Source organism: Mesorhizobium abyssinicae (genome assembly GCF_049887195.1).
Classification (GTDB): domain Bacteria; phylum Pseudomonadota; class Alphaproteobacteria; order Rhizobiales; family Rhizobiaceae; genus Mesorhizobium; species Mesorhizobium abyssinicae.
In genome coordinates, this window is the sequence record NZ_JARAKC010000029.1 from 1 (window position 1) to 52,981 (window position 52,981).

General features: G+C 66.0%; 50 protein-coding genes. 24 read left to right on the forward strand and 26 right to left on the reverse strand.

The window, feature by feature from the left end; translation table 11 throughout:
- Window positions 1-291: 291 nt before the first annotated feature.
- Complete coding sequence (locus tag PU724_RS30485; protein ID WP_354425456.1) at window positions 292-1,062, reverse strand: IclR family transcriptional regulator domain-containing protein; 771 nt, start codon at window positions 1,060-1,062, stop codon at window positions 292-294.
- A gap of 106 nt (window positions 1,063-1,168) precedes the next feature.
- Between PU724_RS30485 and PU724_RS30490 the strand changes: the two genes are divergently transcribed.
- From PU724_RS30490 to pcaF, 3 genes are read left to right on the forward strand one after another with little or no spacing between them, the layout of a single operon-like run.
- Entirely contained in the window at window positions 1,169-2,026 is an 858-nt protein-coding gene (locus tag PU724_RS30490; protein WP_354425454.1) for a CoA transferase subunit A, read from the forward strand.
- Window positions 2,023-2,826, forward strand: coding sequence for a CoA-transferase subunit beta (locus tag PU724_RS30495; RefSeq protein WP_354425452.1), 804 nt, complete (start codon window positions 2,023-2,025; stop codon window positions 2,824-2,826). Before PU724_RS30490 ends, PU724_RS30495 begins: the two co-directional genes overlap by 4 nt.
- Window positions 2,827-4,032, forward strand: a complete 1,206-nt coding sequence (pcaF, locus tag PU724_RS30500; RefSeq protein ID WP_354425450.1) for a 3-oxoadipyl-CoA thiolase — start codon at window positions 2,827-2,829, stop codon at window positions 4,030-4,032.
- Window positions 4,033-4,045: 13 nt separating this feature from the next.
- Here pcaF and pobA read toward each other — a convergent pair whose 3' ends face one another.
- Genes pobA through pcaD form a run of 6 tightly spaced genes read right to left on the reverse strand, consistent with a single transcriptional unit; the run spans window position 4,046 to window position 8,847 of the window.
- Window positions 4,046-5,218, reverse strand: a complete 1,173-nt coding sequence (gene pobA / locus PU724_RS30505; RefSeq protein ID WP_127310486.1) for a 4-hydroxybenzoate 3-monooxygenase — start codon at window positions 5,216-5,218, stop codon at window positions 4,046-4,048.
- Window positions 5,218-6,270: a 3-carboxy-cis,cis-muconate cycloisomerase gene (locus tag PU724_RS30510; RefSeq protein ID WP_354425448.1), complete on the reverse strand. Its 1,053-nt coding sequence runs from the start codon at window positions 6,268-6,270 to the stop codon at window positions 5,218-5,220. Before PU724_RS30510 ends, pobA begins: the two co-directional genes overlap by 1 nt.
- A gap of 11 nt (window positions 6,271-6,281) precedes the next feature.
- Window positions 6,282-6,896, reverse strand: coding sequence for a protocatechuate 3,4-dioxygenase subunit alpha (gene pcaG, locus PU724_RS30515; protein ID WP_292348274.1), 615 nt, complete (start codon window positions 6,894-6,896; stop codon window positions 6,282-6,284).
- Window positions 6,896-7,648: a protocatechuate 3,4-dioxygenase subunit beta gene (pcaH, locus tag PU724_RS30520; protein ID WP_292348276.1), complete on the reverse strand. Its 753-nt coding sequence runs from the start codon at window positions 7,646-7,648 to the stop codon at window positions 6,896-6,898. The genes pcaG and pcaH overlap by 1 nt, the downstream gene beginning before the upstream one ends.
- The gene (gene pcaC, locus PU724_RS30525) at window positions 7,641-8,045 is read right to left on the reverse strand and encodes a 4-carboxymuconolactone decarboxylase (protein ID WP_126058989.1); all 405 of its coding nucleotides are present in this window, start codon (window positions 8,043-8,045) and stop codon (window positions 7,641-7,643) included. The genes pcaH and pcaC overlap by 8 nt, the downstream gene beginning before the upstream one ends.
- Entirely contained in the window at window positions 8,038-8,847 is an 810-nt protein-coding gene (gene pcaD, locus PU724_RS30530) for a 3-oxoadipate enol-lactonase (protein WP_354425445.1), read from the reverse strand. Before pcaD ends, pcaC begins: the two co-directional genes overlap by 8 nt.
- Window positions 8,848-8,939: 92 nt before the next feature.
- Here pcaD and pcaQ point away from each other — a divergent pair, with 92 nt between their 5' ends.
- From pcaQ to PU724_RS30570, 8 genes are all read left to right on the forward strand, one after another.
- A complete protein-coding gene (gene pcaQ / locus PU724_RS30535; RefSeq protein ID WP_354425443.1) occupies window positions 8,940-9,857 on the forward strand; it encodes a pca operon transcription factor PcaQ in 918 nt (305 codons plus the stop codon).
- Between the two features lie 183 nt (window positions 9,858-10,040).
- The gene (locus PU724_RS30540; RefSeq protein WP_354425442.1) at window positions 10,041-11,357 is read left to right on the forward strand and encodes an ABC transporter substrate-binding protein; all 1,317 of its coding nucleotides are present in this window, start codon (window positions 10,041-10,043) and stop codon (window positions 11,355-11,357) included.
- A gap of 31 nt (window positions 11,358-11,388) precedes the next feature.
- Window positions 11,389-12,123 (forward strand): ABC transporter ATP-binding protein, encoded by a 735-nt coding sequence (locus PU724_RS30545; RefSeq protein WP_292171274.1) that lies wholly within the window; start codon window positions 11,389-11,391, stop codon window positions 12,121-12,123.
- The gene (locus tag PU724_RS30550; protein WP_292171255.1) at window positions 12,120-12,848 is read left to right on the forward strand and encodes an ABC transporter ATP-binding protein; all 729 of its coding nucleotides are present in this window, start codon (window positions 12,120-12,122) and stop codon (window positions 12,846-12,848) included. Before PU724_RS30545 ends, PU724_RS30550 begins: the two co-directional genes overlap by 4 nt.
- Window positions 12,845-13,741 carry a branched-chain amino acid ABC transporter permease gene (locus PU724_RS30555; protein WP_354425440.1) on the forward strand — a complete coding sequence of 299 codons (897 nt, stop codon included), beginning with the start codon at window positions 12,845-12,847 and terminating at the stop codon, window positions 13,739-13,741. Before PU724_RS30550 ends, PU724_RS30555 begins: the two co-directional genes overlap by 4 nt.
- Window positions 13,738-14,799 carry a branched-chain amino acid ABC transporter permease gene (locus PU724_RS30560; RefSeq protein WP_127390951.1) on the forward strand — a complete coding sequence of 354 codons (1,062 nt, stop codon included), beginning with the start codon at window positions 13,738-13,740 and terminating at the stop codon, window positions 14,797-14,799. Before PU724_RS30555 ends, PU724_RS30560 begins: the two co-directional genes overlap by 4 nt.
- Before the next feature lie 2 nt (window positions 14,800-14,801).
- On the forward strand, window positions 14,802-15,587 hold the full coding sequence (locus PU724_RS30565) for a coniferyl-alcohol dehydrogenase (RefSeq protein ID WP_354425437.1): 786 nt from the start codon (window positions 14,802-14,804) through the stop codon (window positions 15,585-15,587).
- A 36-nt stretch (window positions 15,588-15,623) separates the two neighbouring features.
- On the forward strand, window positions 15,624-17,069 hold the full coding sequence (locus PU724_RS30570; protein ID WP_354425435.1) for an aldehyde dehydrogenase: 1,446 nt from the start codon (window positions 15,624-15,626) through the stop codon (window positions 17,067-17,069).
- 20 nt (window positions 17,070-17,089) lie between these two features.
- On the opposite strand, the gene PU724_RS30575 is transcribed toward PU724_RS30570, so the two are convergent.
- The 5 genes from PU724_RS30575 to PU724_RS30595 form a co-directional block, all read right to left on the reverse strand.
- Entirely contained in the window at window positions 17,090-17,947 is an 858-nt protein-coding gene (locus PU724_RS30575) for a sugar phosphate isomerase/epimerase family protein (protein WP_127287229.1), read from the reverse strand.
- A 5-nt stretch (window positions 17,948-17,952) separates the two neighbouring features.
- Window positions 17,953-18,729, reverse strand: coding sequence for an ATP-binding cassette domain-containing protein (locus PU724_RS30580; RefSeq protein WP_127311936.1), 777 nt, complete (start codon window positions 18,727-18,729; stop codon window positions 17,953-17,955).
- Entirely contained in the window at window positions 18,726-19,712 is a 987-nt protein-coding gene (locus tag PU724_RS30585) for an ABC transporter permease (protein ID WP_126058978.1), read from the reverse strand. The genes PU724_RS30580 and PU724_RS30585 overlap by 4 nt, the downstream gene beginning before the upstream one ends.
- Window positions 19,713-19,862: 150 nt before the next feature.
- Window positions 19,863-20,852, reverse strand: coding sequence for a sugar ABC transporter substrate-binding protein (locus tag PU724_RS30590; RefSeq protein WP_210214087.1), 990 nt, complete (start codon window positions 20,850-20,852; stop codon window positions 19,863-19,865).
- Window positions 20,853-20,927: 75 nt separating this feature from the next.
- Window positions 20,928-22,001, reverse strand: coding sequence for a LacI family DNA-binding transcriptional regulator (locus PU724_RS30595; RefSeq protein WP_127285733.1), 1,074 nt, complete (start codon window positions 21,999-22,001; stop codon window positions 20,928-20,930).
- A 142-nt stretch (window positions 22,002-22,143) separates the two neighbouring features.
- Between PU724_RS30595 and PU724_RS30600 the strand changes: the two genes are divergently transcribed.
- Both PU724_RS30600 and PU724_RS30605 read left to right on the forward strand, forming a co-directional pair.
- Window positions 22,144-23,175: a hydroxyacid dehydrogenase gene (locus PU724_RS30600; protein ID WP_354425432.1), complete on the forward strand. Its 1,032-nt coding sequence runs from the start codon at window positions 22,144-22,146 to the stop codon at window positions 23,173-23,175.
- A 218-nt stretch (window positions 23,176-23,393) separates the two neighbouring features.
- Window positions 23,394-23,699 (forward strand): hypothetical protein, encoded by a 306-nt coding sequence (locus tag PU724_RS30605; protein ID WP_127285731.1) that lies wholly within the window; start codon window positions 23,394-23,396, stop codon window positions 23,697-23,699.
- Window positions 23,700-23,765: 66 nt separating this feature from the next.
- Here PU724_RS30605 and PU724_RS30610 read toward each other — a convergent pair whose 3' ends face one another.
- Complete coding sequence (locus PU724_RS30610; protein WP_127285730.1) at window positions 23,766-24,443, reverse strand: GntR family transcriptional regulator; 678 nt, start codon at window positions 24,441-24,443, stop codon at window positions 23,766-23,768.
- Window positions 24,444-24,683: 240 nt separating this feature from the next.
- Between PU724_RS30610 and PU724_RS30615 the strand changes: the two genes are divergently transcribed.
- The 8 genes from PU724_RS30615 (at window position 24,684) to PU724_RS30650 (ending at window position 33,450) form a co-directional block, all read left to right on the forward strand.
- The gene (locus PU724_RS30615) at window positions 24,684-25,271 is read left to right on the forward strand and encodes an amino acid synthesis family protein (protein ID WP_126058973.1); all 588 of its coding nucleotides are present in this window, start codon (window positions 24,684-24,686) and stop codon (window positions 25,269-25,271) included.
- Window positions 25,264-27,051: an alpha/beta fold hydrolase gene (locus tag PU724_RS30620; protein ID WP_354425430.1), complete on the forward strand. Its 1,788-nt coding sequence runs from the start codon at window positions 25,264-25,266 to the stop codon at window positions 27,049-27,051. The genes PU724_RS30615 and PU724_RS30620 overlap by 8 nt, the downstream gene beginning before the upstream one ends.
- Window positions 27,052-27,056: 5 nt before the next feature.
- The gene (locus PU724_RS30625; RefSeq protein WP_354425428.1) at window positions 27,057-28,106 is read left to right on the forward strand and encodes an LLM class flavin-dependent oxidoreductase; all 1,050 of its coding nucleotides are present in this window, start codon (window positions 27,057-27,059) and stop codon (window positions 28,104-28,106) included.
- Window positions 28,103-29,578 carry an aldehyde dehydrogenase gene (locus PU724_RS30630; protein ID WP_354425426.1) on the forward strand — a complete coding sequence of 492 codons (1,476 nt, stop codon included), beginning with the start codon at window positions 28,103-28,105 and terminating at the stop codon, window positions 29,576-29,578. The genes PU724_RS30625 and PU724_RS30630 overlap by 4 nt, the downstream gene beginning before the upstream one ends.
- A gap of 64 nt (window positions 29,579-29,642) precedes the next feature.
- The gene (locus PU724_RS30635; protein WP_354425424.1) at window positions 29,643-30,647 is read left to right on the forward strand and encodes an ABC transporter substrate-binding protein; all 1,005 of its coding nucleotides are present in this window, start codon (window positions 29,643-29,645) and stop codon (window positions 30,645-30,647) included.
- Between the two features lie 67 nt (window positions 30,648-30,714).
- Window positions 30,715-31,575, forward strand: a complete 861-nt coding sequence (locus tag PU724_RS30640) for an ABC transporter permease (protein WP_354425422.1) — start codon at window positions 30,715-30,717, stop codon at window positions 31,573-31,575.
- A 1-nt stretch (window position 31,576) separates the two neighbouring features.
- Window positions 31,577-32,377 carry an ABC transporter permease gene (locus PU724_RS30645; RefSeq protein ID WP_354425420.1) on the forward strand — a complete coding sequence of 267 codons (801 nt, stop codon included), beginning with the start codon at window positions 31,577-31,579 and terminating at the stop codon, window positions 32,375-32,377.
- Window positions 32,374-33,450 (forward strand): ABC transporter ATP-binding protein, encoded by a 1,077-nt coding sequence (locus PU724_RS30650; protein WP_127310867.1) that lies wholly within the window; start codon window positions 32,374-32,376, stop codon window positions 33,448-33,450. The genes PU724_RS30645 and PU724_RS30650 overlap by 4 nt, the downstream gene beginning before the upstream one ends.
- Before the next feature lie 16 nt (window positions 33,451-33,466).
- Here the strand turns inward: PU724_RS30650 and msuE are convergent, their stop codons facing one another.
- The 9 genes from msuE to PU724_RS30695 all read right to left on the reverse strand — a co-directional run bounded on the left by msuE (window position 33,467) and on the right by PU724_RS30695 (window position 44,190).
- Window positions 33,467-34,027: an FMN reductase gene (gene msuE, locus PU724_RS30655; protein WP_127310866.1), complete on the reverse strand. Its 561-nt coding sequence runs from the start codon at window positions 34,025-34,027 to the stop codon at window positions 33,467-33,469.
- A gap of 147 nt (window positions 34,028-34,174) precedes the next feature.
- Window positions 34,175-34,969: a trehalose-phosphatase gene (gene otsB / locus PU724_RS30660; RefSeq protein ID WP_354425418.1), complete on the reverse strand. Its 795-nt coding sequence runs from the start codon at window positions 34,967-34,969 to the stop codon at window positions 34,175-34,177.
- Complete coding sequence (locus tag PU724_RS30665; protein WP_354425416.1) at window positions 34,966-36,747, reverse strand: alpha,alpha-trehalose-phosphate synthase (UDP-forming); 1,782 nt, start codon at window positions 36,745-36,747, stop codon at window positions 34,966-34,968. Before PU724_RS30665 ends, otsB begins: the two co-directional genes overlap by 4 nt.
- 160 nt (window positions 36,748-36,907) lie before the next feature.
- Window positions 36,908-39,070, reverse strand: coding sequence for an amylo-alpha-1,6-glucosidase (locus tag PU724_RS30670; protein ID WP_354425414.1), 2,163 nt, complete (start codon window positions 39,068-39,070; stop codon window positions 36,908-36,910).
- 44 nt (window positions 39,071-39,114) lie between these two features.
- The gene (locus PU724_RS30675; RefSeq protein ID WP_354425413.1) at window positions 39,115-40,176 is read right to left on the reverse strand and encodes a glycosyltransferase family 4 protein; all 1,062 of its coding nucleotides are present in this window, start codon (window positions 40,174-40,176) and stop codon (window positions 39,115-39,117) included.
- A gap of 67 nt (window positions 40,177-40,243) precedes the next feature.
- A complete protein-coding gene (locus tag PU724_RS30680) occupies window positions 40,244-41,422 on the reverse strand; it encodes a hypothetical protein (protein WP_354425411.1) in 1,179 nt (392 codons plus the stop codon).
- 41 nt (window positions 41,423-41,463) lie between these two features.
- Window positions 41,464-42,474, reverse strand: a complete 1,011-nt coding sequence (locus PU724_RS30685; RefSeq protein WP_354425409.1) for a succinylglutamate desuccinylase/aspartoacylase family protein — start codon at window positions 42,472-42,474, stop codon at window positions 41,464-41,466.
- A gap of 11 nt (window positions 42,475-42,485) precedes the next feature.
- A complete protein-coding gene (locus PU724_RS30690) occupies window positions 42,486-42,830 on the reverse strand; it encodes a RidA family protein (protein ID WP_127283721.1) in 345 nt (114 codons plus the stop codon).
- A gap of 37 nt (window positions 42,831-42,867) precedes the next feature.
- On the reverse strand, window positions 42,868-44,190 hold the full coding sequence (locus PU724_RS30695) for an alanine racemase (RefSeq protein ID WP_128272846.1): 1,323 nt from the start codon (window positions 44,188-44,190) through the stop codon (window positions 42,868-42,870).
- Window positions 44,191-44,267: 77 nt separating this feature from the next.
- Between PU724_RS30695 and PU724_RS30700 the strand changes: the two genes are divergently transcribed.
- Window positions 44,268-45,209 (forward strand): amidohydrolase family protein, encoded by a 942-nt coding sequence (locus PU724_RS30700; protein ID WP_354425407.1) that lies wholly within the window; start codon window positions 44,268-44,270, stop codon window positions 45,207-45,209.
- On the opposite strand, the gene PU724_RS30705 is transcribed toward PU724_RS30700, so the two are convergent.
- Genes PU724_RS30705 through PU724_RS30720 form a run of 4 tightly spaced genes read right to left on the reverse strand, consistent with a single transcriptional unit; the run spans window position 45,183 to window position 49,692 of the window.
- Window positions 45,183-46,154 carry an ABC transporter permease gene (locus tag PU724_RS30705; protein WP_354425405.1) on the reverse strand — a complete coding sequence of 324 codons (972 nt, stop codon included), beginning with the start codon at window positions 46,152-46,154 and terminating at the stop codon, window positions 45,183-45,185. The genes PU724_RS30700 and PU724_RS30705 overlap by 27 nt on opposite strands.
- Complete coding sequence (locus tag PU724_RS30710) at window positions 46,151-47,116, reverse strand: ABC transporter permease (protein ID WP_354425403.1); 966 nt, start codon at window positions 47,114-47,116, stop codon at window positions 46,151-46,153. The genes PU724_RS30705 and PU724_RS30710 overlap by 4 nt, the downstream gene beginning before the upstream one ends.
- Window positions 47,113-48,621, reverse strand: a complete 1,509-nt coding sequence (locus tag PU724_RS30715) for a sugar ABC transporter ATP-binding protein (protein WP_354425401.1) — start codon at window positions 48,619-48,621, stop codon at window positions 47,113-47,115. Before PU724_RS30715 ends, PU724_RS30710 begins: the two co-directional genes overlap by 4 nt.
- Before the next feature lie 18 nt (window positions 48,622-48,639).
- The gene (locus PU724_RS30720) at window positions 48,640-49,692 is read right to left on the reverse strand and encodes an ABC transporter substrate-binding protein (protein ID WP_354425399.1); all 1,053 of its coding nucleotides are present in this window, start codon (window positions 49,690-49,692) and stop codon (window positions 48,640-48,642) included.
- Between the two features lie 237 nt (window positions 49,693-49,929).
- Between PU724_RS30720 and PU724_RS30725 the strand changes: the two genes are divergently transcribed.
- Together PU724_RS30725 and PU724_RS30730 are read left to right on the forward strand one after the other, a co-directional pair.
- Complete coding sequence (locus PU724_RS30725) at window positions 49,930-50,727, forward strand: IclR family transcriptional regulator (RefSeq protein ID WP_354425397.1); 798 nt, start codon at window positions 49,930-49,932, stop codon at window positions 50,725-50,727.
- Between the two features lie 675 nt (window positions 50,728-51,402).
- Window positions 51,403-52,981 (forward strand): beta strand repeat-containing protein (locus PU724_RS30730; RefSeq protein ID WP_426213743.1); only part of this gene is annotated, 1,579 nt, incomplete at its 3' end.

Sequence of the window (52,981 nt, forward strand, 5' to 3'; positions counted from 1 at the left end):
GGGTCGATGGAACGGCGGACGATGACCCTCGCTCTCCCACGGGCTTCAAGGCCCAAAGATGCTCCGGTCTCTCGTCCGCCACCGCACCTGCTGCAATAGCAGAGTCGGCAAGGGACAAGTTACAAGGGCGCTGTCCTAGCCGGTTTCGCCAATCATCAGCGTTGCCGAGAAAGGTGCCGTCGTTGCGGCCAGCCCCTTCTCCCCGTCACTATACGGGGAGAAGTGCCCGGCAGGGCGATGAGGGGCGGCGCCAACCTCGGACAATTGGCAACTGGCGGCGACGATCGCCAGTCAGACGAAGAAGAATTCCTCGACCCGCTGCTTGGCCTTGCGCAGCCCAGGCAGGATCTCGCGCTCCATCGCCTCGACCGAAAAGCGGGCCGACTGCGTCGAGACGTTGATGGCGGCGACGACCTGGCCGGTACGGTCGCTGATCGGTACGGCTATCGAACGCAGGCCGAGCTCCAGTTCCTCGTCGACGATGGCGAAGCCGTCCGTCTCGGCCTGTTGAACGGCCTTGGCCAGCAAGTCCCGCCTGACGATCGTCTTCGGCGTCCGCCGCTCGATCTTTGCATCGGCGAGGAGGGTCTTCATCTCACCGGCGTTCAGGCCGGAAAGCAGCACGCGACCCATTGATGTGCAGTAGGCAGGCAGCCTTGTGCCGACGTCGAGCGCCACGCTGAGGATGCGGCGGCCGGGGATGCGCGCGACATAGACGACATCCTCGCCCGACAGCACCGCCGCGTTGCAGGCCTCGTCGAATTGCGCGGCCACCTCGCGCATGATCGGCGCCGCGAAGGTCCACAGCGAGGCGCCGCCGAGCCAGGTCCGCGCGACGGTGAGCAGGCGCGGCGACAGTGAAAACAACCGGCCCGACTGAGTCGCGTAGCCGGTGGCGACCAGCGTCAGCAGAAAGCGGCGGGCGCCGGCGCGGGTCAGGCCCGCCTCCTCCGCCATCTCGGTCAGCGTCATGCCGGCCGGGTAGCGGGCGAGGATCTCCATCACCGCAAGGCCGCGCTCCAGCGAGCCGACATGATCGCGCGAACTGGCTTCGTCTTCCACGACTGGGCCCATGGCATTGACTCCCCGTCAGGGCAAGATTAGAAAGTATCTCATATAAAACATATGTTCGCAATGCGAACTTTCTTGCCAACGCCGGAGCCCAAGCATGGTGAAGTTCCTGCCGCTGAAGGAGGCTGTCGCAGAGAACCTGCACGACGGCGATACGGCCGCATTCGAGGGTTTCACCCATCTGATCCCGACCGCAGCCGCGCACGAAGCCATCCGCCAGGGCTTCCGTGATCTCACTTTGATCCGCATGACGCCTGACCTGATCTACGACCAGATGATCGGCATGGGCATGGCGAGAAAGATCATCTTCTCCTATGTCGGCAATCCCGGCGTCGGCCTGCTGCGGCGCGCCCGCGATGCCATCGAGAATGGCTTTCCGCGCGCGATCGAGATCGAGGAGCACAGCCACGCCGGCATGGCCAACGCCTATGAGGCGGGTGCTGCCGGCCTGCCTTGCGCTATCTTCCGCGGCTATCGCGGCGCCGGCCTCGCTTCGGTCAACCCGAACATTAGGCCGCTCACCTGCCCCTTCAGCGGCGAAGTGCTCGCCGCCGTTCCATCGATCCGGCCCAACGTCAGCTTCATCCATGCGCAGAAGGCCGACCGCAAAGGCAATGTGCTGGTCGAAGGCATCATCGGCATCCAGAAGGAAGCCGTGCTCGCAGCCAGGCGCGCCGTGGTGACGGTCGAGGAAGTGGTCGACAATTTCGACGATCTCCACCCCAATCTCACCGTGCTGCCGAGCTGGACGATATCGGCCATCTCGGTCGTGCCGGGCGGCTCGCATCCGTCCTACGCACACGGCTACTATGCACGCGACAACGCCGCCTATCTCGAATGGGACGAGATCGCCGCCGACCGCGACCGCTTCCAGGCATGGATGCAGAGGAACGTCATCGAGGGCAGCGCCGGCGACTTCGCCGGCCGCGTCGAGCATCTGAGGAAAGCCGCATGAGCGACCCCGGAAATCTGGGCTTCACGCCCAACGAAATGATGACGATCGCCGCCAGCCGCGCGCTGAAGAATGACGACGTCTGCTTCGTCGGCATCGGCGCGCCATCGGCCGCCTGCAACGTCGCGCGGCTCACCCATGCGCCGGACATCACGCTGATCTACGAAAGCGGCACCATCGGCACCGCGCCCGACGTGCTGCCGCTGTCAATCGGTGACGGCGAACTGTGCGAGACAGCAGTCACCACCGTCGCGGTGCCGGAGATGTTCCGCTACTGGCTGCAGGGCGGCCGCATCTCCATCGGCTTCCTCGGCGCAGCCCAGCTCGACAGGTTCGGCAACATCAACACCACCGTTATCGGCGACTACGCGCACCCGAAAACGCGCCTTCCCGGCGGCGGCGGCGCGCCGGAGATCGCCACCTCTTCAAAAGAGGTTTACATCACCATGGCGCAATCGAAACGCGGCATGGTCGAAAAGATCGACTTCTTCACCTCCTTCGGCCATGGCGAGGGCGGCGATCACCGCAAGCGGCTCGGCATCGATACGGCCGGCCCGACGCTTTTGATCACCGACCTTGCGATTTGGAAGCCGGATCCGGTCACCAAGGAATTCACCGTCGTGTCGTTGCATCCAGGCGTGACCCGCGAGCAGGTGCAGGCGACCTGTGGCTGGGTGGTAAGATTTGCCGAGGCTCTTGACGAGACGCCGGCGCCGACGGAACTCGAGCTGACGACATTGCGCGATCTTCAGGCCCGCACCAAGGCGGCGCATGAGGGGACCGCCAAGGGGAAAGCTGCATAGATGACCGACGCCTTCATCTGCGACTACATCCGCACGCCGATCGGCCGCTTTGGCGGCGCGCTCTCCTCGGTGCGCGCCGATGATCTCGGCGCCATACCCTTGAAGGCTTTGGTCGAGCGCAACACGGGTGTCGATTGGGCTGCCGTCGACGACATCGTCTATGGCTGCGCCAACCAGGCCGGCGAGGACAACCGCAACGTCGCCCGCATGGCGCTGCTGCTCGCAGGCCTGCCCCAGGACATTCCGGGCTCCACCGTCAACCGCCTCTGCGGCTCGGGCATGGATGCCGTCACCATCGCGGCGCGCGCCATCAAGGCCGGCGAGGCCGAGCTGATGATCGCCGGTGGCGTCGAGTCGATGAGCCGCGCGCCCTTCGTCATGCCCAAGGCTGACACCGCCTTCTCGCGCAACGCCGAGATCCACGACACCACCATCGGCTGGCGCTTCATCAACCCGCTGATGAAGAAACAGTATGGCGTCGATTCCATGCCGGAAACGGGCGAAAACGTCGCCGGGGACTTTGCCGTTTCGCGCGCCGACCAGGATGCCTTTGCCGTGCGCAGCCAGGACAAGGCGGTGGCGGCGCAAGCCAATGGCCGGCTGGCGAAGGAGATCACGCCGGTGACGATCCCGCAAAGGAAGGGCGACGCGATCGTGATCGGCAAGGACGAGCATCCACGCGCCGGCACCACCATCGAGGCGCTGGCCAAACTGCCGACGCCGTTCCGCCAGGGCGGCACGGTGACCGCCGGCAATGCTTCCGGCGTCAATGACGGCGCGGCCGCCCTCGTCATCGCTTCGGAAGCAGCCGCGAAGAAACATGGCCTGACGCCGATCGCCCGCATCCTTGGCGGTGCTGCCGCCGGCGTTGCGCCGCGCATCATGGGCATCGGCCCGGCGCCGGCGACGAAGAAACTCTGCGCCCGCCTCGGCCTGACGCCCGACCAGTTCGACGTCGTCGAGCTCAACGAGGCCTTCGCCTCGCAGGGCATCGCGGTGCTGCGCCAGCTTGGCATCGCCGAGGACGCCGCGCAGGTCAACCCGAATGGCGGTGCGATCGCGCTCGGCCACCCGCTCGGCATGTCGGGCGCCCGCATTACCGGCACGGCGGCGCTGGAGCTTCGCGAGCGCGGCGGCCGCTATGCGCTCGCAACCATGTGCATCGGCGTCGGCCAGGGCATCGCGATCGCGCTGGAACGGGTTTGACGGATCCTGCCGATCAATACGGCAGGCCGACATAATTCTCCGCCAGAGCGGTAGACGCCGCTTTGGAATGCACGAGATAGTCGAGCTCGGCTTCCTGGATGCGCTGGCCGAATTCACCCGTCTCGGGAAAACGGTGCAGGATCGTCGTCATCCACCACGAGAAGCGCACCGCTTTCCAGACCCTCGCCAGCGCCTTGGCTGAATAGGCGTCGAGCCCTGCCTGCGATCTCTCGCGATAGAATTCGCGAAGCCCGGCAAAGAGATAGCGCACGTCGCTGGCGGCAAGGTTGAGGCCCTTGGCGCCGGTCGGCGGCACGATATGGGCCGCGTCGCCGACCAGGAACAGCTTTCCGAAGCGCATCGGCTCGGCGACGAAGGAGCGCAGCGGCGCGATCGACTTCTCGAAAGACGGCCCGGTGGTGACGGCGGCGGCCGTCTTCGGCGGCAAGCGCCGGCGCAACTCGTCCCAGAAACGATCGTCGGACCAGGCTTCGACGCGCTCGTCCGCCGGGCACTGTACATAGTAGCGGCTGCGGTGCGGCGAGCGCATCGAGCACAGCGCAAAGCCTCGCTCGTGATTGGCGTAGACCAGCTCGTGGTCGGCCGGCGACACCTCCGCCAGCACGCCCAGCCAGCCGAACGGATAGGTCCGCTCGAAGGTCTTCAGTGCGCCCTCCGGCACCGAGCGGCGGCTGACGCCGTGATAGCCGTCGCAGCCGGCGATGAAGTCGCAGTCGATGCGGTGGCCGACACCGTCCTTGTCATAGGTGACGAAAGGCGCCGTGCCATCGAAATCGTGAAGCGCGACATTGGCGGCTTCGTAGACGGTGACCAGCCCCGCCGCCTCGCGCTTGTCCATCAGATCATGCGTCACCTCGGTCTGGCCGTAGACGGTGACATGCTTGCCGCCGGTGAGCGCCGTGAGATCGATGCGGTGCAGGCGACCGTCGAAGGCGAGCGAGATGCCGGCATGCGGCAGGCCTTCGGCGTGCAGCCTGTCCGCGGCGCCGGCCTCGCCGAGCAGGTCGACCGTGCCTTGCTCCAACACGCCGGCGCGCACGCGGCCGAGCACATGCTCCCGGCTCGACCGTTCGAGAATGACGGTCTCGACACCGATGGTGGCGAGCAACTGGCCGAGCAGCAGGCCGGATGGGCCCGAGCCGATGATAACAACCTGTGTACGCATCAGTGTCCGAGGCTTTCGATCTGTCCGGCAAGCTCCGCGGCGAGCCGGAGTGCTCCCGCTGTCGCCACCACCATCTGTGGCAGGATCAGCCATTCCAGTGTCCAGGCGGCGCCAGAGCGCTCCTGCTCGTGCACCAGCGCCTGGTGCATGCCGGCAAGCTGGGTGGCGTTGAAGCGGGCAAGGGCCACCAGCGCCTCCGCCTTCACCGGGTTCTGCTTGTGCGGCATGGCCGACGAGCCGCCGCCCGCGGACAGCTTGATGTCCATGCCGCCTTGCGCCATCAGCGCGATGTCCTGGCCGAACTTGCCGAGACTGCCGGTCACCAGCGACAGCCAGCCGGCGAAATCGGCCAGCGCGTCGCGCTGGCTATGCCATTGCGCCGCATCGCCAAGGCCGAGTTTTGCGGCAAGGGCCGCCCGCACGCGCGCAGCCTTGTCGCCGAGTCTATCGAGCGTACCGGCCGCGCCGCCCAACTGGACGACGAGCAGCCGCGCGGACTGTTCCTTCAACCTGAGTTGGTGGCGCTCGAGCGGCGTCCGCCATGAGGCAATCCGATCTCCAACCGTGATCGGGATTGCCGGCTGCATGCGCGTCATCGCCATCAGCGCCCTGCCCCCGAAATCCTGTTCGAGGCCCGCAAGCCGCACGATGTTTTCGCTGAGCAGCAGGCCGATATGGTCGACCGCGCCGCTCAGCCGCAGCACCATCGAACTGTCGATGACGTCCTGGCTGGTCGCGCCGAAATGAACGAACGCATTGTGCGGTTCGCCGACGGCGGCCTTGATCTGGCGTACCAGCTCCGGCACCACGACCCCGTCCCTGGCGACGCCGGCCCTGAGCCTGGCCGTGTCGGGCCGGAACGAGGTCAGAGCCGAGCCGATTGCCGCTGCGGCGTCGTTGGAAATCACGCCGCACTCGGCCTCGGCCTCGGCCAGGGCGCGCTCGAAAGCCAGCATCGCATCGATGTCGGCTTCCACGGAAAAATGCCTTGCCGCCTCCTCGTCGCCGAGGAGAGCCGAAAGCAGCGGATGATCGAAGGGCGATACGGTCATGTTCAGGCCGGTCAGCTGTCGAAGAAGACCGTCTCCTTGTCGCCCTGCAGGTGGACATCGAAGACGTAGGTGTCGCCCTGGCGCTCGGCGATCAGCGTCGGCACGCGCTGGCGATGCTCGATGCGGGCAAGGATCGGGTCCTCGCCATTGGCCTTTTCCTCGTCCGAGAAATAGAGCCGCGTGTGGAGGGCGATATTGATGCCGCGCGCCACGATCCACAGCGTGATGTGCGGCGCCATCAGCCGCCCGTCGCGGAACGGCACGCGGCCTGGCTTGATCGTCTGGAACAGGCAGGCGCCCGTTTCCATGTCGGTCGGCTGCCGGCCCCAGCCCAGAAAGTTCGGATCGGCCGCGCCGCGCAATTCGGCCGGCGAATTGTAGAACCCGCTGGCATCGGCCTGCCAGATCTCGATCAGCGCGTCCTTGAGCGGCGCGCCGGCACCGTCGAAAACGCGGATGCGCAGCTCGATGCGCTCGCCCCTGGTCTCACCGTTGACCATGCTCGAGCCAAGATCGCTCTCATAGACGCCGCCGATGCCGCAGAAATTCGGCGTCAGCCCGATATGAACGTAGGGTCCCGCGGTCTGCGAAGGGCTCTCCTTCAGCCGGTCGAGCGATTGCGCCATCAATTGCCCTCCGGCCTGTTCTCGAACAGCGTCGAGCGACGTCCGCGCAGCACGATATCGAACTTGTAGGCGAGCGCGTCCATCGGGATCGTCGACTGCATGTCGAGGCTGGCAATCAGCGCTTCGATGGCTGCCTTGTCGGAAATGCCGCCGACGATCGGGCAGCGCCCGATCAGCGGATCGCCTTCGAAATACATCTGGGTGATCAGCCGCTGCGCGAAACCCTGGCCGAACACCGAAAAATGGATGTGGGCAGGGCGCCAGTCGTTCGGACCGTTCGGCCACGGATAGGGTCCCGGCCTGACGGTGCGAAAGGCGTAGCCGCCGTCATCGCCGGTGATGGTGCGGCCGCAGCCGCCGAAATTCGGATCGAGCGGCGCCAGATAGCCGTCCTTCTTGTGGCGGTAGCGGCCGCCGGCATTGGCCTGCCAGAATTCAAGCAGCACGCCCGGCACGCCCTTGCCCCGTTCGTCGAGCACCCGCCCATGCACGATGATGCGCTCGCCGATGGCGCTCTCGCCTGGCTGGGCGAAATTGTGGATCAGGTCGTTGTCGAATTCGCCGAGCATGGCGTGCCCGAACGCCGGGCCGGTGAGTTCCGACAGCGTATTGTCGAAGGAAAGCAGTGCCTTTTGCGGCGAGCGCAGCACCGAGCTCTTATAGGCGGGCGTCAGCGCCGGCGGATGCCAAAGGCGATCGCGCTGGAAGAAGGCGCCGGTCTCCGGCGCCCGGTTGGAGCCCGGCTCAGGCATGGGCATTCTCGTCCATCTGCGCGAACACCTCCTTGGCGATCCTGAAGGCGCGGTTTGCGGCCGGTACGCCGGCATAGATCGCGACATGAAGGAAAGCCTCGCAGATATCGTCGCGCGATGCGCCGGTGTTGGCGGTGGCGCGCACATGCATGGCCACCTCCTCGTCATGGCCGAGTGCCGCAAGCAGCGCCAGCGTCACGATCGAGCGCTCGCGTTTCGACCAGCCCGGCCGCGCCCACACCGTTCCCCACGCGGCCTCGGTGATCAGGTGCTGAAACGGCCGGTCGAAATCGGTGGCCGCATCCTCGGCCCGGTCGACATGCGAATCGCCGAGCACGGATCGCCGGACCTCAAGTCCGGTCCGGTATCGGGTTGTGTTCTTGGAAATGTCATCCATGGATTTGCTTTCCGCTGGGAAGCGATGCGACGAAATCGCGGATCAGCCTGGTAAACGGCCCGGGCTGCTCGACGCAGACAATGTGGCCGGCATTGCGGATCACCTCGAAGCGCGCGCCAGGAATGAGATCGGCAAGCGAGCGCACGAGGTCGGGCGGCGTCGAGCCGTCCTGGTCGCCGACGACGCAGAGCGTCGGCACCGCGATGCGGCGCGCGGCCTCGGTGAAGTCAGCATCGCGAACGGCGGCGCAGGTGCCGACATAGCCGGCGAGCGGCTGCCTGGTCAGCATGTTCCAGCAGCCGTCGAGATCGGCGGAACGCTCCGCGTGGAAGGCAGGGGTGAACCACAGCTTGAGCACGGCGTCGGCGATCTCCTGGATGCCTTTGCTTTCGACCGTCGCGATGCGTGTGTTCCAGTTGTCGGCCGTGCCGATCTTGTGCGCCGTATCGCTCAGTATGAGGGCCTCGACGCTTTCGGGGCGCCGCGCATAGAAGCCCTGCGCGATCAGTCCGCCGACCGACAGGCCGCACAGCGCGACCTTGGCCAGGCCGAAGTGATCGACGAGGCCGCAGAGGTCATCGACATGATCGTCGATCGAGCTGACGCCGCCGATGTCGGACAGCCCGTGCCCGCGCTTGTCATAGACGAGCGTCGGCATTTCATCGCCGAGCAGCGAGACAATTTCGTCCCAGATCCGGAAGTCGGTGCCCAGCGAATTCATGAATATGATCGGGCACGCATTGCCAGTCCCCGGCCTGTAGCGGTGGTGCAGCGTAACGCCGCCAATGCTGACGAATGGCACGATTTCGATCCTCCGATGTTAGCTTGCACTAGGTATTTGGTTCGGTAAAATGATATTTTGCGGCGTTTCATTAACTCCGAGGTTATCGAACCATGGCCGAAAGCCGCATCCGCTTCCGACACCTGCAAGCGTTTCTCGAAGTGGCGCGGCAAGGCAGCGTGGCAAGGGCGGCCGAGTTCCTGCATGTCAGCGCGCCGGCCGTGACCAAGACCTTGCGCGAGCTGGAAGAGGCGCTCGGCATCGCCGTCGTCGAACGCGACGGCCGCGGCATCCGCGTCACGCGGCTCGGCGAGATCTTCCTCGGCCATGCCGGCACGGCGATCACGGCACTGAAGCGCGGCGTCGATTCCGTCCGCCAGGACGGCGCCATCAACCGCCATCCGATCCGCATCGGTGCCTTGCCGACGGTGTCGGCGCGGGTGATGCCGCTCGCCATGAGCCTGTTCCTCGGGGAGAACACGGGCGCTGCCCTCAAGATCGTCACCGGCGAGAACGCGGTGCTGCTGGAACAGCTGCGCGTCGGCGCGCTCGATCTCGTCGTCGGCCGGCTGGCGGCGCCGGAGCACATGACCGGCTTCTTCTTCGAGCATCTCTATTCCGAACAAGTGTTGTTCGTGGTGCGGGCCAGACATCCGCTGTCGGAACCGGGGGCCGATATCTTCGCCCGCCTCGACGAATTCCCCGTGCTGATGCCGACGCGGGAGTCCGTCATCCGCCCCTTCGTCGACCGCCTGTTCATCACCAATGGCATGACCGCGCCGGCCACCGAAATCGAGACCGTCTCGGATTCCTTCGGCCGTTCCTTCATGCGCCAGAGCAACGCGGTGTGGATCATCTCGGCCGGCGTCGTCGCCAACGAGATCGCCAGCGGCGCCTTCGTCGCCTTGCCGGTCGACACCGAGGAGACCAAGGGACCGGTCGGCCTGACCATGCGCACCGACACTGCCCCCTCGCCGGCCTTTTCCATCCTGCTGCAGACGATCCGCGAGGCGGCGCGGCATAACGCCTGACAACGCACTCCGTTCGGCATGGCCTTTCGTAACCTATGGGTTAATGAAACACCGCAAAATATCATTTTACCGAACCAAACCGCTAGTGCAATGTGACCGTGGAGGATCAAGGCCGAGCCCTGTCTGGCGGCACCGGAAAACCGGTTCCGGCCCATAGGGGGACGGCCACGAAGGGAGGACCAGATGACCAGGACTATCGGCAGCAAACCTGTTATCGCCGGCATGTCGCGACGCCAGTTCATTGCCGCTTCGGTGGCCGGCAGCGCGGCTCTTGCGCTCGGCCGCGGCAAGGCCTTCGCGCAGGCCGCGGACACCCTGAAGGTCGGCTTCGTCAGCCCGCGCACCGGGCCTCTCGGCGGTTTCGGCGAGACCGACGGCTATGTGCTCGACCTCGCCCGCAAGGCGCTCGCCAATGGCATCGAGCTCGGCGGCAAGAAATACAGCGTCGAAATCCTCGACCAGGACACGCAGTCGGATCCGTCGCGCGCCGGCCAACTCGCCAAGGACCTGATCAACAACCAGGCCATCGACCTGATGCTCGCCGTCTCGACGCCTGAGGTGATCAACCCCGTAGCCGATGCTTGCGAAGCGGCCGGCGTACCTTGCCTGTCCACCGTCATGCCGTGGGAAGCCTGGTATTTCGGCCGCGGCGCCAAGCCGGGCCAGCCTTCGCCGTTCAAATGGACCTATCATTTCGGCTTCGGCGTCGACGAATTCTTCAAGGCCTATGCCTCGCAGTGGAATCTGATCGAGACCAACAAGAAGGTCGGCGTCATGTATCCGAACGACGCCGACGGCAATGCCATCCGTGCCCATCTTGCGCCGCTGCTCGCCAAGCAGGGCTTCACCATCGTCGACCCCGGCGCCTACGAGACCGGGACCACCGACTATTCCTCGCAGATCGCGCTGTTCAAGCAGGAAGGCGTCGAGATCTTCAATTCCTTCCCGATCCCGCCGGATTTCGCCGCCTTCTGGCGCCAGGCGGCGCAGCAGGGCCTGACCCGGCAGATCAAGATCGCCCAGGTCGCCAAGACCGGCCTGTTCCCGTCCGACATCGAGGCGCTCGGCGACCTCGGCATGAAGATTGCGAGCGCCGCTTACTGGCACAAGGCCTTCCCCTACAAGTCGCCGCTCACTGGTGTTTCCGGCACCGAGCTGGCCGACGGCTACGAAGCGGCGAGCGGCAAGCAGTGGACGCAGCAGCTCGGCGCCACGATGTCGCTGCTCGACGCCGGCTTCGAAGCGCTGAAGTCCAGCACCGACGCCAAGGACAAGGCGGCGGTCGCCAAGGCGCTGAGCGCGCTCAACACCGAGACGATGATCGGCAAGGTCGATTTCACCAGCGGCCCCGTCGCCAACGTCTCGCCCGGCCCGATCATCGGCACGCAGTGGGTGGCAGCGAAGGAAGGCAGCAAATTCCCGCTTGACTATGTCGTGACCGAAAACGCCACCGACCCGAAGGTGCCGGTCGAAGCCAAGCTGCAGCCGTACAACGGCTGATTGGACTGCTGACGGGGTTCGCATCGTGACCATTTCGCCCAACGCTGCGATCCTCGATGCCGCTGGCATCCACAAGCGCTTCGGCGCGCTGGTGGTGCTCGACGACATCGACTTCGCCATGGGAGCCGACGAGGCGGTCGGCATTGTCGGCCCGAACGGCGCCGGCAAGACGACATTGCTCAGCGTGCTGTCCGGCGCCTATCCGCCCAGTGCCGGCACCGTCGCCTTCAAAGGCGGCGACGTCACCGCGCTGCCGGCCACGGCGCGCTGCCGCCTCGGCCTCGTGCGCACGCATCAGGTGCCAAAGCCTTTCGGCGGCATGACCACCTTCGAGAACGTCTTCGTTGCCGCTTCGCATGGCGCCGCACTCAAGCGCGACGAAGCCTATGAGGAAGCGCTTGCCTCGCTGAAACTCTGCGGCATGCTGGGCGTTGCCAACCGGCGCGCCGAGACGCTTGGCCTGCTCGACCGCAAGCGGCTGGAACTCGCCCGGGCGCTCGCTGCCAGGCCGACGCTGCTTCTGCTGGACGAAATCGGCGGCGGCCTGACCGACGGCGAGGCCGGCGAGCTGGTCGAGACCATCAGGGAATTGCGGCGCCGCAAGATCGGCATCGTCTGGATCGAGCACATCGTCCACATCCTGCTGCAGGTGGCCGAGCGACTGATCTGCATGGATGCCGGAAAGATCATCGCCGACGGCGATCCGCAAGCGGTAATGGCCAACCCGCAGGTGATCAGCGCCTATCTCGGCGGAGGCCCGAAATGAGCCTGCTTTCGGTCGAGGATCTCGTTGTCCGCCACGGCCTGTTGCAGGCGGTACGCGGCGTCAGCTTCACCGTCGAGCGCGGCGAGACGCTGGCGCTGGTCGGCGCCAACGGCGCCGGCAAGACGACGCTGCTGCGCGCCATTGCCGGAGCGCATCCGCAGGCATCGGGTTGCGTGCGGTTCGACGGCGCCGACCTCTCCGGGGTGCCCTCGCACAGCAGAGTCGGCATGGGCATCGCGCTGGTGCCCGAAGGCAGGAAACTGTTCGTCGAAATGACGGTCGAGGAAAACCTCCTGCTCGGCAAGACCGCCGGCCGCTCCGGCGACTGGAGCGTCGACAAGGTGCTCGACACGTTTCCCAACCTCAAGCCGCGCCGCCATTCCAGGACCGGCCATCTGTCCGGCGGCGAGCAGCAGGCGACCGCTATCGGCCGCGCGCTGATGAGCAATCCGGAATTGCTGCTGCTCGACGAGGTCTCGCTCGGCCTGTCGCCGCTAGTCGTCGACCGCGTCTACGCCTCGCTGCACGGCCTGATCAGTTCCGGCACGACGATCATCCTGGTCGAGCAGGATCTCAACCGGGCACTCTCCGTCTCCGACAAGGTCATCTGCATGCTGGAGGGAAGGATCGCGCTTGCCGGAGACAGCAAGAGCGTGTCGCGCGACGAGGTGACGAAAGCCTATTTCGGCCTGCATCGGAAGGGCGCCGGAGGCGTGCCGGCATGACCAACCAGATCGTCCAGGGCATCCTGCTCGGCGGCTACTACGCGCTGATCGCCTGCGGCCTCTCCTTCATGTTTTCGGTGATGCGCATCATCAACCTCGCCCATGGCAGCCTCGCCGTGCTGTCGGCCTTCGCGCTGTGGCTGCTCGCCTCGCGCTTCCACATTTCACCCTTCCTTGGACTGCTGATCGTCCTGCCGCTGATGGCCGCGATCGGCTGGGCCTTGCAGCGCTTCCTGCTCGAACGCAGCGCGCGCGGCGGTGCGCTGTTGCCGATCCTGACGACCTTCGGCCTCGCAATCGTCATCGACAATCTCTTGTTCGAGCAGTTCGGCGCCGACACGCGCTCGCTGGCGCCCTTTATCGGCAGCCTCTCCTACGATTCCTGGGAATGGCCGGGCAGCATCTATGTCGGCAAGCTCGCGGTCATCATCTTCGTCACCGCCGTGGTGCTGCTTGGCGGGCTGCAGCTCTTCCTCACCCGCACCGGCCTTGGCCGCGCGATCCGCGCCACCTCGGCGGACCCTGATACGGCCGGCCTTGTCGGCATCGATGCGCGCCGCGCGAATGCGGTCGCCGCATCCATCGCCATGGTCACCGTCGGTCTCGCCGGCGCCTTCCTCGGCATGCGCGCCACCTTCGATCCCTATGCCGGCGCGCCGCAGCTGCTATTCGCCTTCGAGGCGGCGGTCATCGGCGGCGCCGGCTCGCTGTGGGGCACGCTGATCGGCGGCATCGTGCTGGCGCTCGCCCAGACACTCGGCGCCCAGGTACATCCGCAGGGCTTCCTGATCGGCGGCCATGTCGCGTTCCTGATCGCGCTGTTCATACGCCTGTCCACCTCCGGCCTCGGCCTGCGCGGCCTGCTCCGCCTGCCCGCGGGGAAGGCATCATGAGCGCCGCCTCCCCTGTCATCGAGCGCGGCACCGCCGCCTCGCGCATCGCCGCGATCGCGGTGGCCCTGATCATCGCGCTGCTGGCGATCGCGCCGCAATTCCTTTCGGCTGGCGCCGTCGACCGCATGACCGCGCTGTTCATCTATGTGATCCTCGCGGCGATGTGGAACGCGCTCGCCGGTTTCGGCGGACTGGTCTCGGTCGGCCAGCAGGTGTTCTTCGGCCTCGGCGCCTATTTCAGCATCCGGCTGGCGGATGCCGGCCTCAATCCCTTCGTCGCGCTCTTCGTCTCGGCGATCGTCGTCGGCGCTGTCTCCTGGCCGATCTCGCTGTTCATGCTGCGGCTCAGGAACGGCGAGTTCGCCATCGGCATGTGGGTGATCGCGGCCCTCACCCATCTCCTCGTCAACCTCGACCGGCTGGTGCAGGGCGAGACCGGCACGTCGCTGATCTCGCTCAACGTCTATGACGCTTCGACCAGACGCGTGGCGATCTACTGGCTGGCGCTGGCGTCGATGACCGCCCTGCTTGCCGTCCTGTTCGGCCTGCTGCGCGGCAGCACCGGTGCCGCCATCCGCGCCATCCGCGACAACGAGGATGCGGCAGCCTCGGTCGGCGTGCGCGTTACCGGCACCAAGCGGCTGCTTTTCGTTCTCGCCGCCTTTGGCATCGGCATTGCCGGCGCGCTGTGGCTGGCGACCTCGATCACCTTCCAGCCGAAGACCTATTTCAGTGTCCAGTGGACGGCCTACATGATCTTCATGGTGCTGGTCGGCGGCATCGGCACCTTCGAGGGCGCCATCCTTGGCGCCTTGCTGTTCTTCCTCATCGAGACCTGGTTCGGCGGCGCAGGCGTCTGGTACCTGATCGGCCTCGGCGCCACAGCGCTTGCCTTCTCGCTGCTGTTGCCGCGCGGCCTGTGGGGAACCCTGGAGGAGCGATTTGGGCTTCGGCTGCTGCCCGTCGGCTATAGCGTCAGGATTCCCGTCAACGCGACCCTAACGACGGGCGAGACCGCCTCGCCGGCACAGACAACGACATCTCGGGAGAAAGCCTGACCATGCTTTTCGGCAAGACCATCCTCATCACCGGCGTAGCCTCCGGCATCGGCGCCCGCACGGCGGAACTCGCCGGTCAGCTCGGCGCCGACGTGATCGGCGTCGACGTGCGTGAGCCAGCAGCAAGTGCTGGCAGCTTCGTCAAGGCCGACATCTCGTCGAAGGCCGGCGTCGACGAACTGGTGGCACGGCTGCCGGAGCGCCTCGATGCGCTCTGCAACGTCGCCGGCCTCTCCGGCAACACTGGCGCCGTGTCGACGCTCGCCGTCAATTTCTACGGACTGCGTGCGCTTTCCGAGGCGCTGGCGCCGAAGCTTCGCGAAGGCGGCGCCATTGTCAATGTCGCCTCGATCGCCGGCTTCGGCTGGCGCGCCAATCTCAACCGCGCCGCTTCGATGATCGGCACCGAGGGCTTTCCCGATGTCGCCAGGGTGGTCGCCGACCATGCGGTCAAGAACGAGGAAGGCTATCCGGTCTCGAAGGAGCTTCTGCTGCTGTGGACCTTCCGCGCCGCGCATCAGGAGCGTTTCAAGAGCCGCGGCATCCGTGTCAATGCGGTCAGCCCAGGGCCGGTCGAGACGCCGATCCTGAAGCAGTTCCGCGCCGTGCTCGGCGACGACCGCGTCGACAGCGATATTTCGCGTGTGGGTCGTGCCGGCACGTCGGGCGATATCGCGCCGGTCGTGCTGTTCCTGTGCTCGGATGGCGCGCGCTGGATCAACGGCGCCAACGTGCCGGTCGACGGCGGCCTCGAGGCCTCGATCAACGCCGAGGTGCTCGGCTTCTAGTTTGCAACGCTCCACCCGGAGCGAGGGAGAGACCAAATGGATATCGGACTTCTGATCGACGGCGACGAAAGAACTGCAGCGGGCAAGGCTTCCTTCGACCGCCTGGACCCCTTCACCGGCAAGCTGGCGACGCGCGCCGCCGCCGCCAGCATCGCCGACGCCAACGCCGCCGTCGACGCCGCTGCCGCGGCTTTCCCGGCCTGGTCGCGGACGGGTCCAGGCGAGCGCCGCGCTTTGCTTTCCAAGGCCGCCGAGGTGATGGCCTCCAAGGTCGGCGAATTCACCAGGCTGATGATGGAGGAGACCGGAGCGACCGGGCCGTGGGCCGGCTTCAACGTCATGCTGGCCGCCAACATGCTGCGCGAGGCAGCCGCGATGACGACACAGATCGCGGGCGAGATCATCCCCTCGGACAAGCCGGGCACGCTTGCCATGGCGATCCGCCAGCCGGCCGGCGTCTGCCTCGGCATCGCGCCCTGGAACGCACCCGTCATCCTCGGCACCCGCGCGCTGGCGATGCCGCTCGCCTGCGGCAACACGGTGGTGCTCAAGGCCTCCGAGATGTGCCCCGGCACGCATCGCCTGATCGGCCAGGTGCTGGTCGAGGCCGGCCTGCCGAAGGGCGTCGTCAATGTCGTCACCAACGACCCGAAGGATGCCGCCGGGATCGTCGAGGCGCTCGTCGCGCATCCGGCGGTGAAGCGGGTCAATTTCACCGGCTCGACCAAGGTCGGCCGCATCATCGCCGAGCTCGCCGGGCGCCATCTCAAGCCGGCCCTGCTCGAGCTTGGCGGCAAGGCGCCGCTTCTGGTGCTTGACGATGCCGACATCGACGCGGCGGTCAACGCCGCGACCTTCGGCGCCTTCATGCATCAGGGCCAGATCTGCATGTCGACGGAGCGGCTGATCGTCGACGAGAAGGTCGCCGACGAGTTCGTCGCCAAGCTTGCCGCCCGCGCCGCGCAGCTTCCGGCCGGCGACCCGCGCGGCCATGTCGTGCTTGGCTCGCTGATCAGCAGCCAGGCAGCCGACAAGATGGAGGAACTGGTTGCCGACGGTGTCGCCAAGGGTGCGAAGCTCGTCGCGGGCGGCAAGCGTGCCGGCACTGTCGTCGACGCGACGCTGCTCGACCACGTGACGCCTTCGATGCGCGTCTATGCGGAAGAATCCTTCGGGCCGGTCAAGCCAGTCATTCGCGTCAAGGGCGAGGACGAGGCGGTGCGTGTCGCCAACGACACCGAATACGGCCTGTCGTCGGCCGTCTTCAGCCGCGACATCAAGCGCGCCATGGCGATCGCTGCCCGCATCCAGGCCGGCATCTGCCACATCAACGGCCCGACTGTGGGCGACGAGGCGCAGATGCCGTTCGGCGGTGTCAAAGGTTCCGGCTACGGCCGGTTCGGCGGCAAGGCCTCGATCGCCGAATTCACCGACCTGCGCTGGGTGACGATAGAGGATCCCGGCCAGCACTACCCGTTCTGACGGAGAGCCTGGCGAACCTTCTATCTTCCGAGGCTCAGCCCTGCCTTCCTCGCCTCGTCGCGCAGGAACGGCAGGCCGACCTCGATGACGTCGCGCGGGTCTTCAGCCACCGGGCGCCACACCGCCAGTCCGCCGGCGATGTCGACGTCGACATGGTTCATGCTTTCGAGCGTGATCGGCCCCTCGTAGCCGATGTCGGCGATCGCCTTCATGCAGGCCGCCCAGTTGATCATGCCGCGCCCCGGTACGCCGCGGTTGGCTTCCGACACGTGCACATAGCCGAGGAAGGGTGCGGCCGCCTCGAAGCCGGCGGCAAAGCTCTCCTCCTCGATATGCATGTGATAGGTGTCGAGATGGATGAAGATGTTGTCGGCGCCGATGCGCTCGATGATCCTGGCCGCATCGATGCCGCGGTTAATCAGATGCGTCTCGTAGCGGTTGCAGGGCTCGATGCCGAGCTTCAGCCCGCGCGCCTTCGCCGACTTCGCCGCCCGTTCGAGGAAGCGGCACATGCCGTCGATCTCCTTGCGCGTCGGCGCCCGGCCGGTGGTCTTGCCGATCGTGCCGTAGGTGACGCCGCCGAGCGCTTCGCTGCCGACCTCGTTGCAGACCTTGAAGGCGGGCTGCAGGAAGTCGAGCGCCTCGTCCGGCCGCTCGACCACGTCGAGGGAACGCGGCAGGCCGAGCGACGGGATCAGCTCGACGCCATAGTGGGTAGCGAAGCCCCGCGTGCGTTTGGTGTCGATCTCCTCAGGGCGCAGCAGCGGAATTTCCATCAGGCCGATGCCGTGTTCCTTCAGCCGGTCCATCTGCGGCTCGATGCGGGCAAGGTCCCAGACCGGAGCGATGGCGAAAGTGTGCAGTCCAAAGGTGTTCATGAGTTCTAGCCTCGTTGTTCGTGCGCCGCCGCGGCGCTGACATCGCCGCCGCCGACGATGCGGCTGACGACTTCGTTCATGTTGGTCTTGCTGGTGACGAGATCGGCATCGGCGCGGCCGTGACGCAGCACGACGATGCGGTCGGTGACCGATAGCACGTCGTTCAGCCGGTGCGAGATCAGGATGACGGCGATGCCTTCCGACCGCAGCCGGCGGATGAGGTCGAGCACGCTCTGCACCTCGCGCACCGCAAGCGCAGCCGTCGGCTCGTCCATGATCACGAGCTTCGGGTTGAAGGTCAGCGCGCGGGCGATCGCCACCGTCTGCTGCTGGCCGCCCGAGAACGAGCCGACCGAACGGTTGATCGACGGCAGGCGCGCGCCGAGCCGCTCGATCATCCGCGTGGCTTCGCGGTCCATAGCCGCCTTGTCGACGAAACCGGGAAACAGGCCGAACACCCGTTTCGTCGGCTCGCGGCCGAGGAAGATGTTCGAGGCCACGTCCTGCTGCTTGGCCAGCGACAGGTCCTGATAGATCATCTCGATGCCGAGCTCGCGCCGCTGGCCCGGGTCGAGCCCAAGGATGTCCTTGCCGTCGAATTCGATCGAGCCGGAATCGGCACGGTAGATGCCGGTGATGGTCTTCATCAGCGTCGACTTGCCGGCGCCATTGTCGCCGACCAGCCCGACCACCTCGCCGGCAGCGACCTTGAGGTCGACGCCGTGCAGCACGTCGACCGCGCCGAAGCTTTTGCGGATGCCTTGAAGCGAAAGAAGCGTCATACGCGCGACTCCTTCCGAACCTGGTACTGGTCGATGAAGACGGCAAGGATCAGCACCGCGCCGATCGCCATCTGCTGGTAATAGGACTGCACGGCAAGCAGTGTCAGCCCGTTCTGTAAGACGCCCATGATCAGCGCGCCGATCATCGTGCCGAGGATCGAGGCGCGGCCGCCGAACAGGTTGGTGCCGCCGATGATCGCCGCGGTGATGGCGGTGAGCTCGTAGTTGATGCCGGCGGTCGGGTCGCCGGCATTGACGCGGGCGGTGAACAGCAGGCCGGCGAGCCCGGCGAGCGCGCCGGACAGCGTATAGATGATGCGGCGATGGTGCTCGACGCGGATGCCGGCGGCGCGCGCCGCGCCCTCGCTGTCGCCCAGCGCCAGCGTGTGGCGGCCGAAGCGTGTGTAGGCGAGCACGCAATGCGCGACGATCGCCGTCAGCACCAGGATGATCACCGGCATCGGGATGCCGAACGGCCTCCCTTGCCCGATATAGACGATCGCCGACGGCAGCCCGTAGATCGCCCTGCCTTGCGAGATGACCAGCGCCAGGCCGCGCGCCAGGCCGAGCATGCCGAGCGTGACGATGAAGGCCGGCACGAAGGCGCGGGTGACGAGCTGCCCGTTGATGTAGCCGGCAAGGCCGCCGGCCAGGATGCAGGCGATGAGCGCGAAGACCGACGGCCAGCCGAGATTGACCGCGACGAAGGCGCCCGCCACGCCGGCAAGGCCCATGACCGAGCCGAGCGACAGGTCGAGCCCGCCCGAGCCGATGACGAAGGTGGCGGCGATCGCCAGCACGCCGATCGTCGATGTCGCGAGCAGGATGTTGAGGAAATTGCTCAGCGACAGGAAGAACGGCGACAGCAGCGCCATCGCCGCACTCAGCGCCACAAGCACCAGCAGCGACTCCAGCCTGATGTGGAGCCGTTCGACGGATGCGCGCTGCACCCGAGCCCAGAAACCGGGCTGTTCAGAAGCCATGTCTTTGCACCTTTGAGAGCAGTAAGGCAGTAGCCAGTAGGGATTAGGCAGTAGTGGATTAAGGAGCGATCTGAAGCGATGCGAACCGCTTACTCCCCTACTGCCTACTGCCTACTGCCTACTGCCTACTGCCTATTCCCTATTCCCTGCTCACTTCACATATTGCAGCATCGGCTCCTTGCCGGCGTCGAGCATTTCCTTGGTCAGCACCAAGGTAGGCACGGCGATGCTCTCCTCGACCTTCTCGCCGGCGAGCGCCTTCTTGACGTTCTCGACAGCCTGCTTGCCTACGAGATAGGGGAGCTGCGCCACCGAAGCGTTGAGGCGGCCCTCCTTGATCGACTTGACCGCATCCGAATTGCCATCGACGCCGATGATCGTCACCTGCTCACCCTTACCAGCCGCATAGACCGATTCCACAGCGCCGAGCGCCATGGTGTCATTGGCGGAGAAGATGGCGACCAGGTCAGGATGCGCGGTCAGCGTATCGGTTGCGATCGAGGCCGCCTTGCCGCGATCCCAGTCGCCGGGCAGCGAAGCAACGATCTCCAGCCCCGGCGCCAGTTCCTTGAGCTTGTCGGCAAAACCCTTGGCGCGTTTCTGACCGGTGATGTTGCCGGAAAGGCCCTCGATCACCAGCACCGGACCCTTGGCGTCCTTACCGAGCTTGGAGACTAGATATTCTGCGCCCTGTCCGCCGGCCGCGACATTGTCGGAGCCGATGCGGAAGGTGATCTTGATGCCTTCCTTGTCGAGCACCGCCGGATCGAGATTGCCGTCGAGGTCGACCACCTTGATGCCGGCATCCTGCGCCGCCTTCAGGCAGGGCAACAGGTTGGTCGAGTTGATCGCCGCGGTGATCATCGCCACCGGCTTGCGCTCCAGCATCGTGTTGCAGAGGTTGAGCTGCGGCTCTGCCGCCTGGTCGCTCTCGGCGGCCTGCTGGAAATATTTCACCCCGGCTTCCTTGGCGCCGTCCTCGACGCCCTGGCCCATCGCGCCCCAGAACGGGTTGGCAAGCGTTTTCATCAGCACGCCGTATTCGCCGTCCTCGGCCTTGGCGGCGCCTACTGCCGACATCGCCAGAGCGATGCCCAAGGCCATCGTAAATCGATTTATCTTCAGAACGAATGCTGTCACGTTTTCCTCCCTGTTGATGTCACGCGCCACGAGCCAAAGCCAGGTGCGGCGCCACTCGGTTTTCGACAATGGGGGCTATTGTCGGCTTCCTCCCCCCGAATGCGGGCCGCTGCCTGGCGAGCCAACGGATTCCCGCATCAACACCTTGCAGGGCTCGAGCCGCGCCCTGGGCGGGCCGCCCTCCCCCTCGATCCTGCGAAACAGCACGTCCATCGCATTGCTGGCGATCTCGCGCACCGGCTGCACCACGGCGGCGATCGCCGGCCAGGTCACCTGCATCCATTCGGCGTCGTCGAAGCCGACCAGCGAGATGTCGTCCGGGCAATGCCAGCCACGACGGCGGAATTCGGAAAGCGCCACCAGCGTGCCCTTGAGGAACAGCGAATAGACCGCCGTCGGGCGTTCACCCCGATTGGCACCCTCGCTGAAATAGTCGCTGAGCAGCGTTCGCAGCGGCTCGACCTCGCTTTCGGCAAGCACGACGTCGATGCGGATGTCGGGCACCAGTTGCAGCGCGGTCGCGCGAAACCCTTCGAGGCGGGCGCGCACCGTTGCCGCCTGCTGGCCGAGACCGACGACCAGTATGTGGCGATGGCCCTTGCCGACCAGCGCGCGCGCCACCTCCGCACTTGCCGCGGCGCTGTCGGCCGAAACCGTATCGAATGCGTCGTCGGCGAGCACGCGGTCGATCAGCACGCCGGTCATGCCGTTGGCTTTCATGAAGCCGGCCGCCGGCCCATGCTCGTTGCGCACCGGTGCCAGCACGATGCCGGCGACGCGCCAGTCGTGCATGCGGGCCAGGATCTCCTTTTCGCGCGCTTCCGACTCACGGCTAGAGGCGGCGACCAGCGTGAACCCGCGCTGCTCGGCGAGCCCCTCGAGCTCGCTGACCATCTGGCCGAAGAACTCGCTTTCGAACTCTGGCATGATGGCGCCAATGATGCGCCGCTTGGCCCGGCGCATGTCGGACGCCAGCGGATCGACACGGTAACCGAGGAGATCGACGGCATCAAAGACGCGCTGCGCATTTTCGGGCTTCACCGTGGTGACGCCTGCCAAAACCTTGGAGACGGTGGCGGCGGACACGCCGGCGCGGCTTGCCACGTCGTGGATCGACGGACGCCGCTGCTGGGTCTCCCGATGCGCCATCATCCTGCTCCGAAGGGCGGGCAGCCGCATGCCACCTCGCCAGCGCAATGGATAAATCGATTTTTCGCAGTTGTAAATCGTTTAATCCGGAGTAAAACACCGCTGTGAGTGGCACGATCCGGCAACGCCGGGAGGAAACATCATGTCAAACAATGCCTTGCCGCTGGTCATCAGCGCACCCGAGCCGCGCACGCTCGAGCTGATCTTCACACCACCGCAACTGGCGCTCTTTCGCAAGCGATATCGCATCGTGGAAACAACGCCCGAAGGTGTCGCCGGGTTGCCGGCGCATGTGCTTGCCGAGGCGCGCTACATCGTCGGCCAGCCACCGATCGCTCCCGAGACGCTGGAGAAAATGAAGGCGCTGCGCTGCGTCTTCAACGTCGAGACCAATCTCGTCAACAACATGCCCTACGACACACTGTTTGCCCGCGGCATCCATGTCGTCACCACCGGCCTGGTCTTCGCCGAACCGGTCGCCGAGCTCGGCCTTGCCATGGCGCTCAACCTGGCACGCGGCATCGTCGATGCCGACCTTGCCTTCCGGCATGGCAAGGAGCTGTGGGGCGGCGACGGCAACTCGACCGCGCGGCTCCTCTCCGGCGCCGAAGTCGGCATCATCGGCTTCGGCGATCTCGGCCGCGCGCTGAACCGCCTGCTGACGGGCTTTCGCACCCTGATCAGGGTGTTCGATCCCTGGCTCCCGCCGTCGATCCTCATCGACAACGGCGTCGAGCCCGCCTCGCTCGACAAGGTGCTGTCGGAGAGCGATTTCGTCTTCGTCGTCGCCTCGGTGACCAGCGAGAATCAGGGCTTCCTCGGCACCGAGGCCTTCGCGAAAATGCGCAAGGGCGCCGCCTTTATCCTGCTCAGCCGAGCCGGTGTCGTCGACTTCCCGGCGCTGATGCAGGCGGTCCGCAACGGCCAGATCGTCGCCGCCAGCGATGTCTTTCCGGAAGAGCCGCTGGCCAGGGACCATCCGGTGCGCACCCTGCCCGGCTTCCTGCGCTCCGCGCACCGCGCCGGCGCGCTCGACGTCGCCTTCAAGCGCATGGGGGACATGGTGCTGGAGGATATGGACCTGATCGACCGCGGGCTGCCGCCGCTGCGCTCCAAGCGGGCGGAACGCGAGACGGTTTCCAGGATGCGATCGAAGCCGGTCGACAAGAACTGAGGACGAATTCCCGGTAAACGCGCAACGTCATTGCAGGCGTCGGCGGAGTACAATTGAATCGAACGTTGGGCGACCGAAAAGGTTCAATTTGCGCCGGATCCTGTTTCGACAGAATTATCATCTCTCCAGTCGTCTCATCGTGGAACTTTCGTCCAAACCTGTCGTTTGGCCTTCGATCGTTGCTTCGACGATCCCCAAAGCAACAGGAGGATTATATCGTGAACATCAAGATGATAGGGCTGGGCGCCATGGCGCTTTCGATGGTCGCCGGCTCGGCGCTGGCTGCAGGGAACACCGGCACGTCGGCACTCGACGACCCGGCCAAGATGCAGCCCTTCTATACCGACTCCAGCATGAAGACGATGGTCAGCAGCGACGACTTCGTGAAGGCCTGGAAGGCGCTGACGCCAGAAGACCAGATGGCGATGATGACGGCCTGCGACGACGAGTCGAAGAACGCCAATCCCACCAACACCCATCCGGAGTTCTGCAGCAGCGTCAAGGCTAACGGCGGCAGCAAGTAAACCTGCCGACATCGCAATGGATGAAACGGCTCCGCTTGCGGGGCCGTTTTCTTGTTGGTCGGGACTCTACAGCGACCGCAGCCGAAGCGCATCGCGGGCGATGCGCCAGGCGGATTCGACATGCCGCCGCGCCGCCGCCTCCGCCTCTTCCGGCTTGCGCGCCCTGATGGCGTCCATGATCGCGTTCATTTCGTTGATCGCCGGCTCGCGGCGGTTTTCCGAGGCGATCGTCATCGAACGCAGCTGGTTGATGCGAACATTGAGCCCGGTGACGATCTCCCAGGCGATCCGCTTGTCGGCGGCCTCGAACAGCACCTCGTAGAAGCTGGCCGTCGCCCGCATGACCTCCACCGGGGCGCCCGAGGCCCAGGCTTCGAGCAGCTTTTCCAGGGCGGCGTCGAGAAGAGCGATCTGTTCCTTGGTGGCCGAGGTCGCGCAGGCCCGCGCGGCGATGCCTTCCAGCAGCGCGCGCAGTTCGTAGATCTCGTCGGTACGGCCGAGGTCGGGCTTGGCCACGGCTGGTCCGTGGCCCGGTACCATCTGCACCAGGCCCTCGGCCTCCAGTTGCCGCAACACCTCGCGCACCACCGAACGGCTGACGCCGAGTTGGTCGCACAGCGGCCGCTCGACCAGCCTTTCGCCGGGCTGGAAATGGAAATCCATGATCGCCTCGCGCATGCGCTCCAGCGCCAGTGTCCGCAGCGTCTTGGCAGAACGGTCGATCCGAAGCGTGTCGTCAGCCATTTTTTCCGCCCTTAGGGCAATTCCAGGAAAAGTGTGAAGCGGCTTTCCGTCAGGAGTTGCGTCAAAACAAAGAGTTAGAGCGGGTCGCCGTTTCCATGGAACGGCGAGGCACTCTGGCGTCGCCACAAAAACAGATTCCATGGCCGGTTGACAAGGTTCTTGGCTCTCCATATTATGGTATACCATAAGACGAGATAGAAATGACGAACCCGCATCGCGCCGTTTCGTCCGAGGAATTTCATGAAACCGGCCATTCGCAAGATCGTGACCTATGTCGAGAACACGCTGATCGAAGGCGGCAAGGCGGCGCCCCGCCCGCTGCGCCTGATCGGCGTTGCGGCGGTTCTGACAAACCCGTGGGCCGGACGCGGCTTCACCGAGGACCTGTCGCCAGAGATTCGCGCCGTCGCCCCGGTGCTCGGCGAAACGCTGACCAACGAGATCATTGGCGTCGCCGGCTCCGGCGAAGCGATCGAAGGCTACGGCAAGGCCGCCATCTGCGGCACGTCGGGCGAAGTCGAGCACGCTTCGGCGCTGATCCACACGCTGCATTTCGGCAACCACTATCGCCGCGCCGTCGGCGCCAAGACCTATCTCGCCTTCACCAATCTGCGCGGCGGGCCGAACACGCCGATCATGATCCCGCTGATGGACAAGAACGATGAGGGTCGCCGCTCACATTATCTCACGGTGCATTTCCAGATTGGCGATGCGCCGGCGCCCGACGAGTTGGTGGTGGCGCTCGGCGCGTCGATCGGCGGCCGCCCGCATCATCGCATCGGCGACCGCTACCAGGACCTGAAGGAGCTCGGGGATCTGCATGGCTGACGCCGCCGCACTGGCCCTGGGCAAGGCTCCTGACGGCACCGGCTTCATGCGGGCCGGGTCCGGAGCGCCGGTTCTGCTGATCCATGGCGTCGGCATGGGCGCGGCGATCTGGCAGCCGCAGATCGCCTTGATGCAGGACCGCTTCGACCTGATCGCCATCGATATGCTCGGCCATGGCGGCTCGCCGCTGCCGCCGCAGGATGCCGGGCTGCCGGACTTCGCCGACCAGGCGATCCGCCTGCTCGACCATCTCGGCCTCAACCGCGTCGCGGTCGTCGGCCATTCCATGGGCGCGCTGGTCGCACAGGAGATCGCGCTGCGCGCCCCGTCGCGTGTCAGTTCCGTCGTTTGCCTCAACGCCGTCTTCCGCCGCCCGCCGGAACTTGCGCAAGCGGTGCGCGAACGGGCGGCCGCCCTCGGCGGCCATGGCGATCCCCAGGCCATCGCCGCGACGATCGCGCGCTGGTTCGGCGATCCGATCCCGCCGGATCTGGCCGACGCCGCCGCGACCGCGCAAACCGCGCTCGAAGGCGTCGATGCCGAAGGCTACGCCCGCACCTATCGCCTCTTTGCCAGCGCCGACACGGCCCATGTCGATCGCCTGGCCGCACTTGCCGCGCCGGCACTGTTCATGACCGGATCGGAGGATCGCAATTCCACGCCTGCAATGTCCGCCGCCATGGCGCGGCTCGCGCCATCAGGACAATGCCTGGTGCTGAGCGGAGAAAAGCACATGATGACAATCGCTTCGCCCAAGAAAGTGACTCAGCACATCACGGCCTTTCTCGACCGGACGGCCGACGTTGCCGCAACCGCCGAGGCCGCTTTCGACGCCATCGAATTCCGCCGCGCGCTGGGCTCCTTCCTGACCGGCGTCACCATCGTCACCACGGTGGACGAGGCAGGCGTCCCGCGCGGCTTCACCGCCAACTCCTTCACCTCCGTCTCGCTCGAGCCGCCGCTGGTGCTTGTCTGCATCGCCAAGAAGGCGCTGGGGCATCAGGCCTTCTCGACCTCCAGGGGGTTCGCGATCAACATCCTGTCGGAAGACCAGAAGGCCGCGTCCGGCATTTTCGCCTCCAAGGCGGCCGACAAGTTCGCGTCGGTGATCTGGCAGCCGGGCCAGACGGGAAATCCGGTGATCGAGGGTTCCGTCGCGGTCTTCGATTGCGACATGGAGCAACTGGTGGATGCCGGCGACCATTCGATCCTCATCGGCCGGGTCCACGATTTCACCCACAACGGCGCGCAGCCATTGGGCTATTGCCGGGGCGCCTATGTCACGCCGGGCCTCAGCCAGGAAGCGCTTGCCGCCGCCCCGCCCGGAACCGAAGTCGGCGCCATCCTCGAGAGCGAAGGCCGCGTGCTCTTCCTCGAGGCGGCGGATGGCTCCCACCAGTTGCCGGCCGGTCATGGCCTCGGCGCCGCGAACGATGCCCGCAGTCTGAGGGGAAAGCTTGCCGCCAAGGCGATCGACGCCGATCTTGGCTTCCTTTACGCGGTCTGGGACGATGCGACGGACGCCTCGCGCACCCATGTCTACTATCGCGGCACGGTGAGCGCCCCGCTGTCCGGCGACGGGCAGATCAGGCTTGTCGACATCGACCGGATGGCCGATCTCAAGATCGCCGATCCGGCGGTGCGCTCGATGCTCGCCCGTTATGCGCGCGAGCGCACCGAGGACCAGTTCGGCGTCTATGTCGGCAATGAGGTCGAAGGTGAGGTCCGGCCGCTCGCCAAGGCCGCGCCGTCAGCAGCAATCCATTCCGGCCACGGGTGAGACCGATGAAGTTTTCGCTTTTCGTCCATATGGAGCGCTCGGATCTGGCCAAGCCGCAATCCGAACTGCTGACGGAGCTGGAGGAACTCGTCGTGCTGGCCGAGCAGGCAGGCTTCGAGGCCGCCTGGATCGGGGAGCATCACGGCATGGAATTCACCATCTCGCCGAACCCGTTCGTCAACATCGCCTATCTCGCCGCCAAGACCTCAAGCATCCGCCTCGGCACCGGCACCATCATCGCGCCGTTCTGGCACCCGATCAAACTCGCCGGCGAAGCCGCGATGACCGACATCATCACCGGCGGCCGCCTCGACATCGGCATCGCGCGCGGCGCCTACAGCTTTGAGTATCAGCGGCTCTTTCCCGGGCTCGACGCCTGGGGCGCAGGCCAGCGCATGCGCGAGATGGTGCCGGCACTGCGCGGCCTCTGGGACGGTGATTTCGAGTTGTCCGGCGAGTTCTGGTCCTTCCCGCCGACCACCTCCTCGCCCAAGCCCTTGCAAGCCCCCTACCCGCCGATCTGGGTGGCGGCCCGCGATCCGAATTCGCACGACTTCGCCGTCGCCAACAAATGCAACGTGCAAGTGACGCCGCTTGCCTCCGGCGACGGCGAGGTGGCGAGCCTGATGGAGCGCTTCAACACCGCCTGCCAGGCCCATCCGGACATAGCCCGGCCGGAAATCATGCTGCTGATGCACACATTCGTGGCCGAGGACGCCGCCGACGCCGAGCGCCTGGCGCGGGATCTGTCGCTGTTCTACTGCCAGTTCGGCGCCTGGTTCCAGAACAAGAAGCCTGTGCATCAGGGCATTCTGGAGCCGTTGACCGAGGACGAGATCGCGGCCATGCCGCAATACGCGCCCGACAAGATCAGGCAGAATCTCGTCATCGGCGAGGCCGACGAGGTGATCGCCCGGCTGAAGGCCTATGAAGCGCAGGGCTACGACCAGTATTCGATCTGGATCGACAGCGGCCTTTCGCATGAGCGCAAGAAGAAGTCGCTGCGGCTCTTCATCGACAGCGTGATGCCGGCCTTCCAGGCGGGATCGCGATGAGCACCGTAGCCTTCAAGAATTATATAGATGGGGCGTTCGTCGAGGCGGCGGCGACCTTTGACAGCATCGATCCTTCGACCGGCACCCCTTGGGCGACGATGCCGGCCGCTGGCGTCGCCGATGTCGACCGCGCCGTCGAGGCCGCGCATCGGGCGCTGCGTTCCGGTCCCTGGGCCTCGCTGACGGCGACGGCGCGCGGCAAGCTCCTGGTCAGGCTCGGCGATCTCGTCGCCGCCAATGCCGGCCGGTTGGCGGAACTGGAAACGCGCGACACCGGCAAGATCATCCGCGAGACGCGCGCCCAGATCGCCTATGTCGGCGACTATTACCGCTACTATGGCGGCCTCGCCGACAAACACGAAGGCGCCTTCATCCCGATCGACAAGCCCGACATGGAGGTCACGGTCCGGCCGGAGCCGATCGGCGTCGTTGCCGCGGTCGTTCCCTGGAATTCGCAGCTCTTTTTGTCGGCGGTCAAGCTTGGCCCGGCGCTGGCAGCCGGCTGCACCGTCGTGCTCAAGGCTTCCGAGGAGGGTCCGGCGCCGCTGCTCGCCTTTGCCGAGCTTGTCCATGAGGCCGGCTTTCCGGCGGGTGCCGTCAACATCCTGACCGGCTTCGGCCACGATTGCGGACGCCGCCTGACCAGCCACCCGCTCGTCGCCCGCGTCGCCTTCACCGGCGGCCCCTCGACAGCCCGCCAGATCGTCGCCAACACGGCCGAGAACCTCGCCTATACGACGCTGGAACTCGGCGGCAAAAGCCCGGTTGTCGTGTTCGCCGACGCCGATCTCGACAGCGCCGCCAACGCCGTCGTCGCCGGCATCTTCGCCGCGACCGGCCAGAGCTGCGTCGCCGGCTCGCGCCTCCTGGTCGAGCGCTCGGTCAAGGACGAGTTCCTTGCTCGGCTGAAGCGCAAGGCTGAGGCGATTGCCATCGGCGATCCACAGGACACCGCCACCGAAATGGGGCCGCTCGCAACCTTGCGCCAGCGCGAACGGATCGAGACGATCGTCGCCGAAAGCCTGGCCGGCGGCGGCCGGCTCATCACCGGCGGCGCACGGCCCGAGGGCAAGGCGGACGGCTTCTACTACGCGCCGACGATCATCGAGGCGCAGAACCAGGCGCTTGCCTGCGTGCGCGAGGAACTGTTCGGACCGGTGCTGAGCGCGCTTGCCTTCGACAGCGAGGCGGAGGCGCTGGCGCTCGCCAACGACACGCCCTTCGGCCTCGCCTCCGGCGTCTTCACCACCAACCTCGCCAGAGCGCACCGCATGGCCCGCGGCATCCACGCCGGCGTCGTCTGGGTCAACACCTACCGCGCCGTCTCGCCGCTGGTTCCGTTCGGCGGCTACGGGCTGTCCGGTCTCGGCCGCGAAGGCGGCATCGACGCCATCCGCGACTACACGCGCTCGAAATCGGTGTGGATCCGCACATCGGACGAGCCGATCCCCGATCCCTTCGTCATGCGCTGAGGCGGCATGGCGACGGTGCACTGAAGAACAAGAAACGGAACACACAGAGTCAGAGGAGAACGACATGAAACTGATTTTCGCCGGCATCCTTGCCGGCCTCATGGCAACGACGGCCGCCAAAGCCGAGGAAATAGTGTTCACCAGTTGGGGCGGCACGACCCAGGAAGCCCAGACGAAATCCTGGGCCGAGCCGTTCACCGCTTCAGCCGGCGTCAAGGTGCTGCAGGACGGTCCGACCGACTACGGCAAGCTGAAGGCCATGGTCGACGCCAAGAACGTCACCTGGGACGTGGTCGACGTCGAGATGGACTTCGCCATCAAGGCGGCCAAGGACGGGCTGCTCGAGCCGATCGATTTCGCCGTCGTGCCGAAGGACGATCTCGATCCGCGCTTCAGCAACGAGCACGCAATCGGCAGCTTCTACTATTCCTTCGTGCTCGCCTGGAACAAGGGCGCGGTCTCCGGCGAGCCGGCCGGTTGGACCGACATGTTCGACACCAAGAAATTTCCCGGCAAGCGCACCTTCTACAAATGGTCGGCGCCCGGCGTCATCGAGATCGCGCTGCTCGCCGACGGCGTGCCGGCCGACAAGCTCTATCCGCTTGACCTCGACCGCGCCTTCAAGAAGCTCGACACCATCAAGTCCGACATCGTCTGGTGGGGCGGCGGCGCTGAATCGCAGCAGCTGATCGCCTCCGGCGAAGCCGCCTTCGGCCAGCTCTGGAACGGCCGCGTCTTCGCGCTGGAGAAGGACGGCGCCGATGTCGGCGTGTCCTGGAACCAGAACCTGACCGCCGCCGACGTTCTGGTGGTGCCGAAGGGCGCCAAGAACAAGGACACGGCGATGAAGTTCCTCGCCGCGGCGAGCAGCGCCACCGGCCAGGCGAAGTTCGCCGAGGCAAGCGGCTATGCGCCGATCAACACCAAGGCAAAGGCCGAGATGCCCGCCGACGTGGTCAAGGGTCTGCCCGACGCCCATGTCGACGGCCAGATCAACCTCGACATGAACTACTGGGCCGAGCATCGCGACGAGATCGCCACGCGCTGGTACGCCTGGCAGGCGAAATAACGCCCGCCTTCTCGTGACAGAAGCGGGACGGCCTCCGCCGTCCCGCTTCGCAACCCGGGATACCGCTATGTCGGTGGAAATTGAGCAGAGCATCGCCAGAATGCGTCTCCCGGCGGGTCTCGGCGGCCTGCTGCCGGCGCTGACCCTGATCGGGCTTTTCTTCGTCGTGCCGGTGCTGGCGCTGCTCCTGCGCAGCGTCACCGATCCGGCTCCCGGCCTGCAGAATTATGCGGCGCTGCTCGGCGACGGCACCTACGCGCGGGTGTTCTTCAACACCTTCCTGGTCGCCTTCGTCGTCACCGTCGTCACCGTTCTCGTCGCCTTTCCGGTGGCCTGGATGCTGGCGATCATGCCGCCGGCCCTCGCCTCGCTCCTGTTCGGCATCATCATCCTGTCGATGTGGACCAACCTCTTGACCCGCACCTATGCCTGGATGGTGCTCTTGCAGCGCACCGGCGTGATTAACCGGGCGCTGATGGCCATCGGCATCACCGAGCAGCCGCTGCCGCTCATCAACAACCTCACCGGCGTCACCATCGGCATGGTCTACATCATGCTGCCGTTTATGATCCTGCCTTTGGTCGGCACCTTGCGCGCGATCGATCCGATGACGCTGCGCGCGGCGGCACTCTGTGGCGCCAGCCCGCTCGCCGCGTTCCGCCGCATCCTGTTGCCGCTCTCGCTTCCCGGCATCGCCGCCGGCGGGCTGATGGTCTTCGTCATGTCGCTCGGCTATTTCGTCACGCCGGCCCTGCTCGGCGGCACGTCGAACATGATGCTTGCCGAAATGATCGCGCAGATGATCCAGTCGCTGCTCAACTGGGGCCTCGGCAGCGCCGCCGCCTTCATCCTGCTCGTCGTCACCATGGCGCTCTACGCGCTGCAACTGCGCCTTGTCGGCTCGAAGCGACCCGCGGGAGGCGCCTGAAATGCTGCTCGACTATGACCGCCTGGGCTGGCTGAAGGTTGCGCTGCTCGCCTTCACGGCTTTGGTCGCCGCCTTCCTGCTTCTGCCTGTTGTCTTCATCGTGCTGCTCTCCTTCGGCTCCTCGCGCTGGCTGGCCTTCCCGCCGCCCGGCTGGACGCTGAAATGGTATCAGGAGCTGTTCGCCGACCCGTCCTGGATCGAGGCGGCGCTCACCAGCGCCCGCATCGCCGCGCTGACGGCAATCCTTGCCGTCGCCGTCGGCCTGCTTGCCTCCTTCGCGCTGGTTCGTGGTGAGTTCCGTGGGCGCGAGATCGTGCGCGGGCTGCTTTTGACGCCGATGGTGCTGCCGGTCGTCGTCTTCGCCATCGCCATCTACGCCTTCTTCCTGCGCCTTGGCCTCGGCGGCACCACGGTCGGCTTCGTCATCGCCCACACCGTGCTGGCGCTCCCCTTCGCCATCATCCCGATTGCCACCGCGCTCGAAGGCTTCGACAAGTCGATCGAGGACGCGGCCATCGTCTGCGGCGCCAACCCGCTTGAGGCCAAGCTCAGGATCACCTTGCCGTCGATCCGCATCGGCATCTTCTCCGCCGCGATCTTCTCCTTCCTCGCCTCCTGGGACGAGGTGGTCGTGGCGATCTTCATGGCGAGCCCCACCCTGCAGACCTTGCCGGTCAAGATCTGGGGCAGCCTCCGCTCCGACCTCACTCCCGTCATCGCCGCCGCCTCCAGCCTGCTGGTCGCGCTCACGCTCGCCCTCATGGTGGTGACGGCACTCTTGCGCCGAAAGTTGCAGACATGACCGAGCCTTTCCTGTCGATCCGCAAATTGCGCAAGGCTTTCGGCGCCTTCGTCGCCGTTCATGACGTGACGCTGGAGATCCCCAAAGGCGAATTCCTGACCTTCCTCGGCCCGTCAGGTTCGGGAAAATCGACGACGCTCTATGCGATCGCCGGCTTCCAGGACCCGACCTCCGGCGATGTCCGGTTGCAGGGAAAGTCGCTGCTTGCGGTGCCCTCGCACAAGCGCAACATCGGCATGGTCTTCCAGCGCTACACGCTGTTTCCGCATCTGAGCGTCGCCGAAAACGTCGCCTTCCCACTTCGCGTCCGCCGCCGGCCCGACGCCGAGGTCAAGCGCAAGGTCGCCGACATGCTCTCGCTGGTGCGGCTCGAAAGTTTCGCCGAACGGCTTCCCGGCGCGCTGTCCGGCGGCCAGCAGCAGCGCGTCGCGCTTGCCCGCGCGCTGGCCTACGATCCGCCGATCCTCCTGATGGACGAGCCGCTTTCGGCCCTCGACAAGAAACTGCGCGAGGAGATTCAGGCCGAAATACGCCGCATCCACCGCGAGACCGGCGTCACCATCCTCTATGTCACCCATGACCAGGAGGAGGCGCTGCATCTGTCCGACCGCATCGCGCTGTTCAGGGATGGCCGCATCGAGCAGATCGGCACCGGCGAGGATCTCTACCTTCGGCCCGCGACCGATTTCGTTGCCGGCTTCATCGGCAATTCGAATTTTTTGGCCGCCGAGCATCTGGAAACCGTCGGCGGCGCCGCGACCATCCGGCTTGCCGACGGCTCGGTGCTCTCAGGCATCAACGCCAATGGCAGCTTCGGCAGCGGACAAAAGGCCAGGCTGATGATCCGGCCGGAAGCGTTTCGCCTGGAGCGTGGTCCGAGAAGCGCCGAGCTTGCCGTCGAGATCGTCGATGTCGCCTTCTACGGCGAGCGCCGCCGCATCGTCGCGCGCACCGCCGCCGGGCAGGAGATCGACATCAGGCCGACATCGTCGGCCATGGCGTCGCACGATGCGACGGCAAGCCGACGGCAGGTCTTTTTCGACCCGGCCGCCGCATTCCTGTTTCCCGCCTGATTGCTCTGGCGTGCCCCTATTCCGCGGCGACACTCGCCCCGGAGCGATTGGCAAGCACCAGCCCGACTTCGCCCACCGCCTGCGCGACGCGCTTCAGGATCGGCTCGGAGCGCAGCACGCCGTCGGCGAAATCCTTGTCGGTGGCATAGACCGCCGTCGACAGGGCAAGCGCCTCGAAGAAGCCGAACAGCGGCCGCAACTGGTGCTCGACGATCAGCGCATGCCGTTCGCCGCCGCCGGTCGCCAGAAGCACCACAGGCTTGCCGCGCAGGGCGGCCGGATCGATCAGGTCGAAGAAGTGCTTGAACAGGCCGGTATAGCTGCCCTTGTAGGTCGGCGAGCCGACCACCAGCACATCGGCATTGATGACTTTGTCGAGAATGGCGCGGGCCTGCTCGTCGAGATCGCGCGCCCATTTCGCCTGGCCGAGCGACGGGCCGAGATCCTCCACATCATAGGTGCTGGCCGACAGGCCATGCTGACGGGCAATATCCTTCACGACCTGTTCGACAAAGCCCCGGGTCTTGGAGGGTCGGGTGAAATTGCCGGAAAAGCCGACAACGGTGGGATTGGGCATGCTCAGGCACCTTCACGCCGCGGATGGGTTCGCGTTAATGTCTACAAGTTTGATAGACTTCAGGGCCCGATAAAAGGAACAATCGGCTTTCGGCGGCGCCGGTCCCGAACAATTTTTCCACGACCAGGCCTATTGGCGACAGCCAGCTCATGGTCCGCGGCTGCGTCGGGCTTCGCCCCGGCCAGTCTCGATGGCGAGATCGCCGAAATTGTCCTGAAGCCAGCCGATCGCGCCGGTGACATCGGCAATGACATGGCGTGCCGCCGTTGGTCCCCGAGGCTTGATCCGGATGGATATCCCGCCCGCGGCATTGGTCGTCTCGAAGCCGTTTTCATCGGATGTGTCGTCGCCGAGGAAAACCGGCCGTCGCCCGGCAAAGGGTGGAATGTCCATGAACCTCCTGATGGCGGCACCCTTGGCCGCCTCGAGCGGCATCAGCTCGACCCCGGCATTGCCGGCGATCACACGATATTCCTTCGGCAGCCGGTCCAGAGCCTGCTCGACGAGCTTCGTCGCCCGCGCAAGCAGATGCGGCGCGGCGCGCGTATGGACGGCGAGCACCGGGCCCTTGCGCTCGACATAGACGGCCTGGCTCGCCAGCTCCAGCTCGATCTCGTCGGCGAGCGCCGCCATGTCCGCCGGTTCGTCAGCGGCCTCGACAGGGCCGCCAGGGGCAAGTCTGTGCTCCAGTCCGTAGAGACCAGCAGTGCGCAGCTTCAGCGGATCGAACAGTCGGTCGACCGCCGCGACCGAGCGGCCGGTGATGAAGGCAAGCGCGCCGTCCAGCCGGCGCTCGATCGTCTGCAGCAGAAGGCGAAGCTCCTCGCTGACCGACACGGCGTCCGGATGGGCGGCGTGCTCCAGCAAGGTGCCGTCAATGTCGAGGAACAACGCCCATCGGCCTTCGGGGAGGCGTGGCGTCAACTCTGGCTGAAGATTCATCGGAGTCCGGCTACCTGTTTGCGTTCGAAGATGGGGACGACGTTGTCGGGGGTGGCCAGGCGCTCGGCGCTGGCCGTGACGCGGTCGAGCTCGCCGCGCTTGCGCAGGCGCGCCGCGTCCAGAAGCATGCTTCCGGCCCAGCGGTAGACATTGTTGTCGCGCACGATCTCGCGCATCCTACGCATCCGCTCGCGCTGCTCCTCGGCCGACATGGTCAGCGCCTGCGAGAGGGCCGCGCTCATCATCGCCGCGTCGTAGGGGTTGACGATCAGTGCTTCCAGCAACTCGCGCGAGGCGCCGGCAAAGGTCGAGAGCAGAAGCACGCCTTGCTCGTCGTCGCGCGCTGCGACGAATTCCTTGGCGACCAGGTTCATGCCGTCATGCAGGCTGGTGACCATGCAGATATCGGCGGCGCGGTAGATCTCGTAGACCGCCTTTTGCGAATGATGCTCGGCCACGATGACGACCGGCCGATAGCCGTCTGCGCCATAACGCAGGTTGAGGTCGTCGGCATAGCGCATGCATTCGTCGTACAATTGCCTGTAGGCAGGCAGCGTGCCCCTGCTGGGAGCCGCAATCTGCAGGAACACGACCTTGCCGATCAGCTCGGGATGCCTGGTGAACAATTCCTCCAGCGCATGAAAGCGATCGAGAATGCCCTTGGTGTAGTCGAGGCGCTCGACGCCGATGCACAGCTTCGCATCCGCCGGCAGCCCGAACCGGTCGCGGACGCGCGCACGGCACTCAGCGACATCGGGCAGCTTGGCCAGAAGCTGCAGGGGCCATTCGATGGAGATCGGATAGGCGTGCACCAGCGTCGTCTGGCCGCCGTAGGAAATGGCGGCGTCCGCCCGTTCGATCCGGCTTTCGAGGAAGCGGTCGACGCTTTCGGTGAAATTGTTGGCGTGGAACTGGGTATGGAAACCGATGATCGAACTGCCGAGCAGCCCGTCCAGGATACGCTCCCGCCACGGGCAGATGCTGTAGACTTCCGAGTTCGGCCACGGAATGTGCCAGAAGGTGATGACGATCGCCTCCGGCAGGCGCTCGCGGATCATGCGCGGCAGAAGCGCGAAGTGATAGTCCTGGACCAGCACGATCGGCCGCTCGTTGCGCGCCTCGGCGACCACGGTGTCGGCGAACTTGCGGTTGACCGCCTCGTAGGCGTCCCAGTCCGACTCGCGGAAGATCGGCCTCGTGAAAGCGATATGGCAGAGCGGCCAGAGGCCTTCATTGGCGAAACCGAGATAGTAGCCCTGATATTCCTCCTCGCTGAGCCACACCCTGCGCAGCGTGTAGGACGGATTGTCGGGCGGCACCTGCACCCGGTCGTCAACGTCGACCATCTGGCGGTCCGCCGTGCCGCCGCCATAGGCGATCCAGGTGCCGGCGCAGGCACGCGTGATCGGCTCCATCGCCGAAACCAGCCCACTCGCCGGCACGACGAGTTCGACGCCGTCGCCCTTGGTGTTGTGGATGTAAGGCTCGCGGTTGGAAACCACGATCACCTGCGCCTCCGGCAGGTCCTCGTGAAGGATCTTGCGCAAGGTTTCGGGCGACCATGTCACCAGCGCCGCGTCGACCGACTGGCCGTTCTTCTCGAATTCCCGGAGTACTTTGCGCGCCGCTTCGGAAGCCACGTCCTCGCCAGCGACGTGCACGGTCGCAGGCGTGGAATTGCGGCGGTGTCGGGATATGGAAAAAAACACCGCAAGAGCGGAAAGTCCAAGACTTACCAGGAGCAGGCCCCACAGCAAGTCGATGCCTTGATCAGTCATTGATACGCCAATTTGCCACCGGCCCGCCGCAGGCCTCATTCTTCTTGTTTTCGACACCTTGGCGGGCGACGGAACAGACCGCCGCGCGTCCGGTGTGATTGTGCAACGCACAAACGGACCATCGGTTCCGACATTTGTCAGGCGGCGAGCGAACCCTTGGCTAAGTTCGCACGATGAGCGGCACCAACCCCTCATGCCGGTCGGCAAGGAAGGCGACGACCCGGTCGCCGACGCGTTGGAATGTCAGGTCGACCGCCCGGTCGCCGACGGTCAGGTGCCGAAGTGTAAGCATGTCGATGCCGATCGGCAGCCTTGGCCGCGTGACGCGGACCTCGCCCTCCCAACCATCGATTTCCAGGCCGAGGCAGGCCTGCATCAGCATGAAGGCGGAGCCGGCCGACCAGGCTTGCGGCAGGCAGGCGACGGGATAGGCGATGGGCGCCTCGCCCGGCGCGCGGGTGAAGCCGCAGAACAGTTCCGGCAGCCGCATGTTGAAATGCACGGCGGACTCGAATGTGCCGCTCATCAGCCGCACCACGCTTTCGCGCTCGCCATAGCGCGCCAGGCCGACGCCGCAGATGGCGGTGTCATGCGGCCAGATCGAGCCGTTGTGATAGGACATCGGGTTGAAGAACACGGCGTCGTCGGCAAGCGTCCTCAGGCCCCAGCCCGAATGGAAGGGAGCCGAAAGCAATTGGTCGGCGACCAGCTTTGCCCGCTCGGGCTGGGGCAACCCGACAAACAGAAGATGCCCGGCATTCGACGTCCGCACCTTGCAGGGCTCACCGGCGCCGTCGATCGCCAGCGCATAGAAATTCAGGTCGTCCACCCAGAAATCGCGCTCGACCGCGATCCGTATTTCTTCGGCCCGTTCCTCCCAGTGCTCGGCCTCCGCATATCCGCCCCGGCGCCGTGCCAGCGCCGCCAACCCCCGGAACGCCGCAAAGACGTAGCCCTGCACCTCGACCAGCGCGATTGGTCCTTTGGGGATGCGGCCGTCGGCATGGAAGACGGAGTCGAAACTGTCCTTCCAGCCCTGGTTGGCGAGGCCGGATTCGGCGGCGCGCTGATAGGTGACGAACCCGGTCTCCCGGCTCGCCTCTTCAGTCCATTCGGCCGCGGCCTTGAGCGACGGCCACAGCGTGTCGATGAAGTCCATGTCGCCGGTGCGCTCCGCGTAGGCGCAGGCGAGATGGATGTAGAGCGGCGTGGTGTCGACGCCGCCATAGTAACGCCCGAAGGGAAGCTCGCGCAGCGCCGCCATCTCGCCCTTGCGGGTTTCGTGCATGATCTTGCCCGGCTGTGAATCGCTGAACGGCGACGTCTCGGTCGCCTGGTGCTGGGCGAGGAAGGCAAGCACGCCGCGCGCCAGACCAGGGTTGAGCCAGAGCATCTGCAGTGCCGAGATCACGCCGTCGCGGCCGAATGCCGTCGAAAACCAGGGGATGCCGGCATAGGGATAGGGCCCTGTCGCGAGTTCGGTGGTGAGCAGCGCCACATCGGCGCGGGCGCGCTCGACCCAGTCGTTGAAGACGCGGCCCGAACTGTGCACCGTGGCGCCGTGGCGGCGCTTTGCCCGCATGCCGAAACGGGCGCGGGCCGCTGCGGCGCGGAAGCGATCGCGATCCGGGGTCTCGACAACCTCCGAACCGACCTCGACATAGAGCACCTTGCTGGAACGCTTGGTCACCGCGACGAGGAAATCGGCGCGGCTGTCCGTCAGTTGATCGGGCGCCTGAGAGAACGATATCGCCGACAGGCGCGCCAGCCCGTCCAGCCCGTCATAGTGAAGCAGCACCGACGTCGCATCGATCTTGGCCGCGTGTGCGGTGCCGCGCTTTGCCCTCGTCGAGCCGCGCACCTCGAACATGTCGCGGAAGTCGGCGGCAAAGTGCAGCGAAACGCGGATCGCCGACGTCTCCTGGCTGTAATTGGAAAGCGTGATGCGCTCGAACAGCCGGTCCTGCCAGATCAGCCTGACGCGCTCGACATGGATTGCGCCTTGCGAAATGTCTCGCCCGCCGGTGCTCTGGATCGGCAGATTGGTGAGGTTGCTGGTGAACAGCACATTGTCCTGGCTGAGCGAGGCGCCGAGCAGCGAGGTCTGCCGGCCGCCGACGGTCAGCCGGAACTCCGAAAGCACGCGCGTGTCGTCGCGGAAGAAGCCGTCACCCGCGCCCCTGATGTCGCCATAGGCATCGGCCACCACGAAGCAGTCGCCCTGCTTCAGCGCGAACAGCCGGTGCGGTTCGCGCGGCGCGGTCTCGTCCAGCGAGGCAAGGGCAACGGCGGGATCAAGCTTGCGCTCGTCGAGCTCTGTCATCGGTTTCTTCCCGTTTGTTTCGCCCCCGGATCAGGCTGCGCCTCTCACGACGCCTTGGCTTCGGCTGAACCGCCGATGAGGCGCGCATAGGCCGCTGCATAGTCGCGAGCCATTCTGGTGGCGGAAAACCGCTTTTCGAAGGCCGCCCTGACCTTTCGACGGTCCAGCCGAAGCAGCGCCGGCACTGCCTCGATCGCCTCGTCCATCGACTCCACGACAAATCCGGTCACGCCCTGGTCGATGATCTCCGGCAAGGCGCCGCGATTCCAGGCAATCGACGGCGTGCCGCAGGCCATCGCCTCGATTGGGGCCAGGCCGAACGGCTCAGGCCAATCGATGGGAAACAGCAGGCCGGCCGCCTTGCCGAGGAAGTCGGCCTTCTCGTGCTCGGCGATCTCGCCGACATAGTCGACTCGGTCACCGTCGATCAGCGCCTCGATCTCGTCATGGAAATAGGCGCGGTCGTCGTCGCCAATCTTGGCCGCCAGCTTCAGCTTCAACCCCGAGCGGCGCGCGATCTCGATGGCGCGGTCAGGCCGCTTGTCACGCGAGAGCCGACCAAGAAAGGCAAGGTACGGTTCCTCCTTCGTCGTCTCGAAAGCGGGCCGGTAGATATCGATCGGCAATCCGTGGTGGATCGTCGCCAGCCAGTTGGCCTCGGCCAGCCCCGCTCTCTGGCTGCGCGAGATGGAGATCATCGGAAAGCGCGGGAAGCGCCGGTAGGCGGGCGCCAGATCGACATAGTCCAGCCTGCCATGCGGCGTCGTCACCGTCCGTCCGGCCATGTCCGCGAAGAAGGGAAAATGCAGGAAATGGCTGAGATGGAAGTGGATGAGGTCGAACTCGTGCGCCCGCTCGCGGACCGCGGCCAGCATCGCCAGATGCGCTGCTATCTCCGATTTCTTCGGGCGCGGGTCGAGGCGAAGCGCGCATTCCCGGCCAGGGATGAGCCTCGCGGAGGTGCGGCTGTCACCGCTGGCGAACAGCGTCACCTCGTGCCCCAGCGCCACCAGCGCTTCCGTCAGGTAGGAGACGATCCGCTCGGTGCCGCCATAGAGTTTCGGCGGCACGGACTCATAGAGCGGCGCGACATGGGCAATGCGCATGATGTCTCCAGCTGATTGGCACAGGGCCAAAATGCATCAGCCGGCAGATCGTTCCGGGTTCCGCTTCTCAAGCTGACAGCGCCGCGCCGACCCAGTCGAGCCGCGCGGCGGGAACGAGGCCGTAATTGTAGAAGTTGATGCCGTCGACGCCGGGCGCCCTCGCCGGCTTCACCTTGGCAGCGAGCACGTCCGCGCCGGCCATCTCCGGATAAAAGAGCCGGTAGCCGGTGCCGAGGAACTTTTCCGGGCCGAGCGCCGCGCGTCCGGCTTCGAGCAGTCCAGCGACATCGCCCGCCTGCATGTCATAGGCGCACAGGATCGCCCCATCGCAGACCTTGCCGAGCGCGGCGAGATCGCCGCCGCCGAGCCAGCCCTCCTTCAGATCGATGATGACGACCCTGGTTGACGGGTGCGCCACCTCGCGCAGCTCGGCGACCAGGCTGGTCACCGGCTCGAAGCGCCAGGCGAGATAGGCGTGAAGTTCCGGCCACGGCAGGAAGGTATCGAGCCCGCTTGCCGGAAAGTCGGGAAAGCGCCGCTCGGGCACGGCGCGCTCGCAGGTCTCGGCGATCCACTGCCTGACCAGCTTTCGCGCCGGCTCGCCATCGACACCGGCCTCGGCGGCGCGATCCAGGCAGGATGGGCAGAAGCACAGCGACAGCAGGAAATCGTCCTCCGGCGTCAGGCCGACACCATCCTTTTCGTGATGGTACTCATGCGCAAAGCCCATGAAGGATGGGCTCTCGAGCTCGATCCTGTCCGGCCTGTAGCCGTGCGAGACATCCGCGACCAGCGCGCGCACATAGGCGCGCGCGTCCGGATGCGAGGGACAGAGATTGTAGTAGTTGGCATCGCCGAAGGCGTTGCGGGTGACGGCCTCGGGGTGAAGCATGCCGAGGCGGGTGTTGTGCAGGCACACTGTCCAGCACGAGACCCCCGGCCCGCCCGCCTCGCGGCGGCGCACGAGCTGGCCGAGCACGTCGCCGCCTTCGCCGATCACATCGGCCACCTTGGGCTGGATAGCAAGGTCGGCCCAGCGCGCCGCCGTCGGCTGGAAGTAGATGGTGCCATCCTCCGGAAAGTAGGCCTTCCGGCGCGGGCTGCGCGGCTGCAGGAACCGCCCGGCATGGTAGGACGTGGCGAGGCTGACCATGTTCAGTCCCGCGCGCTGGGTTAGATCGCGTTCGACCGTCTCAAGGCCGAGATCCTGGATGTCCCAGGGATAGGTCCACATCGATAGCTGCATGCTGATCCTCGAGTTCGCAGTGTGGCCAGGAGCCTCGGTCTTCAGCCTTCGACCGGCTCGGCCACCTGCATCAGACAGTCGCCAGCCTCGCACATCGTGTGCAGCCGGCGCGACAGCACGATGCCGCTCTCGGCGAAATGCAAGGCTTCCTCGTCGACATCGAGCCGTTCGAGGTCGTGATACCAGCCGGCCAATTGTCCAGCGCTCACGCTGTCACCGAGCCTGACGGCGGGCTCGAACCAGCCGCGCCGCGTCGCATAAATGCCCTGGCTGTGGCGGGACAGCGAAAGCAGGCGCGTTGGAGCAATCGGCTCGGCCTCCGGTGCCAGAACGGGCGCATCGACCACGCCCAGCGCCACCATCAGCCTGTCGAGTGCGCGCGCGGTGAGCGCCATCGAATCCACCGTGGCCGTGCCGCCGCCACCGAACTCGCCGCTGACGCCGATCGCGCCGGCCCGGCGCGCGGCACCCATCGAGGTTGGCGAGGCAGCGCCATTGTCGGCAATGAAGCCATAGGGCATGCCGAGCGTGCGCATCAGCTCGACGCCGCGCCGGTGGCGCTCGGGCTCGGGATTGCGTTCGACCAACGCCGTCGGCAGATGCTCCATCGAGGTGCCGCCGGAATGGATGTCGAAGACGACGTCGTGACGGGCAAACAGCTCGGTCTCGAGGAAATAGGCGAGCCGGCTGGTCGGCGCGCCCGAGGGATCGCCCGGAAAGGCGCGGTTTAGGTTGCCGCCGTCGAGCGGCGAGCAGCGCTTGGCGGCCATCACCGCCGGCGCGTTCGCCATCGGCAGGATGGTGACGCGACCCCTGATCCGCTTGGGATCGAGCCTGCGCACAAGCTTGGCCAGCGACAACTCGCCCTCATATTCGTCGCCGTGATTGCCGGCCATCAAAAGCAGCGACGGGCCTTCGCCGTTGCGGATCAGGCAGATCGGCACCTTGACCTGGAAATAGGGCGAGCGGTCGATCGAGAACGGAATGCTCAAGTGCGCGAGCGTCTTGCCGTCGCGGTCGAAATCGAGCGTGTGGACGAGGCCGGTATGCATGGCTCCCCCCCTCAGACAGCCGCGACCGCCGTGACCTCGATGCGCAGGTCCGGATCGGCCAGCCGCGCCTCGACGCAGGCGCGGGCAGGCAGCCGCGTTGGGTCCACCCAGGCATCGTAGATCTTGTTCATCGCATCGAAGTCGCCGATCTGCGGCAGGAAGATGTTGACCGCTACGAGCTTCGACTTGCTGCTGCCGGCTTCGATGAGCAGCGACTCGATCTTGGCCAGCACATCGCTGGTCTGCGCCTCGATCCCGGCCTTGCGGTCGTTGGCGACCTGTCCTGCTATGTGCACCATGCCGCCATAGACGACGGCCTGTGACATGCGGGAGCCGGACTGGAAGTACTTGATCATGTCGGATCCTTTCGAGAGTCTCTTCTTGTGGCCCTGGTCAGCCGAAATAGGTGGGGAAGGCGTGCGTCACATGCCCGCTCTCGTCGACGCCGAAGATGACGCGGTAACGGTCGAGGCAGGTGCAGGGGTGCGAGATGCCGAATTCGATGACGTCGCCGACGGCGATGTCATCGTCCGGCTGAAGCGACAGGAAGGCGTGCTGGTCGTTGAGTTTCACGACCTCGGCTTTTAGCGGCACCGCAAGCGACTGGCCGGCGCGATAGACCGTCAGCGGCTTAGGGAAACCCTGGTCGAACGAGACGTCGCGCATGCCCATGCCGCAGATGGCGAGGCCGGTCTCGGGCCGCGACAGCACCTCCGCCCAGATGCGCAGCGCCGGGCGGAACGAACGCCGCGCCGAAGCGCCGGCGCCATCGACGGCAAAACCGTTGCGGGCATCGACCGCGCCCAGCGATCGGTCGTAGACGCCATGGTCGTGGAAGAAGATAGCGCCGCTGCGCAGCACCAGCCTCGCGTTGCCGTCCTTCGCGGCAAGCGGCGAAAGTGACGCGACCACCTTGTCGAAGAAGACCGAACCACCAGCCGTCATGATCAGCGGCGCCTCGCTGCCGACACGGGCGCGCAGCCTGAGGAACATGTCGCCGACATTCGCCAGCAGCGCCGAGACGACCTCGTCGGTGCGCACCGGATCGGGCTGCGCGGCTGCCCCTTCATAGGTCGCGACGCCTGCGATCAGCAAGCGTCCGCCGGTCGCCGCGATCGCATCGGCGATCGCCTCGGCTTCGGCGGTGCTTCGCGCACCTGCCCTCGCCGCGCCAAGCTCGACCAGCACGCGCAACGGAGCAAGCGCAGCATTGGCGCGCCAGGCCTGCGCCAGCGCGTTCACGGCGGCGACCGAGTCGGCAAAGACATAGAGCTCGGCGTTCGGCCAGGCACCGACGAGCGCCGCGAGCCGGTTCGCGCCGCCCGTGCCGCCGACCTCGTTGGCGATGATCAGCCGCGTCAGTCCGGCCTTGAGCATCACCGTGGCCTGCCTGATGTCGGCGACCGTGGTGCCCCACGCGCCAGCCTGGACCAGTGACCGGGCAAGATCGGGCGCCATCGGCGTCTTGGCATGCGGCGCGATCTCAGCCCCATGCTCACGGACATAGCGCAGGAACAGGTCGCGATTTGACGCGAAGGCGGCCTCTTCGAGCGTCAGCAAAGGCAGCGACATGCGCCCGTCAGCCGGATGCCAGCCTTGCTGGCCGACATGGCTGCTGTCTAGCGCGGCCGTGCCGGGCGGCACGCCGCGTATGCGGTCGTCGAGCCAAAAATTTTCATGCACGGCAAGCGGCGGAGCCGATGTGTTCCCGCTCATCGAATGCTACCTCTTGCGCCATCGCCAAACGAGGGCCTGACCGATTGTCGGCGCCCCCCACAGCCTGCGAGAAACGCGTGCCAGCCCCCTACTCCGGACCGATCATCGACGCCCATCATCATCTCTGGGACCTCGGCCTCGGCCGGCACCCCTGGCTGAACGCCACGGCCGGCGAACGCGGCGGCCTGGGCGAGCTTGGCCCGCTGCGTCGCAACTATCTTCCCGACGATTACCTCCGCGACGCCGGCCGGCACGATGTCGTTGCTAGCGTGCATGTCGAAGCCGGCTGGGCCGCCGGCGACTGCGTCGGCGAGACGCGCTGGCTGGAGACGCTCGAAAAGTCGCAAGGCGTCGCAGCCCGCTATGTCGTCCACGTGCCGCTGGCCAGCCGACAGGCGCCGGCGATGATCGAGGCGCAGGCCGCGTTCGACCGCGTCGTCGGCGTCCGCGACATTCTGAGCTGGGATCCTGATCCGGCGCGCCGCTTCGCCGCCCGCGACGGCATCATGGACGATCCGGCCTGGCGCTCCGGACTGAAGCTGCTCGGGCGCCACGGTCTCTCTTTCGACCTGATGGTGTTCCCGCGCCAACTGGCTGACGCCGCTCGCCTCGCCGCGGCGTTTCCGGACCAGCAATTCGTCCTCAACCATTGCGGCAGCCCGATCGACCGTGACGCCGACGGCATGCGCAGGTGGCGCGACGGGCTGCGGCTGCTGGCGCAGCGCGACAACGTCGCCGTCAAGATCTCCGACCTCGTCGCCTACGATCATGACTGGACGCTCGACAGCCTGCGACCGGTGGTCCTGCACTGCATCGACTGTTTCGGCGCGGATCGCGCCATGTTCGGCTCCGACTTTCCCGTCGCCGGCCTGCACGCCTCGTTCGACGAGGTGTATGACAGCTTCAAAGCCATTTCGGCTGGCCTTTCCGCGGACGAGCAGGGAGCACTGTTCTTCGGCAACGCAAGGCGCATCTACCGGCTGGACGAATTGTCATCGGCGGGCCTGCTCCCTGCCTGAGAGAAGCAGCAGGCCGAGGATCAGCGAGCCGAACAGGATGCTGCGCCAGCCGGGCGATGCGTTGACGACGGTGATCAGCGCGGTGATCGTCACCAGCAGGATCGCGCCGGGAATGGTCCCGGCATAGGTGCCGAGCCCGCCGAGAATGGACGTGCCGCCGAGCACCACCGCCGCGATCGAGGCAAGCAGGTAGGGATCGCCGATCCCCACATAGCCCTGTCCGTTCATGCCGAGCGCAAGCACGCCGGCGAGCCCCGCGGTAAAGCCGCTGATGCCGTAGACGGCAAGCGTCGTCGACGTTACCGGCACGCCGGACAGGGAAGCGGCAAGCGGATTGGCGCCCATGGCGAAGATGCGCGCGCCGAACGGCGTGGCATGCATCACCGTCAGCACGATCGCGGAAACGGCCACCCAGAGCAGAATGCCCGCCGGAATCCCGGCCGGCCGCGCATTGCCGAGCCAATGGACGAGCGGGTTTTCGGCGGTGACGGCGCTGCCGCCCGCAATGATGATCAGCAGACCCTGCAGGAAGGTCGCCATGGCCAGCGTCATGATCATCGGATGAACGCGCAGCAGCGCGACGCCAAGTCCATTGACCAGGCCGATCATTGTGGTCAGCGCAAGCACCGCGAAGACCGGCGCAAGGCCGGTCGGATCGGCCTGCCATGACAGCAACGGCAGGCTGATGGCGCTGACGGTGACGATCGCCGCAACGGAAAGATCGATGCCGCCGGCGATCACGACGAAGGTCTGGCCCGCAGCGACCAGGCCGATCACGGCGCCAAGTTCGACCAGATAGCGCAGATGGCCATAGGCGCCGAAGCCACGCGAGGCGAAGCTCGCGCCGATCCACACCGCTGCGACGATGGCGACGGTGAGGAAAGGCCGGCTCTTCAGGATCGCCACGGCGCGCCTGCCGCCCGCGTTGTCGTTCCAGGCTGTCATGGCTGCACCTTGCGAAATTGCGGGATGGCGACGGCGCCGATGATGATCAGCCCCTGCGCGACATACTGCGCCACCGGCGTGAAGCCGAGGAAGAACATGACGCTGATCATCAGGCTGAGCAGCAGGCTGCCGGCCAGCGCGCCGCGCATCGTGCCCTGCCCGCCGAGGAAGCCGATGCCGCCGAGCACGGCGGCGGCGATGGAGTTGAGCGTAAAGGCATTGCCGATCACCGGGTCGCCCGAGCCCGTCTGTGCGGCGACGAAGAGCCCGGCGCTGGTCGACAGCAGGCCGCTGATCGCATAGGCGGCGACGCGCGCCATATCGACCGGCACGCCGGACCGATAGGCGCCGACCGGATTCTCGCCGGCGGCATAGAGGCTCAATCCAAGCGGCGTCGCCAGATAGAGCTTCCACAGCAGGACGATCATCACCAGAAGCACGAAGGCTGCGGGGGTATCGCCGGCCAGCTGGTCGGAGAGCCATTCCGGGATGGCGCCACCTGGCCGCGGCAGGACCAGCAGCGCGGCCCCGCCGATGATGAAGGAGCCGGCGAGCGTCACCACGATCGCCGGCAGGCGAAGCCGCACCACGATGAAGCCGGTGACGGCTCCGATGCCGAGCCCGGCCGTTGCAACCGCAGCAGCGCCGCCGGCGACGCCGAGCGGCCCGGCCATAGTGGTCGCGGCGATGACCGCACCGAGGCTGACCGTGGCGCCGATCGCCAGGCTGATGCCGCCGGTGAGCATGAGGATCGCCTGCGCCATCGCCACCAGCGCCAGCGGGAACCAGCTCTGGGTGAATTTGGCGAAGCCGGAGGCCGTGAACAGACCGGGGAACAGCACGCCGTACGCGATGAGAAACGCCAGCACGACGACGAACAGGCTGCGCACGCCGATGTTGCGGCGCGCTTGGACCGGCCAGTAGAGCGAGCCGGCAGGTTTCGCGGAGGAAGAAATGCTCATGCCGCGACCTTCTGCTTCTCGGCGCCCATCGCCGCCGACACGATGGCTTCTTCGCTCAGCGCCGCGCGCTCGAGGGTGGCGACGATGCGGCCTTCCCGCACCACCGCCACGCGGTCGCACAGATGCACCAGCTCCGGCGTGTCGGAGCTGAGCAGTACGACGGCCTTGCCGGCGGCGGCGAAGGCGCGCAGCATCAAATAGATCTCGCGTTTGGTCTCGACATCGACGCCGCGCGTCGGGTCGTTGAGCAGCAGCACCAGCGGATCGTGCGGCATCCATTTCGCCAGCGCCACCTTCTGCTGGTTGCCGCCGGAAAGCGCCTGCGCCGGCCGTTCAAGATCGCCCTTGATGGCAAGCTGCGCGGCAAGGCCCTTTGCCGTCTTGCGCTCAGCCAGGCGGCTGCGCAGCTTCAGCGCCGGCAGCCGCGCGAAAGCAGGCAGCATCATGTTGGTGATGATCGGGTGGATCAGATGCAGTCCCTCGCGCTTGCGATCGGCCGGCACATAGGCGAGGCCGAGCGCATTGGCCTTCGGCACGCCGCCGGGCAGGCCCGACGCGCCATTGACGCTCGCCGAAGCCGTCCTTGCCGGAATGGCGCCGTAGAGGCCGAGCAGCAGATCCTCCTGCCCCTGCCCGACCAGGCCGCCGATGCCCAGCACCTCGCCCGTCCTGATGTCGAAATCGACGTCGCGCATCAGGCCGGCCGAGAAGTTGCGGACCGAGATCGCCGTGGCCGTCGACGCGGAAGGCTGCCACTTGGGAAAGAGATCGCCGGGGTCGCGGCCGACCATCAGCCGCACCAGCCCGCTGGCGTCTGTTCCGTCCAGCGAACGGTCCGCCGTGCAGGTGCCGTCCTTGAGCACCGTGACATGCTGGCAGAGCGCCATCACCTCGTTCAGCCGATGCGAGATGTAGAGGATGGCGATGCCTTCCCGGCGCAGCCGCTCCAGCAGATCGGTCAGGATCTTCGTTTCCGTCGCCGACAGCGACGAGGTGGGTTCGTCGAGGATCAGCACCCGCGGCCGGCGGTAGAGCGCCTTGGCGATCTCCACCATCTGCCGGCGCCCGAGCGACAGATGCCCGACCGGCGTCGACAGCGGCTCGTGCAGCCCGACGAGGCCGCACGCCGCCCTGGCCCGGGCGGCGAGCTCATTGTAGTCGACCAGGCCGAAGCGCTTCGGATAGGCGCCGAGGCCGATGTTCTCGGCAATCGAAAGGCTGGCCGTCAGGCTGAGTTCCTGCTGCACGACGGCAATGCCGGCCTGCCGCGCCAGCGCCGGCGTCATGCGCGCGACAGCGCGCCCGTCGACCTCGATCGTCCCGCCGTCCGGGCGCAAGGCCCCGGACAGAAGGTTGATCAGCGTCGACTTTCCGGCGCCGTTCTCGCCGAGCAGCGCATGCACGCGACCGGGCTGGAGAGCGATCGAAACCTCGCGCAGGACGGGGTTGCCGAAGAAAGCCTTCGACACCCCCCGCGCGGCAAGGAGCGGAGCCCTGGTTGTCAATTCTACAACCCTTCCGGCTTACTTCTGCGCCAGCAGCTTCTTGAACAGCTCCTCATCGTAGGGCGAATAGATGTAGCCGTCAGCCGGGAAATCCTTGGCCCTGGCGAGGTATTCGTCGATGTTGGAATTGTCGATCACCGGCAGGGGGATCTTGACGAAGGCCGGCACGTCCTTGCCTTCAAGCGCCTGAACAGCGGTGTAGGTGGCGAAGGCGCCGAGCCAGTTCGGCTGCATGGTGGCCCAGCTCTTCAGGCCCTTATCCTTCCACAGTTCGAGGAACTGGCGCGCGTTCTCGCCGGTGATCGGCACCTGGTCGCGGCCCTGCTTGTCGAGCGCCAGCACCGCGCCCGCCGACAGCGCGCCGCCGAGCGACAGGATGCCGTCGATGTCGGGATTAGCGAACAGCAGGCTGGTGACGGCTTCCTGCGCCGGCGCGACATTGTAGGGCGTGTTGGTCTCGGCCAGGACCTTCACATCGGGATGCGCCTTGAGCTCGGCATCGGCGCCCTTGCGGCGGTCGTCGCTGACCGAGACGCCGGCCGGGCCGTTGAGGATCAGGATTTTGCCCTTGCCGCCGATGGCGTCGATCAGGAATTTGGCGGCCTGGTCGCCCCACTGCGAGGAATCGGTGTTGACCTTGGCGGTCACCTGGTCGGTGTCGACGAGGCTGTCGAAATTGATGATGGCGATGCCCTTGGCGCAGGCGTCGGCGATGACGCGCGCCGGCGCGGTCGAGGAACCGGCGATCAGGATGATGGCGTCGACATTGGAATCGATCATCGACTGGATCTGCTGGATCTGCACATTGGCGTCGCCCTGGGCGTCGGTCACCACCAGCTTGTCGACCAGGCCCTGCTTCTTCAGCGTTTCGACCTCGGCCTCGATGGTGCCCTGCGTCTGCTTCATCCAGGTCGGCACCGAATAGATGTTGGCCCAGCCGATCGTGTACGGCGCCTTGCGGTCGCCCTTGATGCATTTGGCGGCGGCATTGGCCTGCGAGCCTACGCCCAGGGCCAGGACGAGACCGAGGCAAAGGGCGCTGGCGGATGCGAAAAACGACGATTTCATCATGACTGTTCCCCTTCAGTGGTTGTGTCCGGGCGTGCGGGGTCGGGACGACAAAACCCGCCGGTTGCCGCGTTGCGGAACCGCCCGTTTTTTCGTCTGGACTTCTCTGTCCGGCTCGTTAATCTGTCCGGTATTTCAGACATTATGTCTGTATATCGGACAGGCGGGATGCTAGACCGAGCCTTGACTTCTTTCAAGCGTCTTGAGACGAGGACTTAAAAATGATTTCGGGCGGCTGAAATGAGCGATGGCAAGACCGATCTGATCGAGGCCGGCGGTGCGTCACCGCAAGGTGGCGAGCGGCGCCGTGGCATCGACCGCGTCATCATGCTGCTCGAGGCGCTGCTCAGGCACCGCGCGCCGGTGCGCGTCGGCGACCTCGCCAAGATGATCGGTGCGCCGCGCTCGACCACCTACGAGATCGTCAACAGCCTGCTCGAAGCCGAGATGCTCGAGACTGTCGGCACCGAGGGCTATGTCTATTTCGGCCGCGCGATGCACCTGTTCGGCTGGGCCTATTCGCACCACAACGCGCATTACCGGCGCATCCTCGAGACGCTGGACAGGATGGCCGCGGAGACCGGCGAGACGGTTCAGATGTGCGGCCTGCGCGGCAACAAATACGTCGTCCTCGACTGCCGCGATTCGCCCGGACCGTTCCGCATTTCCAGCGATGTCGGCGTCGAGGTGCCGATTCCGTGGACGGCGTCGGGACGGCTGCTGGTCGGCCATATGGGCAAGGACGAGCTGAAGAGCTTCATTCCCGCCGGCGACTACAAACTGCCCGACGGCCGGATCATTCCTGCGGAGGAATTCTTCGCCGACGTCGAACTGGCGCGCCAGCAGGGCTTCAGCGAGACCGCGGCGCTCGCTGACCGCTTCACCTGGTGCATGGCCGCGCCGATCCAGGACGGCCACGGCGCCATCAACAAGACGCTCTGTTTCGTCCTGCCCGTCGACACGCCGGAAGCGCGCCGAAGCGAGTTGCTGGCCCTGCTGCGCGAACGCGCCAGCGGCCTGTCGTTGGCGGGAAGCTAGCTCTCGCCGACCGGCTCACCGAGTTCGGCCACGAGATCGCGACGCCGGCCGAGCCACGCCGGATGCTTGGCCTGAAAGGTGCCTCAGGATTTTGATGCCCGCAGTTGCTTGGCGAAACGCGCCCGGTGTCGAGCAAGGCCGCCGGGCCATCGGCCCCTGCCTTCTTGGCCGCACGAGGAAAAGAGCGGCAAGGCGGAGCTGAACCACGGGGTCTCTACCGGCGCGGCCTATCTTCCGGATGCGTTGATTGCCGCGCGACTGGTCCTGCGGCCATGCGTCGAAATGAGTAGCGGCCCTAATATTAACTGTTATGCCAAGCAGGATGTTGACGCCTCCTCGCTGACAGGGTTAATAATACCCTAATATAAGCGTCGAATAAAATGGCCCCCGACCGGCAACAACGGGTTAAGCGACGCTAAAGGGGCTGGGGAGACGCAGCGCGGCGATCGCTTTCGCCGCAGCCATCACCATTTGAGCCACCACCGCCTGTGACCGGCCACGCATTTTGCTGGCCGTCGCTCAGCGCCGGCATCGGGGCCTTCGGGTGCGCTGCTACAATTGATGCCGCCGGATTCTGCGCGCCGGACGTGCAACATTTTCAGTCAAGAAGCGGCTGGTCTTTCAATGGGGTCGACAGGCGGTGGGGCGTCTGTCGTTAAACAACAGGGGTGAAAAATGGCTACTCAGGTCACCGGTGCCGGCGGCACCACGACGTCTTTTTCCAACACACCGCAGGCCAAGGATGACACCTTCCTCTATTCGGAAGATGCGACTGGCATTCTGATTCTGAATGTGCTGGCGAACGACCTGGGCGGCGCGGCCAAGACGCTCTATTCCATCGACGACACCATCAGTGCCTCGACAGCGACGAAGACCTATGCCCCGGCGGACCTGCTGACCAAGGACATTACATATTCCAGCTCCAACGACAGCGCGGGAGCCGCCGGGACCACCGACACCAGCCAGCTGGGCGCCAAGATCTGGATAGCCAGTGACGGCACGATCCACTACAGCACGGCCAGCATCGACGGACTGTTGCAGTCGCTTGCCGCCGGACAGGTCCTTGTCGACAAGGTGACCTACGCCATCCAGCTCGGCAACGGCACGCTGAGCTGGGCCACGGCCACCATCCAATTCACCGGCACCAACGACAAGCCGGACATCCATCTGGTCACGACGGACAAGGACGCCGCCTCGCTGACCGAGACCAATGCGCCCCTGACCGCCAGCGGCACGCTGACTGTCAACGACGCCGATGTTTCCGACACGGTGAGCGCGAGCGTGACCTCGGTGTCGCTCGGCGGCACCACCGGCGGCCTGAACAGCGCTGCCGTCATCAACATGCTGACGGTGTCGCCGGCATCGCTGTCGGCCGATGCGGGCGAGACCCACAATCTGACCTGGACCTTCAACTCGACGCCCCAGGCCTTTGATTTTCTTGCCGCGGGCGAGACGCTGACGCTCACCTACACGATCACAGCCGACGACGGCCATCTCGGCGGCACCGACACGCAGACGGTGACGATCACCATCAATGGCACCAACGACGCGCCGGACATCACCGTCGGCTCTGGCGACAGCGCTGCCGCTGGATTGAACGAGACCAATTCGCCGCTGACCGCGAACGGCACGCTGACGGTGAACGACGCCGATCTCTCCGACACGATCACCCCGAGCGTGACCCTGGTGTCGCCCGTCGGCCCCACCGGCGGCCTGAGCAACGCCACTTTGCTCGGCATGCTGACGGTCGCGCCAGGCCCGCTTGCGGCCAATCCGACCGACGCCCACAATCTGAGCTGGTCGTTCAACTCGACGCCGCAGGCCTTCGATTTCCTGGCTGCCGGCGAGACGCTGACGCTCACCTACACCATCAAGGCCGACGACGGCCATGTCGGCGGCACCGACACCCAGACGGTGACGGTGACCATCACCGGCACCAACGACGCGGCGGTGATCACCGGTGACGACACCGGCTCGGTGACCGAGGCCTCGGGTGTCTTGAACGGCACCGCCGGCACCTCGCCGGCCACCGGCGATCTCGACGCCACCGACGTCGACAGCGCCAACGACTTCTCGGTGGTCACCAACGGCGCGCACGGCACGCTGTCCATCAACGCCGCCGGCGAATGGAGCTATGTCCTCAACGAGGACGACGCCGCCGTCCAGGCGCTCAACACCGGCGATCCGGCGCTCACCGACACCATCACGGTGCAGACCTCCGACGGCACCACCAAGGACATCGTCATCTCCATCC

Bases quoted from the DNA above. Each gene is read 5' to 3' on its own strand.
- PU724_RS30685 (WP_354425409.1), bottom strand. From the start codon at position 42,474: ATGCATACCGGCCTCGTCCACACGCTCGATTTCGACCGCGACGGCAAG.
- PU724_RS30640 (WP_354425422.1), top strand. From the start codon at position 30,715: ATGTCGGTGGAAATTGAGCAGAGCATCGCCAGAATGCGTCTCCCGGCG.
- PU724_RS30620 (WP_354425430.1), top strand. From the start codon at position 25,264: ATGGCTGACGCCGCCGCACTGGCCCTGGGCAAGGCTCCTGACGGCACC.
- PU724_RS30705 (WP_354425405.1), bottom strand. From the start codon at position 46,154: ATGACAGCCTGGAACGACAACGCGGGCGGCAGGCGCGCCGTGGCGATC.
- PU724_RS30680 (WP_354425411.1), bottom strand. From the start codon at position 41,422: ATGCAGCTATCGATGTGGACCTATCCCTGGGACATCCAGGATCTCGGC.
- pobA (WP_127310486.1), bottom strand. From the start codon at position 5,218: ATGCGTACACAGGTTGTTATCATCGGCTCGGGCCCATCCGGCCTGCTG.
- PU724_RS30710 (WP_354425403.1), bottom strand. From the start codon at position 47,116: ATGAGCATTTCTTCCTCCGCGAAACCTGCCGGCTCGCTCTACTGGCCG.
- PU724_RS30625 (WP_354425428.1), top strand. From the start codon at position 27,057: ATGAAGTTTTCGCTTTTCGTCCATATGGAGCGCTCGGATCTGGCCAAG.
- PU724_RS30630 (WP_354425426.1), top strand. From the start codon at position 28,103: ATGAGCACCGTAGCCTTCAAGAATTATATAGATGGGGCGTTCGTCGAG.
- pcaC (WP_126058989.1), bottom strand. From the start codon at position 8,045: ATGGATGACATTTCCAAGAACACAACCCGATACCGGACCGGACTTGAG.
- PU724_RS30565 (WP_354425437.1), top strand. From the start codon at position 14,802: ATGCTTTTCGGCAAGACCATCCTCATCACCGGCGTAGCCTCCGGCATC.
- PU724_RS30600 (WP_354425432.1), top strand. From the start codon at position 22,144: ATGTCAAACAATGCCTTGCCGCTGGTCATCAGCGCACCCGAGCCGCGC.
- pcaF (WP_354425450.1), top strand. From the start codon at position 2,827: ATGACCGACGCCTTCATCTGCGACTACATCCGCACGCCGATCGGCCGC.
- pcaQ (WP_354425443.1), top strand. From the start codon at position 8,940: ATGGCCGAAAGCCGCATCCGCTTCCGACACCTGCAAGCGTTTCTCGAA.
- PU724_RS30555 (WP_354425440.1), top strand. From the start codon at position 12,845: ATGACCAACCAGATCGTCCAGGGCATCCTGCTCGGCGGCTACTACGCG.
- otsB (WP_354425418.1), bottom strand. From the start codon at position 34,969: ATGAATCTTCAGCCAGAGTTGACGCCACGCCTCCCCGAAGGCCGATGG.
- PU724_RS30650 (WP_127310867.1), top strand. From the start codon at position 32,374: ATGACCGAGCCTTTCCTGTCGATCCGCAAATTGCGCAAGGCTTTCGGC.
- PU724_RS30580 (WP_127311936.1), bottom strand. From the start codon at position 18,729: ATGACGCTTCTTTCGCTTCAAGGCATCCGCAAAAGCTTCGGCGCGGTC.
- PU724_RS30585 (WP_126058978.1), bottom strand. From the start codon at position 19,712: ATGGCTTCTGAACAGCCCGGTTTCTGGGCTCGGGTGCAGCGCGCATCC.
- PU724_RS30610 (WP_127285730.1), bottom strand. From the start codon at position 24,443: ATGGCTGACGACACGCTTCGGATCGACCGTTCTGCCAAGACGCTGCGG.
- PU724_RS30595 (WP_127285733.1), bottom strand. From the start codon at position 22,001: ATGGCGCATCGGGAGACCCAGCAGCGGCGTCCGTCGATCCACGACGTG.
- PU724_RS30725 (WP_354425397.1), top strand. From the start codon at position 49,930: ATGAGCGATGGCAAGACCGATCTGATCGAGGCCGGCGGTGCGTCACCG.
- PU724_RS30575 (WP_127287229.1), bottom strand. From the start codon at position 17,947: ATGAACACCTTTGGACTGCACACTTTCGCCATCGCTCCGGTCTGGGAC.
- PU724_RS30495 (WP_354425452.1), top strand. From the start codon at position 2,023: ATGAGCGACCCCGGAAATCTGGGCTTCACGCCCAACGAAATGATGACG.
- PU724_RS30540 (WP_354425442.1), top strand. From the start codon at position 10,041: ATGACCAGGACTATCGGCAGCAAACCTGTTATCGCCGGCATGTCGCGA.
- pcaG (WP_292348274.1), bottom strand. From the start codon at position 6,896: ATGGCGCAATCGCTCGACCGGCTGAAGGAGAGCCCTTCGCAGACCGCG.
- PU724_RS30720 (WP_354425399.1), bottom strand. From the start codon at position 49,692: ATGATGAAATCGTCGTTTTTCGCATCCGCCAGCGCCCTTTGCCTCGGT.
- PU724_RS30675 (WP_354425413.1), bottom strand. From the start codon at position 40,176: ATGCGCATTGCCCATGTCGCGCCGCTCTATGAGTCCGTGCCGCCGAAA.
- PU724_RS30510 (WP_354425448.1), bottom strand. From the start codon at position 6,270: ATGACCGTATCGCCCTTCGATCATCCGCTGCTTTCGGCTCTCCTCGGC.
- PU724_RS30570 (WP_354425435.1), top strand. From the start codon at position 15,624: ATGGATATCGGACTTCTGATCGACGGCGACGAAAGAACTGCAGCGGGC.
- PU724_RS30635 (WP_354425424.1), top strand. From the start codon at position 29,643: ATGAAACTGATTTTCGCCGGCATCCTTGCCGGCCTCATGGCAACGACG.
- PU724_RS30695 (WP_128272846.1), bottom strand. From the start codon at position 44,190: ATGAGCGGGAACACATCGGCTCCGCCGCTTGCCGTGCATGAAAATTTT.
- PU724_RS30645 (WP_354425420.1), top strand. From the start codon at position 31,577: ATGCTGCTCGACTATGACCGCCTGGGCTGGCTGAAGGTTGCGCTGCTC.
- msuE (WP_127310866.1), bottom strand. From the start codon at position 34,027: ATGCCCAATCCCACCGTTGTCGGCTTTTCCGGCAATTTCACCCGACCC.
- PU724_RS30670 (WP_354425414.1), bottom strand. From the start codon at position 39,070: ATGACAGAGCTCGACGAGCGCAAGCTTGATCCCGCCGTTGCCCTTGCC.
- PU724_RS30490 (WP_354425454.1), top strand. From the start codon at position 1,169: ATGGTGAAGTTCCTGCCGCTGAAGGAGGCTGTCGCAGAGAACCTGCAC.
- PU724_RS30560 (WP_127390951.1), top strand. From the start codon at position 13,738: ATGAGCGCCGCCTCCCCTGTCATCGAGCGCGGCACCGCCGCCTCGCGC.
- PU724_RS30665 (WP_354425416.1), bottom strand. From the start codon at position 36,747: ATGACTGATCAAGGCATCGACTTGCTGTGGGGCCTGCTCCTGGTAAGT.
- PU724_RS30690 (WP_127283721.1), bottom strand. From the start codon at position 42,830: ATGATCAAGTACTTCCAGTCCGGCTCCCGCATGTCACAGGCCGTCGTC.
- PU724_RS30615 (WP_126058973.1), top strand. From the start codon at position 24,684: ATGAAACCGGCCATTCGCAAGATCGTGACCTATGTCGAGAACACGCTG.
- PU724_RS30550 (WP_292171255.1), top strand. From the start codon at position 12,120: ATGAGCCTGCTTTCGGTCGAGGATCTCGTTGTCCGCCACGGCCTGTTG.
- pcaH (WP_292348276.1), bottom strand. From the start codon at position 7,648: ATGCCTGAGCCGGGCTCCAACCGGGCGCCGGAGACCGGCGCCTTCTTC.